The 56,019-nt window shown below is 66.7% G+C and carries 56 protein-coding genes (2 of these 56 running past the window's edge); 4 read left to right on the top strand and 52 right to left on the bottom strand.

Annotated features, from left to right (window positions below; translation table 11 throughout):
• Positions 1-56: the 5' end (the start) of a response regulator gene (locus tag JW958_06255; GenBank protein ID MBN1825851.1), read on the bottom strand. Its footprint begins 322 nt before the window's first position; 56 of the gene's 378 nt are visible here — the first part of the coding sequence; the start codon lies at positions 54-56; the stop codon falls past the left edge of the window.
• Between the two features lie 220 nt (positions 57-276).
• Between JW958_06255 and JW958_06250 the strand changes: the two genes are divergently transcribed.
• The gene (locus JW958_06250) at positions 277-729 is read left to right on the top strand and encodes a ferritin family protein (protein MBN1825850.1); all 453 of its coding nucleotides are present in this window, start codon (positions 277-279) and stop codon (positions 727-729) included.
• A gap of 96 nt (positions 730-825) precedes the next feature.
• On the opposite strand, the gene JW958_06245 is transcribed toward JW958_06250, so the two are convergent.
• Positions 826-2,850, bottom strand: a complete 2,025-nt coding sequence (locus tag JW958_06245) for a urocanate hydratase (GenBank protein ID MBN1825849.1) — start codon at positions 2,848-2,850, stop codon at positions 826-828.
• Positions 2,851-2,973: 123 nt separating this feature from the next.
• Here JW958_06245 and JW958_06240 point away from each other — a divergent pair, with 123 nt between their 5' ends.
• Positions 2,974-4,008 (top strand): dihydroorotate dehydrogenase-like protein, encoded by a 1,035-nt coding sequence (locus JW958_06240; protein MBN1825848.1) that lies wholly within the window; start codon positions 2,974-2,976, stop codon positions 4,006-4,008.
• Positions 4,009-4,066: 58 nt separating this feature from the next.
• On the opposite strand, the gene JW958_06235 is transcribed toward JW958_06240, so the two are convergent.
• On the bottom strand, positions 4,067-4,645 hold the full coding sequence (locus JW958_06235; GenBank protein ID MBN1825847.1) for a GNAT family N-acetyltransferase: 579 nt from the start codon (positions 4,643-4,645) through the stop codon (positions 4,067-4,069).
• 230 nt (positions 4,646-4,875) lie between these two features.
• On the opposite strand from JW958_06235, the gene JW958_06230 reads away from it, so the two are divergent.
• Entirely contained in the window at positions 4,876-5,289 is a 414-nt protein-coding gene (locus tag JW958_06230) for a response regulator (protein MBN1825846.1), read from the top strand.
• Complete coding sequence (locus JW958_06225; protein ID MBN1825845.1) at positions 5,282-7,405, top strand: chemotaxis protein CheW; 2,124 nt, start codon at positions 5,282-5,284, stop codon at positions 7,403-7,405. Before JW958_06230 ends, JW958_06225 begins: the two co-directional genes overlap by 8 nt.
• Positions 7,406-7,539: 134 nt before the next feature.
• Here JW958_06225 and JW958_06220 read toward each other — a convergent pair whose 3' ends face one another.
• The 49 genes from JW958_06220 to hslU all read right to left on the bottom strand — a co-directional run.
• Entirely contained in the window at positions 7,540-7,947 is a 408-nt protein-coding gene (locus tag JW958_06220) for a response regulator (protein ID MBN1825844.1), read from the bottom strand.
• Positions 7,948-8,019: 72 nt separating this feature from the next.
• Entirely contained in the window at positions 8,020-9,741 is a 1,722-nt protein-coding gene (locus tag JW958_06215) for an iron hydrogenase small subunit (protein ID MBN1825843.1), read from the bottom strand.
• A 15-nt stretch (positions 9,742-9,756) separates the two neighbouring features.
• Positions 9,757-11,661, bottom strand: coding sequence for a 4Fe-4S binding protein (locus JW958_06210; protein MBN1825842.1), 1,905 nt, complete (start codon positions 11,659-11,661; stop codon positions 9,757-9,759).
• Complete coding sequence (gene nuoE, locus JW958_06205; protein ID MBN1825841.1) at positions 11,658-12,137, bottom strand: NADH-quinone oxidoreductase subunit NuoE; 480 nt, start codon at positions 12,135-12,137, stop codon at positions 11,658-11,660. The genes JW958_06210 and nuoE overlap by 4 nt, the downstream gene beginning before the upstream one ends.
• Positions 12,134-12,778, bottom strand: a complete 645-nt coding sequence (locus JW958_06200; GenBank protein ID MBN1825840.1) for a redox-sensing transcriptional repressor Rex — start codon at positions 12,776-12,778, stop codon at positions 12,134-12,136. The genes nuoE and JW958_06200 overlap by 4 nt, the downstream gene beginning before the upstream one ends.
• Positions 12,779-13,162: 384 nt before the next feature.
• The gene (locus tag JW958_06195) at positions 13,163-13,429 is read right to left on the bottom strand and encodes a hypothetical protein (GenBank protein ID MBN1825839.1); all 267 of its coding nucleotides are present in this window, start codon (positions 13,427-13,429) and stop codon (positions 13,163-13,165) included.
• 2 nt (positions 13,430-13,431) lie between these two features.
• Complete coding sequence (locus tag JW958_06190; GenBank protein MBN1825838.1) at positions 13,432-14,763, bottom strand: HAMP domain-containing histidine kinase; 1,332 nt, start codon at positions 14,761-14,763, stop codon at positions 13,432-13,434.
• Positions 14,654-15,823, bottom strand: a complete 1,170-nt coding sequence (gene hydE / locus JW958_06185; GenBank protein ID MBN1825837.1) for a [FeFe] hydrogenase H-cluster radical SAM maturase HydE — start codon at positions 15,821-15,823, stop codon at positions 14,654-14,656. The genes JW958_06190 and hydE overlap by 110 nt, the downstream gene beginning before the upstream one ends.
• A complete protein-coding gene (hydF, locus tag JW958_06180; protein ID MBN1825836.1) occupies positions 15,820-17,082 on the bottom strand; it encodes a [FeFe] hydrogenase H-cluster maturation GTPase HydF in 1,263 nt (420 codons plus the stop codon). Before hydF ends, hydE begins: the two co-directional genes overlap by 4 nt.
• Before the next feature lie 43 nt (positions 17,083-17,125).
• A complete protein-coding gene (gene hydG, locus JW958_06175; GenBank protein ID MBN1825835.1) occupies positions 17,126-18,619 on the bottom strand; it encodes a [FeFe] hydrogenase H-cluster radical SAM maturase HydG in 1,494 nt (497 codons plus the stop codon).
• Between the two features lie 158 nt (positions 18,620-18,777).
• Entirely contained in the window at positions 18,778-20,679 is a 1,902-nt protein-coding gene (locus JW958_06170; GenBank protein ID MBN1825834.1) for a cache domain-containing protein, read from the bottom strand.
• A 146-nt stretch (positions 20,680-20,825) separates the two neighbouring features.
• Positions 20,826-21,200 carry a response regulator gene (locus JW958_06165; GenBank protein MBN1825833.1) on the bottom strand — a complete coding sequence of 125 codons (375 nt, stop codon included), beginning with the start codon at positions 21,198-21,200 and terminating at the stop codon, positions 20,826-20,828.
• Positions 21,197-21,727: a hydrogenase maturation protease gene (locus JW958_06160; protein ID MBN1825832.1), complete on the bottom strand. Its 531-nt coding sequence runs from the start codon at positions 21,725-21,727 to the stop codon at positions 21,197-21,199. The genes JW958_06165 and JW958_06160 overlap by 4 nt, the downstream gene beginning before the upstream one ends.
• Positions 21,728-23,170 carry a Ni/Fe hydrogenase subunit alpha gene (locus JW958_06155; protein ID MBN1825831.1) on the bottom strand — a complete coding sequence of 481 codons (1,443 nt, stop codon included), beginning with the start codon at positions 23,168-23,170 and terminating at the stop codon, positions 21,728-21,730.
• A gap of 18 nt (positions 23,171-23,188) precedes the next feature.
• A complete protein-coding gene (locus JW958_06150; GenBank protein MBN1825830.1) occupies positions 23,189-23,734 on the bottom strand; it encodes an NADP oxidoreductase in 546 nt (181 codons plus the stop codon).
• 5 nt (positions 23,735-23,739) lie between these two features.
• Complete coding sequence (locus JW958_06145) at positions 23,740-24,453, bottom strand: (2Fe-2S)-binding protein (protein ID MBN1825829.1); 714 nt, start codon at positions 24,451-24,453, stop codon at positions 23,740-23,742.
• 9 nt (positions 24,454-24,462) lie between these two features.
• On the bottom strand, positions 24,463-26,277 hold the full coding sequence (locus JW958_06140) for an NAD(P)H-dependent oxidoreductase subunit E (protein MBN1825828.1): 1,815 nt from the start codon (positions 26,275-26,277) through the stop codon (positions 24,463-24,465).
• A 215-nt stretch (positions 26,278-26,492) separates the two neighbouring features.
• A complete protein-coding gene (gene hypB, locus JW958_06135; protein MBN1825827.1) occupies positions 26,493-27,149 on the bottom strand; it encodes a hydrogenase nickel incorporation protein HypB in 657 nt (218 codons plus the stop codon).
• A complete protein-coding gene (locus JW958_06130) occupies positions 27,109-27,516 on the bottom strand; it encodes a hydrogenase maturation nickel metallochaperone HypA (GenBank protein MBN1825826.1) in 408 nt (135 codons plus the stop codon). Before JW958_06130 ends, hypB begins: the two co-directional genes overlap by 41 nt.
• A gap of 100 nt (positions 27,517-27,616) precedes the next feature.
• Positions 27,617-28,630, bottom strand: a complete 1,014-nt coding sequence (hypE, locus tag JW958_06125) for a hydrogenase expression/formation protein HypE (protein ID MBN1825825.1) — start codon at positions 28,628-28,630, stop codon at positions 27,617-27,619.
• On the bottom strand, positions 28,627-29,721 hold the full coding sequence (hypD, locus tag JW958_06120) for a hydrogenase formation protein HypD (protein MBN1825824.1): 1,095 nt from the start codon (positions 29,719-29,721) through the stop codon (positions 28,627-28,629). The genes hypE and hypD overlap by 4 nt, the downstream gene beginning before the upstream one ends.
• Positions 29,721-29,999 carry a HypC/HybG/HupF family hydrogenase formation chaperone gene (locus tag JW958_06115; GenBank protein MBN1825823.1) on the bottom strand — a complete coding sequence of 93 codons (279 nt, stop codon included), beginning with the start codon at positions 29,997-29,999 and terminating at the stop codon, positions 29,721-29,723. The genes hypD and JW958_06115 overlap by 1 nt, the downstream gene beginning before the upstream one ends.
• A gap of 11 nt (positions 30,000-30,010) precedes the next feature.
• Positions 30,011-32,338 (bottom strand): carbamoyltransferase HypF, encoded by a 2,328-nt coding sequence (gene hypF / locus JW958_06110; GenBank protein ID MBN1825822.1) that lies wholly within the window; start codon positions 32,336-32,338, stop codon positions 30,011-30,013.
• 125 nt (positions 32,339-32,463) lie between these two features.
• On the bottom strand, positions 32,464-33,489 hold the full coding sequence (locus JW958_06105) for a diguanylate cyclase (protein MBN1825821.1): 1,026 nt from the start codon (positions 33,487-33,489) through the stop codon (positions 32,464-32,466).
• A 43-nt stretch (positions 33,490-33,532) separates the two neighbouring features.
• Positions 33,533-33,958 carry an EamA family transporter gene (locus tag JW958_06100; protein MBN1825820.1) on the bottom strand — a complete coding sequence of 142 codons (426 nt, stop codon included), beginning with the start codon at positions 33,956-33,958 and terminating at the stop codon, positions 33,533-33,535.
• Complete coding sequence (locus JW958_06095; protein ID MBN1825819.1) at positions 33,955-34,983, bottom strand: MBL fold metallo-hydrolase; 1,029 nt, start codon at positions 34,981-34,983, stop codon at positions 33,955-33,957. Before JW958_06095 ends, JW958_06100 begins: the two co-directional genes overlap by 4 nt.
• A 28-nt stretch (positions 34,984-35,011) precedes the next feature.
• Positions 35,012-35,503, bottom strand: coding sequence for a superoxide dismutase (locus JW958_06090; protein MBN1825818.1), 492 nt, complete (start codon positions 35,501-35,503; stop codon positions 35,012-35,014).
• Positions 35,500-36,189 (bottom strand): SagB/ThcOx family dehydrogenase, encoded by a 690-nt coding sequence (locus JW958_06085; GenBank protein MBN1825817.1) that lies wholly within the window; start codon positions 36,187-36,189, stop codon positions 35,500-35,502. The genes JW958_06090 and JW958_06085 overlap by 4 nt, the downstream gene beginning before the upstream one ends.
• A 105-nt stretch (positions 36,190-36,294) precedes the next feature.
• A complete protein-coding gene (locus tag JW958_06080; GenBank protein MBN1825816.1) occupies positions 36,295-36,765 on the bottom strand; it encodes an ATPase P in 471 nt (156 codons plus the stop codon).
• Positions 36,762-37,226, bottom strand: coding sequence for an SRPBCC domain-containing protein (locus JW958_06075; GenBank protein ID MBN1825815.1), 465 nt, complete (start codon positions 37,224-37,226; stop codon positions 36,762-36,764). The genes JW958_06080 and JW958_06075 overlap by 4 nt, the downstream gene beginning before the upstream one ends.
• Before the next feature lie 95 nt (positions 37,227-37,321).
• A complete protein-coding gene (locus JW958_06070) occupies positions 37,322-38,422 on the bottom strand; it encodes a DUF3524 domain-containing protein (protein MBN1825814.1) in 1,101 nt (366 codons plus the stop codon).
• A 93-nt stretch (positions 38,423-38,515) separates the two neighbouring features.
• Positions 38,516-38,746, bottom strand: a complete 231-nt coding sequence (locus JW958_06065) for a hypothetical protein (protein ID MBN1825813.1) — start codon at positions 38,744-38,746, stop codon at positions 38,516-38,518.
• A gap of 217 nt (positions 38,747-38,963) precedes the next feature.
• The gene (locus JW958_06060) at positions 38,964-40,028 is read right to left on the bottom strand and encodes a sigma-70 family RNA polymerase sigma factor (protein ID MBN1825812.1); all 1,065 of its coding nucleotides are present in this window, start codon (positions 40,026-40,028) and stop codon (positions 38,964-38,966) included.
• A 327-nt stretch (positions 40,029-40,355) separates the two neighbouring features.
• Positions 40,356-41,129 (bottom strand): hypothetical protein, encoded by a 774-nt coding sequence (locus JW958_06055; GenBank protein ID MBN1825811.1) that lies wholly within the window; start codon positions 41,127-41,129, stop codon positions 40,356-40,358.
• Positions 41,126-42,937 (bottom strand): protein BatD, encoded by a 1,812-nt coding sequence (locus tag JW958_06050; GenBank protein ID MBN1825810.1) that lies wholly within the window; start codon positions 42,935-42,937, stop codon positions 41,126-41,128. The genes JW958_06055 and JW958_06050 overlap by 4 nt, the downstream gene beginning before the upstream one ends.
• Before the next feature lie 4 nt (positions 42,938-42,941).
• On the bottom strand, positions 42,942-43,748 hold the full coding sequence (locus JW958_06045) for a tetratricopeptide repeat protein (GenBank protein MBN1825809.1): 807 nt from the start codon (positions 43,746-43,748) through the stop codon (positions 42,942-42,944).
• A complete protein-coding gene (locus tag JW958_06040; GenBank protein MBN1825808.1) occupies positions 43,732-44,763 on the bottom strand; it encodes a VWA domain-containing protein in 1,032 nt (343 codons plus the stop codon). Before JW958_06040 ends, JW958_06045 begins: the two co-directional genes overlap by 17 nt.
• Positions 44,763-45,755, bottom strand: coding sequence for a VWA domain-containing protein (locus JW958_06035; protein ID MBN1825807.1), 993 nt, complete (start codon positions 45,753-45,755; stop codon positions 44,763-44,765). Before JW958_06035 ends, JW958_06040 begins: the two co-directional genes overlap by 1 nt.
• Positions 45,755-46,675 (bottom strand): hypothetical protein, encoded by a 921-nt coding sequence (locus JW958_06030; protein MBN1825806.1) that lies wholly within the window; start codon positions 46,673-46,675, stop codon positions 45,755-45,757. Before JW958_06030 ends, JW958_06035 begins: the two co-directional genes overlap by 1 nt.
• Positions 46,672-47,553, bottom strand: a complete 882-nt coding sequence (locus JW958_06025) for a DUF58 domain-containing protein (GenBank protein MBN1825805.1) — start codon at positions 47,551-47,553, stop codon at positions 46,672-46,674. The genes JW958_06030 and JW958_06025 overlap by 4 nt, the downstream gene beginning before the upstream one ends.
• A gap of 8 nt (positions 47,554-47,561) precedes the next feature.
• Complete coding sequence (locus JW958_06020; GenBank protein ID MBN1825804.1) at positions 47,562-48,545, bottom strand: MoxR family ATPase; 984 nt, start codon at positions 48,543-48,545, stop codon at positions 47,562-47,564.
• Positions 48,546-48,648: 103 nt separating this feature from the next.
• Entirely contained in the window at positions 48,649-51,024 is a 2,376-nt protein-coding gene (locus JW958_06015) for a S8 family peptidase (protein ID MBN1825803.1), read from the bottom strand.
• A 96-nt stretch (positions 51,025-51,120) separates the two neighbouring features.
• A complete protein-coding gene (locus JW958_06010) occupies positions 51,121-51,540 on the bottom strand; it encodes a biopolymer transporter ExbD (GenBank protein ID MBN1825802.1) in 420 nt (139 codons plus the stop codon).
• The gene (locus JW958_06005; protein MBN1825801.1) at positions 51,537-52,184 is read right to left on the bottom strand and encodes a MotA/TolQ/ExbB proton channel family protein; all 648 of its coding nucleotides are present in this window, start codon (positions 52,182-52,184) and stop codon (positions 51,537-51,539) included. The genes JW958_06010 and JW958_06005 overlap by 4 nt, the downstream gene beginning before the upstream one ends.
• A 7-nt stretch (positions 52,185-52,191) precedes the next feature.
• Positions 52,192-53,025, bottom strand: a complete 834-nt coding sequence (locus JW958_06000; GenBank protein MBN1825800.1) for a TonB family protein — start codon at positions 53,023-53,025, stop codon at positions 52,192-52,194.
• Between the two features lie 192 nt (positions 53,026-53,217).
• On the bottom strand, positions 53,218-53,574 hold the full coding sequence (locus tag JW958_05995) for an integration host factor subunit beta (protein ID MBN1825799.1): 357 nt from the start codon (positions 53,572-53,574) through the stop codon (positions 53,218-53,220).
• Positions 53,575-53,680: 106 nt separating this feature from the next.
• A complete protein-coding gene (locus JW958_05990; GenBank protein ID MBN1825798.1) occupies positions 53,681-54,736 on the bottom strand; it encodes an Ig-like domain-containing protein in 1,056 nt (351 codons plus the stop codon).
• Positions 54,733-55,644 carry an ornithine carbamoyltransferase gene (gene argF / locus JW958_05985; protein MBN1825797.1) on the bottom strand — a complete coding sequence of 304 codons (912 nt, stop codon included), beginning with the start codon at positions 55,642-55,644 and terminating at the stop codon, positions 54,733-54,735. The genes JW958_05990 and argF overlap by 4 nt, the downstream gene beginning before the upstream one ends.
• 72 nt (positions 55,645-55,716) lie before the next feature.
• Positions 55,717-56,019 carry the 3' end of an ATP-dependent protease ATPase subunit HslU gene (gene hslU, locus JW958_05980; GenBank protein ID MBN1825796.1) on the bottom strand. The gene runs 1,086 nt beyond the window's last position, so the window shows 303 of its 1,389 coding nt (coding positions 1,087-1,389); its start codon lies off the right edge, out of view; it ends in the stop codon at positions 55,717-55,719.

Raw genomic sequence — 56,019 nt, 5'->3', positions numbered from 1 at the left:
AAGAACCCGAAATCCGGGTCGTCGTCGATAACGAGGATCTTCTTCGCGTCCTTCATGAAGGACCCTCGAGTCGGATGATGGCGGCGCGCCCGCGCTCTCTTACGGCGCGGGTCGCCTCGGAAATCCTTTGGGCCGGGGAATCGCCCCATCGGGCTATCCGCACGATACGCTTCCGGCGCCTTTTCTGTCAAGGCGGCCGGCCGGGTGGCGCCGGTGAGGCGAAGGCTGTATCTTCGGAAAAGAGAAGACGAAACGGATTCACACTTGGGGGACACGATGGATCGCAAGCTGTTCCGGAAAACGCTGGAGTTCGCAGTCCAGAACGAGGCGGAAGCCCAAAGATTCTACCGGCGCGCCGCGGAGGTCACATCCAACGGCGCCCTGAGGAGCCTCTTTCGGGAGCTGAGTAAAGAAGAGGCGAAACACAAGGCGATGATCGAACGTTTCCTCGCCAACCAGGAGATGGAGATCCGGTTCGATCGCGTACCGGACCGCCTCCTCCCCAGTCGCCCCGGTCCTTTCCCTTCGGCGGAGATGGCGATCGCGGACGCGCTCCGTCTGGCGATGAAGAAGGAAGAGGAGGCGAAGGACCTCTACACCGGGCTCGCGAAGGGGTGCGATGATCCGGAAGAGAGGAAGGTCTTCCTCGATCTGGCGGCCATGGAGATGGGGCACCGCCAGATGTTGGAGAACGCCTACTCCGACGCCGGATTCCCCACGGAGTGGTGAGGAAGGCTCGCGCGCTCCCCGAACCCGCTGGCAATGTCTTCCCCCCCGCCGTACTATCATTACCGAAACGATAGACCGCCGGTCCCGTTCTGTATCCTACGGGAACGCCTCGCCGATGGATCGCTCCACCAAATCCTCTTCCGCCTCCTCGGCGAGTGTGACCCGCATCCCTTCCTCCGCTTCTATCGCGCGCTCCACCGCGTAGCGGGCGCCCGGATTCCCCGCCCAGGCGCGCCTGGCGAGTCCGTTGGAGACGTCCCAGGAGAGCATCGCCGCCGCCCGTTCACCCGCGCGGTCCGACCCGTCCAGCACGAGCCCGAAACCGCCGTTGATCACCTCGCCCCACCCCACGCCGCCGCCGTTGTGGAGAGAGACCCAGGTGGCGCCCCGGAAGGCGTCGCCGGCGAAGTTCTGCACCGCCATGTCCGCGGTGCGGTTCGAGCCGTCTTGAATATCGGCGGTTTCCCGGAAGGGTGAGTCGGTGCCGGAGACGTCGTGGTGGTCCCGTCCCAGCACGATGGGGGCGCGCACCCGTCCCTCGCGAACGGCCCGGTTGAAGGCGAGGGCGATGTCGATTCTCCCGCTCCGGTCGGCATAAAGGATGCGGGCCTGGGAACCGACCACGAGGCGGTTCTCCTCGGCCCCTCGGATCCATCGGAGGTTGTCGAGCGTCTGCCGGCGGATCTCCGGATCGGCTCTTTCCGCAGCCCGCTCCAACACGTCGCCTGCGATCCGGTCGGTGGAGCGGAGATCCTCCGGGTCGCCGGAGCAGCAGACCCATCGGAAAGGACCGAAGCCGAAATCGAAACACATCGGCCCCATGATGTCCTCCACGTAGGAAGGATAGGTGAATCCGCCGTCCTCCCGAACGAGGCCGGGCGCGCCGGCGCGGGAAGCTTCGAGCAGGAAGGCGTTCCCGTAGTCCCAGAAACGCATCCCCCGGTCGCGCATGACGTGGATCGCCGCCACCTGTCGGCGGAGCGATTCGCGCACCCTCTCCCGGAAGCCGTCCGGATCATTCGCCATCATCCGGTTCGATTCCTCCAGCGAGAGGCCGGCCGGGTAGTAGCCGCCGAGGAAGGGGTTGTGCAGGGATGTCTGATCGCTTCCCAGCTCGACCGGCGTTCCCGCCTCCGCCAGGCGCTCCCACAGGTCGACCACGTTCCCCAGATAGCCGAGGCTGACGGGCCGGCGCTCCTTCCGCGCCCGCTCGATCCGGAGGAGAAGCCCGTCCAAGTCCTCTTCGTACTCGTCGAGCCATCCCTGTTCGTGCCGTTTTTTCAACGCCTTCGCGTCGATCTCGGCGATCACGCCGACCGCGCCGGCGATCACCGACGCCTTCGCCTGGGCGCCGCTCATCCCGCCGAGGCCGCTGGTGACGAACACCTTCCCCTCCAGCCCCGCGCCCGGTTCGAGGCCGAGGTAGCGCCGCCCCGCGTTCAGAAGCGTGATGGTGGTGCCGTGCACGATCCCCTGGGGACCGATGTACATGAAACTCCCGGCGGTCATCTGCCCGTAGGAGGTGACGCCGAGCGCGGCCAGGCGGTCGTACTCCGCGTGCGTGCCCGAGCTGGGGATCACCATGCCGTTGGTGACCACCACCCGCGGCGCGTCGGGATGGGACGGGAAAAGTCCGAGGGGATGCCCGGAGTAGAGAACCAGCGTCTGCTCCTCCGTCATCTCGGCCAGATACTTCATGGTCAAAAGATACTGGGCCCAGTTTTGGAAGACCGTGCCGTTTCCGCCGTAGGTGATCAGCTCGTAAGGGTGCTGCGCCACCGCCGGATCCAGGTTGTTCTGGATCATCAGCTGGATCGCCGCCGCCTGGGGCGTCCGGGCCGGGTAGGCGCCGATGGGCCGGGCCTTCATCTCGTAGGCGGGCCGGTAGCGGCGCATGTAGATCCGCCCGTCCTCCGCCAGCTCACGGGCGAACTCACCGGCCAGCCGCTCGTGCAGAGAGGCGGGAAAGTAGCGGAGCGCGTTCCGAAGCGCCCGGCGTCTCTCCGCCGGCGTGAGAACGCGCGGGCGGGCCGGGGCGTGGGAGATCCCCGGCGCCTCGGGGGGCGTCTCCGGAAGGTCCTCGGGGATCCCCCGGAGGATGGCTTGCTGAAACTCGTTCATGATTCCTCTCCGCGTGTCGAAAGGGCCGTCGACCGCCCGCGTCCGGGCGGATTGTTTTCGCTTCCATGATAGGCGGTCCGGCCCGCCGAGCCAAGCCCCTTGGGGAGAATCGATCCGTGCGGCTTGACTTTTCGCCGTCCTCTTTTCCACACTCTCCGGAGAAGGAGGTGCAAGGTGACGGATCTTTCTACGAAATACATGGGCATGCGGCTCGCCAGTCCGATCGTGGCCGCCAGTTCGGGGCTGACCAAGTCGGTGGAGGGCGTGGTCCGCTGCGCCGAGGCGGGCGCCGGCGCGGTAGTGCTCAAATCGATTTTCGAGGAGCAGATCATCGCGGGTGTGAGCGATCTGATGGAGAAGAGCGAAGACTCCTTTTGGCATCCCGAGGCGGCGGACTACATCATCCAGTACGGGATGGAGAACGAGGTGGATCGGACCCTCGCCCTGATCCGGGACGCGAAAGCGAAGACGAAGATCCCGATCATCGCGAGCGTGCACTGCGTCACCCCCGGGACGTGGGTCGAGTTCGCCGGCCGGATCGAGAAGGCGGGCGCCGACGCGCTGGAGCTGAACGTTTTCGTGCTCCCCTCCGACCCCCGACGGGACGGGCGCGCCAACGAGCGCGTCCACTTCGAGATTCTCGAAGCGGTGAAAAGCCGCGTGTCGATCCCCGTCTCCCTCAAGATCGGGCGTTTCTTCTCCGGTTTCGCCGGCACCGTTCGGGAGCTGGCGGATCGGGGCGCCGACGGGCTGGTTCTTTTCAACCGCTATGCCGGCATGGACATCGACACGGAGAAAATGACGGTGGTCCGCGCCGCCCCGATGAGCGAGCCCGGGGAGATCGCGGAGACGCTCCGCTGGGTGGGAATCCTCTCCGGCGCCGTTCCCTGCGACATCGCCGCCTCCACCGGCGTGCACGACGGGTCCGCCGCGGTGAAGGCGCTCCTCGCGGGCGCGGCCGCGGTTCAGGTCTGCACCGCCCTCTACAGGAACGGCGTCGGGTATATCGAAACCATGCTCCGGGAGATGGAGGCGTGGATGGGGCGCCGGGGCTTCTCCACGGTGGAGGACTTCCGCGGGAAACTCCGCCCGTGCGAGGGGGGGAACGCCGCCGCCTACGAACGCGTGCAGTTCATGAAGAGCAGCGTGGAGGCCTGACCGGCGCGGTCACCGCGCGGTCGATCGATCGGGGACGGGGCCGGGCTCCGTCCCTTTTTTATTCGCATCGTCCCTCCGTCCCCTCGTCCGGCCGCGGGGGCGGAGAGCGGAATTGCTCCCGGGAAATGGTGAAGCGAAGCGTTTCCGGCTCCTTCCCCTTTCCGTCGGGGCGGAAGCCGTTCTTCTCCAGCACGCGGATCGACGGCCCGTTTCCACTTTCCGTTTCGGCGACGACGCGGCGGACCTCCGGATGGGCGAAAGCCCAGGCGAGAAGCGCCGCAGTCCCCTCGGCGGCGAAACCGCGGCGCCGCCAGACCGGAGCGACGCCGTAACCGATCTCCACCGATCCCTCCCGATCGGGCGGTCCATGGAAGCCCCCGCTGCCGACCAGGGCGCGCCCCTCCCCACCGGGAAGGATCCAGTGCCAGCCGTACCAGCCGATCGCGTCGGGACGGAGGCGGAGCCCCTCGGCGAAGACCGGCAGCGCGTCCCGCAGCTCCTCCGGCGGCCAACCGGGTGGGACCGCCGCGCGGAGCGCCCCGCCGAACGCTTCCCCGCCGCGCATCTCCGCTTCCACCTTTTCCGGCCCCGCCGGCTCCAGAAGAAGCCGCTTCGTTCGGATCGTCCGGGGAATCATTCGACCTTCCTCCTCCCGCCAGTATCCCATGTACCGGGCCCGCGGCGCCATGGCCCTCAACCGTGGGAACGAAGGGGCCGATAAGTTCCACAAGGACCGAAACGAGAGGATTTTTTCGTATTCATCTCGATCCGGGACGTTCCCCGGTATTGTCCGTGGTTTCTTCTCCTCCCGCGGGCCGGCTCCTATCGGGCGGCCGCGGCGGTGGAGGGACGGCGAGGGAGACCGACATGACCCCATCCGATCATTTACGCTCCATCCTCCCCGACGGGGCGCGGGCGTTGATCGTCGACGACTCGGCGGCGACGCGGCGGATCCTCCGCTCCCATCTGGAGTCGCTCGGTGTCCAGGTCGCGGAGGCGGCGGACGGAGGCGAGGCGTACCGGAAGCTGGAAGAGAAGATCGCCGAGACGGACCTGATCTTCTCGGACATCAGCATGCCCGTGTTGGACGGATTCGAGCTTTGCGAACGGCTGAGAGACGCGTCGTGGTACGACGGCACGCCCATCGTAATGGTATCCACGCAAAGCGACGCGGCCAGCGTCATCCGCGCCTTCAAACTGGGGGCGGACGACTACATTCCCAAGCCCTTCGAGAAAGACCTTCTCGCCCAGGTGATCGGGAGGGTGCTCTCCCATGACTGAAATCGCGCAGACCGAACGGCGCTCTGTGGACAGGATGCATGTCCGCATCGAGCATTTGGACAAACTGCTCTCCCTCGCCGGGGAGGTGATCATCACGAGCGCCAACCTGCAGGACCTGGAGCGCCGCGCCCAGGACAGCGCGGCGAAGCGCATACCGCTCCGGGGCGAGAGCCTGGATCTGATCAAAACGAGCAATGAGGCGTCCCGACGGATCAGTCAGGACCTGCACGACCTGGTGATGGCGATCCGCCTCGTGCGGATCGGCGACACATTCCGTCTCTTCCGGCGGCCGGTCCGCGATCTCTGCCGGTCCCTCGGCCGGGACGTGGAACTCCTCTTCGAGGGAGAGGAGACGCTGGTCGACAAGGCGCTCGCCGAAAGGCTGGTCGATCCCCTGCTGCACCTGCTCCGGAACGCGGTGGATCACGGGATCGAGTCGCCGTTGGAACGCACCCGTGCGGGGAAGCCGGCGCGTGGTCGCGTGACGGTGACCGCCCGGGATCATGAACACACGACGGAAATCACGGTGAGGGACGACGGGCGGGGGATCGATGAAGACGCGGTGCGGCGAGCCGCCGCGGAGGCGGGCGCGGCGGCCGGAAGCGGCGCCGACATGGTGCTCGATATTCTCTGCCGCCCCGGTTTTTCGATGGCGGATCGGGTGACTTCCACTTCCGGTCGTGGCGTGGGTCTCGACTTGGTCCGGGAAGTGGTGGGCGAGTTCGACGGCGATCTGCGCCTCGAGGGCGAGCCGGGCCGCGGAGCCCTTTTCCGCATGGTGATCCCCAAACTCCGAGCGGTGAACATCATCGACGCCCTCACCCTGCGCGCCGGCAGACGGCTCTACGCTCTCCCCATCGAGAGGGTCGTGGCGAGCCTCGGTATTCCTCCCGACGAGATTCGCACCGCCTTCGGGCGGGACCGATTCTTTACGTATCAGGGCGACGTGGTGGCCGTTCGGGATTTGGAGGAGCTTCTCGGCGCCGAACCGGTGGGCGTGGAGAAGGGGGAATACTCCCTGGTGGTCGTGCAGGGGAAGAGGCGGCGGCTGGCGTTGGTGATCAGCGAGTTCATGGGACCGCAGAAACTGGTTCACATGCCGCTGGATTCCTACATCCGTCGCGCCTCCGGCGTGGCGGGCACGGCGATCTTCACCGGCGGACGGCTCGGCCTCACGCTGGATATCGACGAGTTGATCGAGAGCGCGTTCGGCTCGACCTCTTCCGCCGTTTCGCGCGCCGGCCGCGCGAGAGACGCCGAAGGGGCGGTGGAGGAAGAGGCCGGGGAGCGTGCGGAGGAACAGATCGGCGGCGCGTCCGGATCGCGGGCGGCGACGGGCGGTTCCTCCGTCCACCTCCAGGAGGCGGATGCGGAGGAACTCGCCCGCGAGCTACGCCAGAACATGGGGGCGTTGCAGGACGCTCTGCTCAACATGGAATCGGAGCCGGACAAGGAGGATCATCTCAACGACGCGTTCCGTCGCCTGCACGCGGTGAAGGGAAACTTCACCATGCTCGAGTCGGATCCCGCCGCGGAAACGGCGCACCACCTGGAAACGGTGCTGGACTACCTCCGCGCCGGCCGGCTCGAATCCACTCAGGAGAGGATGGATCTTCTTTTGGACGGCGCCGGCTATCTGAGCCGCGCGCTGGAGGCGTTGCCGGGCCCGGCGCCGGAGCGCCCCGTGGAGCTTGCGCGCCGCTTGCGGGAAGAAGCGTCGGCGGAGGGCGCGCCCCGAAGGATCGCGAGCGCCGGCGATCTGATCGGCCGCGCCTTCGAACTCTCCCCCACCTTGGAGCTGCAAACACTCTGCGGGCTGAAACGGGGCGAGAGGATCCTGGAGAGCTACTTCGTCTTCCGGCCGGGGAGGCAGGCGGATTTCCTGGTCGCTTATCTGCTTCTCCGGCGGCTCGGCCTTCAGGGAAACGTGCTCGCCACGATCCCCTCGGTGGACGAGATCGAGCGCGGCGACTGCGGCTCCGCGGTGAAGGTTCTCTGGGCCACGCAGATGGAGGAGCCGGAGGTCGTGTCCTGGTTGGAGCGGCTTGCCGACCGGTACAATCTGACCGAGCACGGCTCGGTCGCCGCCACCGTCTTCCGCAACGCGGTGGAATAGAGGCTTGGAAGAATAAAGGCTCTTCGCGCAAAGGTACGAGTCGGGCGAAGAGGAAAAGAGGATCCCCCCCTCCCGCTCCGCGAGAGAGGGGATCTTTCTTTCGGCGTCCGAGCGAGAGATGCCCTTCTTTCTTCCTACTCTCCCCGCCGCAGAAGACGCGCCATCTCCCTCTCCAACTGCTCGAAACGGATCGGCTTGTCCAAGAGCACGTCCGCCTTGGTCCAGGAACGTTCCCGCTTCGTGTCGGTCTCGAACATCAGGCCCGTTTCGGCGGTCACGCCGGTGATCATGATCACCGGGATCGACGGGTCCTTCCTTTTGATCTTGTGGGCGAGCGTGAACCCGCTGTCGATATGCTCCATCATCAGGTCGATGATCGCCAGGTCCGGCCTTGTTTCGTCCAGGATCGCCTCCGCGTCGGGGACGCTCTCGGCGGTGAGCACCCGGAAGCCGGCCCCTTCCAGGCGCAGCTTCATGGTCTCCAGAAAATCGAGGTCGTCGTCGACGACCATGACGGTTCGGTTCGTTCCGATCTGTTCCATGCCGATCGACTCCTCAGACGGTCCTCTTCCCGGTCGCGGCCGCCTCCGCGCTGCGTTGCGCGGACCCCTTCCTCAAACGAGCGCCTCCCGCGCCGTGTACCTCGTGTGCAGGAGAACGTGACTCTTCTCTCCGAGCGGTTCGCCGAGAAACTCCTCGTACAGCTGCTTCACCGCCGGGTTCTCGTGGGCCGTCCGGATACGCCCCTGGCGGTCGATCCGGTAGAGCGCCTGCATCCGTGCGCGGATCGCCTTCGGGTCGGCGCCGATCGGCTGGCCTCCGCCGGCGATGCACCCGCCCGGGCAGGTCATGACCTCGATGAAGTGCAGATTCTTGCGTCCCGCGCGAATCTCCTCGAGTAAACGGCGGGCGTTGCCGAGACCGCTCACGACCGCCACGCCCGCCTCCAGGTCGCCCAGTTTCACTTTCGCTTCCTTTACTCCCGAAAGACCCCGGACCTCCTTCACTTTCAGATCCTTCAGATCGCGGCCGGTGACGAGAACATGCGCGGTTCGGATCGCCGCCTCCATCACGCCGCCGCTGGCTCCGAAGATCTTCCCGGCCGTGGAGCGGGTCCCGAAGGGAAGGTCGTCCGCGCTCGGCTCCAGACGGTCCAGGTGGAGTCCCCGGCTCCGGATCAGCTGAGCCAACTCCCGCGTGGTGAGGACCGCGTCGATGTCCGGCAGGCCGTTACGCGCCATCTCGGGGCGGACCGCCTCGAACTTCTTCGCGGTGCAGGGCATGATGGAAACGCTGTAGATCTTCGCCGGGTCGATCCCCTCCCGCTCCGCCCAGTGGTTCTTCAGAATCGCGCCGAGCATCTGTTGAGGGCTCTTGCAGGTGGAAAGGTTCGGGATAAAAGCGGGGTAGAACTTTTCCACGAAACTGATCCACCCGGGAGAGCAACTCGTCATCATCGGGAGAGGACCCCCCGAGGTGATGCGCTTCACCAGCTCCGACGCCTCTTCCATGATCGTGAGGTCCGCCGAGAAGGCGGTGTCGAACACGCGGTCGAAGCCGAGACGGCGGAGAGCGGCGGTCATCGCCCCCTGGGCGTCGATCCCCGGCTTGCTGCCGAAGAGTTCCGCCAGGGTGACCGAGATACTCGGCGCGTGCTGCGCCACCACGAAACGCTCCGGGTCCGCGAGGGCCGCCTCCACCGCCTTCAGGTCGGAATGCTCGGAGAGCGCGCCGGTCGGGCAGGCGAGGATGCACTGGCCGCAGTGGATGCAACTGGAAACATTGAGGCCTTCATTGAAAGCGGGGGCCACCCGGGTTCCGCTTCCCCGGCCGACGAAATCGATGGCGGAGACGGTCTGGATCTCCTCGCAGACGCGCACGCAGCGGCCGCAGAGGATGCACTTCGCCGGGTCCCGCGAGATGGAGGGACTCGAGATGTCTCTGTGGAAACGGTTCTTCTCCCCGAGGAAACGGCGGCCCCGCACGCCCAGTTCCTCGGCGAGGGACTGGAGGCGGCAGTTGCCGTTGGCGGAGCAGTAGAGGCAGTCGTCCGGGTGGTTGGAGAGGAGGAGCTCCACGATCGTCTTGCGGGCGCGCACGGCCCGCGGGGAATGGGTCCACGCCCGCATCCCCGCGTGGACCGGATAGGAGCAGCTCGGCGCCAGGTTCGCCTGGCCCTCCACCTCGACCACGCAGAGTCTGCAGGCGCCCGTGGGCGGCAGGCCCTCGACGTGGCAGAGAGTCGGGACCTCGATTCCCTCGCGGCGGAGAACCTCGAGGAGCATCTCCCCCGCCTCCGCCTCCACGGCCCGGTCGTTCACTTCGATGGTGATCATATCCGGCACCTCCGCCTATTCCGTGTAAACCGCGCCGAAGCGGCAGACGGTGAGACAGTTCCCGCAGCCGATGCATTTCTCTTCGACGATGTAGTGGGGACTCTTGGGCGCGCCCAGGATCGCCTCGACGGGGCATTTGCGCGCGCATGCGGTGCAACCGGTGCACTTGTCCGCGTCGATCTTATAGGTGAGAAGCTCCGTGCAGACGCCGGCGGGGCAGCGCCGCTCGTAGATGTGCGCCTCGTACTCGTCCCGGAACCAGCGGAGGGTGCTGAGCACCGGATTGGGCGCCGTCTGGCCGAGCCCGCAGAGAGCGGTCTCCCGGATCACCTCCGCCAGTTCCTCCAGGTTCACCACCCCCTGGAAGCGCTCCAGCCCCTCGTTCTCCTTTTCCGTTCTGCGGCTCCGCGTGATGCCGGTCAGAATCTCCAGCATCCGCCTCGTCCCCTCCCGGCAGGGGATGCACTTGCCGCAGCTCTCCCGCTGAATGAAGTCCATGAAGAACTTCGCCACGTCGACCATGCAGTTGTCCTCGTCCATCACGACGAGGCCGCCGGAACCCATCATCGCGCCGAGCGTTTTCAGGGTTTCGTAGTCCACCTTCACGTCCAGGTGCGGCTCGGGGATGCACCCGCCGGAGGGGCCGCCGATCTGGACCGCTTTGAAAGCCTTACCGTTCGGGACGCCGCCGCCGATCTCGAAGATCACCCTGCGGAGCGAGGTCCCCATCACCACCTCCACCAGCCCCGTGTTCCGCACCTTGCCGGAGAGGGCGAACACCTTGGTCCCCCGGCTGGTTTCCGTGCCGAGGGAGGCGAAAGCTTCCGCGCCTTCGGCCAGAATGAAGGGGACGTTGGCGAGGGTCTCCACGTTGTTGATGATCGTCGGCTTGCCGAAGAGCCCGCTCACGGCGGGAAATGGCGGGCGCGGACGCGGCATGCCTCGGCGCCCCTCGATGCTGTGGATCAGGGCGGTTTCCTCGCCGCAGACGAAGGCGCCGGCCCCTTGCTTGATGAGGATCTCCAGGTCGAATCCGCTGTCCTGGATGTTTTTCCCCAGGAAGCCTCTCTCCTTCGCCTGCCCGATGGCGACGCGGAGCCGTTCAATGGCCAAGGGGTACTCGGCCCGGATGTATACATAGGCTTTGGTCGCGCCGATCGCGTACGCGGCGATGGCGAGGCCCTCCACGAGGCGGTGCGGGTCCCCCTCGATCACCGCGCGGTCCATGAACGCCCCGGGGTCTCCCTCGTCGGCGTTGCAGATCATGTATTTCCGGTCCGCCGCCGCGCCGAGCGCGAATTTCCACTTCTTCCCCGTCGGGAAGCCTCCGCCGCCGCGCCCCCGGAGCCCGCTCTTCTCCACCTCTTCGCAAACCTCGGCCGGTGTTTTCTCGTGGATGACCAGGGATAGCGCTTCGTAGCCTCCCCGCGCGATGTACTCGTCGAGCCGGGACGGATCGATGAGGCCGCAGTTCTTCAGGACCAGCCGGGTCTGGGGGGCGAAGAAGGGGTGCTCATCCATCGAGGGCACGCCGGGCCAGGGCGTGAGCCCGGCGGCGGGGAACTGGAAGAGCGCCTTCTCCGAGGGAGGCTCCCCCCCGAAGACCCGGTCGAGTATCGGTTGCACGTCCTCTTCGCCCACACGGGCGAAACAGAGACGGTTCCTTCCGGGGAGCTGCGCGTCCAACATCGGTTCGAGGGCGCAGAGCCCGATGCAACCGACCTGAACGATTTCGGCGTCGATCTTCCTCTCTTCCAGGTATCGACGGGCCGCCTCCAGCGTACGCGCCGCGCCGGCGCCGAGGCCGCAGGTGCCGGTGCCGATGAAGAGGACAGGCCGGGTGACCGTCTCGCGCCGGAGGAGCGCCGCCTTTTCCGCGCCGAGCGGGGCGGCGCCGCGCGTTCCTTGGATCGTCTTCATCGCCCCTCCGCCTCGTCGCGGCAGGACGCGAGGATCTTGCCGATCGACTCGGCCGTCACGCCGCCGTGAAATTCCCCGTTGATGCTCACCACGGGCGCCAGCCCGCACGCGCCGAGACAGGCGACCACCTCCAGGCTGAAACGGCCGTCCCGGGTCGTCTGGCCCGGCTCGATCTTCAACCGCCGTTTCACCGCTTCCAGCACGGCGAGGGATCCCTTCACGTGGCACGCGGTCCCCCGGCAGACCTGGACATGCCAGCGACCGAGAGGCTCGAAACGGAACTGGTTGTAGAAGGTGGCCACCCCGTAGATCTTGCTCGCCGGGAGATCGAGGTGGCGGCCGATCTCCGTCACCGCCTCCCGGGAGAGGAAACCGTTCTTCTCCTGCACTTCCTGCAGGATCGGAATCAAAGCGTCCCGCCGCGCGCCGGGATGGCGGTCGAGGACCTCACGCAACGATGCGGAAGAGCTGTTCATGCGCCCCTCTCGAGTTCGCCCTTTCGCGCGAAATAGGCGACCTTTTCCAAGGACATGCTGATGTCCACGTTCTCCACGTAGATCCCCACCGGGACTTGCAGGCGGACCCTCGTGAAATTCAGAAGGCTGCGGACGCCCGCCGAGACGAGGCGGTCGGCCGTTTCCTGGGCCGAGCCGCTCGGCACGGTGAGGACGGCCACGCGGATCGACTGTTCCTCGATTACGCGCGACAAATCGTCCAAGGGATGCGTTCGCGTGCCTCCGATGACGCGACCCACCTTGTCCGGGTCCGTATCGAAGGCGGCGGAGATCTCCAGATTGGCTCGGAGTCCGCGGAAGTAGTCCAGTAGGGCCCGACCCAGGTTTCCCACGCCGACCAACGCCACGTTTCTCTTCTCATGCTGGTCGAGCATGTCGCCGATGGCGTGCCGGAGCGCGCCCACGTCGTAGCCCCGGTTGGGGCTTCCCGCGTATCCGATGATCATCAGGTCCCTTCGAACGAGAACCGCGGTCTGCCCCGCCAGGCCGGCCAGATCGTGGGAGAAGACGCGGGATTTCCCCTCCGCGTCCATCTCCTCCAGAATGCGCCTGTAAAGGCAGAGACGTCCGATCGCTTTGTGGGAGATACCGGGGCTTTTCATTTTTCTAAACCTCCCCTAAAACGTTAGGTAGGTAACAACGTTACCAATATAACGAAGTATACCACTTATCGTCAGGCGGTCAAGAAAAAGAGAGAAAAATCGACTTCAGGCGGGTTGTGAAAAGTAATGTCTATGATATTGTAAATTGGTTAGATAGGGAATGGGGTAACCAAGCACCCCCTCCTTTGTCGCATTTTCTTGGCGCCTATTTCGTCTCGGACTGGGGGGGGAACGATCGCCCTCGTCTCAATCACGTGGAAAGAAAAGCTCTTCTCTAGGAAGAGCCCCACGCTTTCCAGACTGTGCGATTCCTAGGTGATGCTCTGGTCCTGCCGCAGGATCCGCCGCCGGCGCGCCCTCTCGGGGTCTTCCGGTATGAGGCGCTCAGTCTTGGTGATCGAACTCCATCCGCTTCACCTCCACCCCCTCCAGGCCGGCGAGCTTCGCGGCGAGGGCGTCGCACGCCCCGTCGTCCCCCACCACCTCGAGGAGAAGCACCCCGCCGGGCGAACAATGGGTTTCCCCCGCGTCGTGAAGGCCGAGCCGCGTGCGGATGTTGCAGCCGTGCTCCGTGAGAATCGACTGCACGCGGATGGCGTCCTTGGCCCTGTCGGTGACGTGAACGCCGATGATCCGGTGTTTCCTCTTCATACCTAATCCTCTTTTCCCTTTTCATCCGGGCCTTCCCGTTCCGCCGGGAGGGGTTGGGGAATCTCGAATCGGAACTCCGCCCACTCCCCCTCGAGGGAGTCCGCGTCGATCCGGCCGCCGTGCAACCGGACGATGCGCCAGGACGTGTAGAGCCCGACGCCCGTCCCTTTCTGCTTCATCAGTTCGGGGGTCCGGATCCGTGAGAAACGCCGGAATAGCTTGGGCCTCTCCTTCTCGGGGAAGCCGGGCCCTTCGTTCCACACCGCGAAGACGAGGCGGTTCGCCGGCCGCTCCACCGTGATCCGCACCGCGCCTCCCTCCCGGCCGTACTTGACCGCGTTCCCCACGAGGTTGACCGCCACGATCTTCAGCAGGTTCGGGTCGCACTCGGCCCGCACCGGGCCGTCGCCGTAGCGGCGCTCCAGTGTCATCCCCTTCTCCCGGAGAGGCGCTTCGGCGATCGCACAGGCCGCCTCCGCCACGTCGGCGATCACGTCCACGTCCGGAAGGGGCCGCATCCGCAGCTCTCCCCCCTCGATCCGCGAGAGATCGAGATACTCGCCCACCAGGGAAAGGAGGTACTCCGCCTTGGAACTCATCCGTCGGATCTTTTCCTTCTGCTCCGGCGATAGGTCGCCGACACCTCCCTCGCCGAGCACCGCCGCGTCCATCACCATCGAGGCGAGAGGACTTTTCAGCTCGTGGCTGACGAAACCGAGCATCTCCAGATAAGCCCGGTTCGCCCGGTCGAGCTGCTCGATCCGGTAGGTCTTCTCCACCGCTTGGGAGAGTCGCTCGGCGACGGCGAGGTGAAGGCGCGCCTGACGGTCGTCGTATGCGTCGCTCGTGCGGCTGCTCCGAAAGAGAACGCCCACGATCCTGTCGTCCACCCGGAGGGGGCAGGTCATGTTGGAGCGCACTCCCTCCCGAAGGAGGAGCCGGCTGGAACGGGATTCCGGGCGCTTCTCGCGGTAGCGCTCCAGATCTCCGATGATCCGGATCGCCCCACGCCGGATCACCGCTTCCAGGGAACCGCCGGCCATTTCCTCGGTGTATCCCTTTTTCAGAAGGAGAGGTTCGTAGGAGGCGCGGTTGACGTGGGAAGAGAGTCGCGCCCCCTCCTCCTCGAGAAAGGCGACGCCGATCCTGTCGCAGGGGCTGAGGGATCGCGTGGAGGTGAAGAGAAAATCGATCAGGCTTTCGAGCGATTCGGCGGCGGCGATCTTACGATTGATCCGGTCGAGGATCTCCCTCTCCGCCGGGGAAAAATCCTCCAGGCGAACGGGCCCCGGTTCCATCTCGATGTAGCGTACGTTCGGCCGATCCCGGTCCATCGATCTTCTCCGTCGGTTTCCTTCGGATTCGGTCCCCGCGGCCGGCGCCGATCCGACGGCCCAGGGAAAGGACGATGCTTCGCGCCTCAGAATGAATTCTCTCGTCCGATTCGTCAACCTTCGCCTTGGACGGATAGATCGAGTAGAGGCGCCTGTACGGGAGCGGCGTCACGTTCGGCATGAAGACGTTCGCGCCGCGGCGGAGGGCGTCGGCCCTCTCCCCCGCTCCCAGTGCCGCGAGGGCGGTCGTGCTCGGGATGTTCGCCTCGGGACAGAGGAGACGCGCAAGGGCGATCGTTTTGCAGGCGGTGACCGGGTCGTTCCGGACGGGCTCCGCGGCGGGCGCCGGCCCCTCCCCCCGGCCGAGGGGTGTGTCGGGGTGGGGATGGAAAGGCCCCACGCCGATCATGTCCAGATCCAGTTCGCGGAAGAGGAGGAGGTCGTCGGCGAGGCTTTCCACGCTCTGCCCGGGGAGACCGATCAACACGCCGCTCCCGACTTCGTATCCCAGATCGCGGAGCGCGCCGAGTAGGGCGATCCGGTCGGAGCGGCGACCCCGCGGCGCGGGGTGGACCCTTTCGTAGAGGGAGCGATCCGAAGTCTCGAACCGGAGAAGGTAGCGGTCCGCGCCCGCGCGCCGCCAGGCGGCCAGATCCTCCAACGGCCTCTCGCCGATGGAGAGCGTCACCGCCCCCGCCGTCTCTTCTTTAATCCGTCGCACCGCCCGGGCGAGGGAGGGGCCGGTGATCGCCGGGTCGTCGCCGGATTGGATCACCACCGTACCGTAGCCGAGTTCTCCGGCGCGGCGCGCCGAGGCGACGGTTTCCTTCTCCTCCATTCGGTATCGGGGGAGCGACGCGTTGCCGGCCCGGATCCCGCAGTAGAGGCAGTCGAGACGGCAATGATTGGAGATCTCCAAAAGCCCCCGGAGATGAATCTCGTCCCCCACCGCCTCGCGGCGCACGCGGTCCGCTTCTCTCCAGAGTTCCTCGAGACGAATCGGGTCTTCCTCCCGCAGCCATCGGAGGAGATCGACCCGGGAGAGCGAACCGCCGCTCACGACGCCGCCGCTCCGCCGGCGCCCCGCTCCCTCTCCAGCACGGCGAGCGCCTCGGGGAAGGGACGGAGCGCCCTTTCGAAAAGACCGAGCGTGTGGGCGATGATCAGCCCGTAGTTGGTGACCGGCACGCCGGAGAGGCGACAGCGGAGAATGCGGGAGAGCATCGCCCGGCGATTGAACATGCAGGCGCCGCAGTGGATCACCAGACGGTAGGGGGAGAGATCGCCTGGGAAGTCGCGCCCCTGGACGGTGTCGTATCGGAGGGCTCCCCCCACCCTTTCGTTCAGCCATCGGGGGATCTTGACGCGACCGATGTCGTCCTCGATGGGGTGGTGGGAGCACGCCTCGGCGATGAGCACGCGGTCGCCGGGACGGAGACGCTCCGCCGCGAGCGCCCCTTCCACCTGGGTGGGAAGATCCCCTTTCATTCGGGAATAAAGTATGGAGAAGCCGGTCATGGGGATCGATTCGGGGGTGGCCTCGGCGACGCGGCGGAAGGCCTGCGAGTCGGTGACCACCAGGTCGGGCGGCTCGGCGAGCCGCTCCAGAGCCCGCGGGAGGTCCGTGTCCTTGGCGATCACGCACTGGGCGTCGTGATCGAGCAGATCCCGGATCGTCTGCACCTGCGGCAGGATCAGCCTCCCACGGGGCGCCTCCTTGTCGACGGGAATCACGAGGAGCGCGAGGCCGCCCGGACCGACCAGGTCGCCGGCGATGACCGGATTCTCGATCCAGTCTTCGGGGGCGCTCTCCAGGAGCGCCTGCCGGAAGGCGTCGATCCCCTCGCCGAGGGGCGCGGCGATCTCCACCATGCGGACCCCCCGGCGCCCCAGCGACGCCGCCGTCTCTCGGTCGGCCGGGCGAAGGTCCGTCTTGTTCGCCGCCACCAGCACCGGAGTGCCCAACTCCTCGAACTCCGCGAGGAGCTTTTCTTCGAAGGGACCCCAGGCGCCGGCGTCCGTGACGATCACACCCAGATCGGTTCGGTCGAGCACGCGGCGCGTCTTCTCCACCCGGAGCGCGCCGAGCGCCCCCTCGTCGTCCAGGCCGGCCGTGTCGATAAAGAGGACCGGGCCGAGGGGGAGCAGCTCCATCGGCTTTTCCACCGGGTCGGTGGTGGTGCCGGCGAAATCGGAGACGATGGAGACGCTCTGCCTCGTGATCGCGTTCAGAAGGCTCGACTTGCCCGTGTTCCTCCTGCCGAAGATCCCGATGTGAAGACGGAATCCCCGAAAGTCCTTTCCTCTGCCGCGGGCCATGATGCCGACCGTCCTCGATCCGCGCGGATCGTCTTGAAGTGGTTCAGAAATAAAGGTCCCGCTCGCCGTCGCGGATTCTCCCGTCGTATTCGAGGAGCGGTCCGAGATACTCGGGCATGCGCCGGCGCACCTCTTCCGTCTCCCGCTCGATCAGCGCTTCGCCGGCGCGCCGCGTTTCCCCGCCGGCGAAATCGAGGAGCCATTCCCGGAAGGTGAGGATGGCGTTCAGCTTGCAAAAGCGCCCCTCCTTCCCGCTCCGGAGGAGATCCATGATCCGTTTCCCCGTTCGCCCGCACCGATATCCGGCGGTGCAGAAACTGGTGATGATCCCCGCATCCGCCAGCTCACGGATCACCTCCTCCAGGGTGCGCCCGTCGTTCAGGTGAAACTGCTGCCTGTCCTCCTCCTCCACGTCGGGCCGTTCGCTGTAGGCGCCGAGACCGATCCGGGATTGGGCGTCGATTTGGGTGATTCCGAGCGGAATCAGTTCCCGGCGGATCCTCGCCGGCTCGCGGGCGGTCAGGATCATGCCCGCGTGGGGGACGGCGAGCCGGAGGACCGTCACCAGACGCCGGAAGTCGGCGTCCGCCGTCTCTTTCCGCTCCGAGAGGGGAAGCGCCGAGTTCTGCGCCGGCTCGAGGCGGGGGAAGGAGATCGTGTGCGGCCCGACGCCGAAGCGTGTTTCCAGTTCGCGCGCGTGCGCCACCAGGCCGAGCGTTTCGAAGCGCCAGTCCGCCAGGCCGAAGAGCGCGCCGATCCCCACGTCGTCCACGCCGGCGTCCAGCGCCCTGTGCATGCAGGTGAGGCGCCACGCGAAATCATGCTTGATCGTCCCGGCGGGATGCACCCGCCGGTAGACCTCGCGGTCGTAGGTCTCCTGAAAGACCTGATACGTGCCGATTCCCGTCTCGCGCAGCCTCTCGAGGTCCTCGACCGGGAGGGGCGCGGCGTTCACATTGGCCCGGCGGATTCGCCCCTCGCCTCCCCCCGGCGCGGCGGCGCGGACGGCGTAGATCGTCTCCAGCGTTTCCGCGATGTAGCCGGTGTCCGTCTCCGGGTGTTCGCCGTAGACCACGATCAGCCGTTTGTGACCGATCCGTCCGGCCAGCTCCTCCACCTCGCGGATCAGACGTTCCCGGGAGAGAACCCCGCGCTTCATCGCCGCGTTGCCGCGGCGAAACCCGCAGTAGAGGCAATCGTTCACGCATCGGGTGCCGAGGTAGAGCGGCGCGAAAACGACGATCCGGTTGTCGTACACCTTCCGCTTCACGCGGGCCGCCGCGTCCTCCATCTCGGCGACCGCCTCCGGGTCGCGCGCCCGGAGGAGCGCCGCCGTCTCCTCGATACCGAGCGTCTCCACGGCGAGGGAACGGTCCAGGATGTCGCGCAGGCGGGCGCGGTCCGGCTCGTCGCGCCTCGCCAGGGCGGCGCGTATCGCGTCGTCGTCGATGAAGTCCCGGCCGCCGTCCAGATAGCGATGAACCTGTTCCGGGCGGATCCGCTTCTCGACGAATTCTTTTATGGATAATCGATTCATGGCATTTCACCGAGGGGCGCGCCGCGCCCTCTTCGGAACTCCGCCGGGGGAAGCGTTCGCGTGCGCGGGGGGACGGAAAATTCGAGGCGCCGACGCCGCCGGACAAAAAAAGGATACGCCCCTTCGCGCGCGCCGTCCATCCCGGGAGGGCTCTGCTCCTAGCCGACGGGGAAGCGAAGGCAGAAGCGGGCCCACTCCCCTTCCTTCGATTCGGCCCATACCTCTCCCCTGTGCAGTTGGAGAACCTCCTTGCACAGGTAGAGGCCGAGGCCGCTCCCGCGCCGGCCGCGGGTGGCGTCGTTCCTGAGGCGGGTGAAGCGCCGGAAGAGGGTCTTCCCTTCCTCCTCGGTGAATCCGCTCCCCTCGTTCCACACGCAGACGGTCACCCGTTCCTCCTCGACGCGCACTTCCAGCCGCGCCTTCCCCCCCTCGCGGCCGTACTTGGCCGCGTTGGAGAGGAAGTTGCCGAGGGCGATCTTCATCAGTTCCGGATCGGCGACGACGGGGAGCGTGTCGGGACAGTCCGTCTCCAAGGCGACGTTTCGGGAGAGGAACATGGAATCGCTCATCTCGATGCAGGGGAGGACCACCTCCTCGCGAAAGTCGATGCGCGCCTTGTTCAGCGTCATCTCCCCCCGGTCGGCGCGGGACATGTCGAGATAATTCTTCACCATATCCTGCAGCTCTTCGCAGTTCCGCTTGATCCGAACGAGGGAGTGGCGCGCCTTTTCCGGGATCTCCCCCACGAGGCCGCCCACGAGCGTGTCGATCATCATCTGCATGTTGGCCAGCGGGCTTTTCAGCTCGTGGGTGACGAAGCCGAGGGTCTTCATGTAATTCCGGTTCGCTCTTTGCAGTTCCTCGGTGGTTTGCGAGAGGGAACGATTCTGCTCCCGCAGCCACTGGTCCCTCTTCCGTATCGCGTCCTGCATGCGACGGAACACGTCGGACAGGTCGGCGATTTCCGAGAAGGTCTTGTCCCGGGGGATTTCCTCCTCCCAATCCCCCTGCCGGATTCGTTCCGCGTTCGCCTTGAGGAGACCGAGGGGACGCGTGATCCGTCGGACCACCAGGGAGGTGACGATCAGGCCGAGTGCGAAAACCAGAACCACCGGCGCGAGAAAGCGGGCCACCAGCGACGACCGGATCTCGTTGTAGGGCTCTTCCAGAAGTCCCACGTAGAGCATGCCGATGATCCGCCCGTCCGGGTCGTGGAGCGGTTCGTAGCCGGAGAGATACCAGGAATCGACCACCCAGGCGCGGGCGCGCCAGCGGCGGTTCCCCTCCAGCACTTCCCGGCGCACCTCGTCGGAGACCTCGGTGCCGACGGCGCGACGGCCGGCGTGGTCCTGCACGTTGGTGGCGACGCGGACCCCGTCCAGGAAGACCGTGACCGTGCCGAGCGGTTTCCCCTTGAAGCGATCGGAGCCGAACACGATGCTCCGCAGGCTGTCCACCAGCGCATAGTTGTGGTTGAGCGCGCGGCCGCCGTAGGCGAGGGCGATCACCCGCCCCTCGTCGTCCGCTATGGGGACGGCGAACCACTGGAAGAGCGCCGATTCCGTGCCGCCTCCCGCCCGCCCTCCGGCGGAGGCGACCGCCTGCAGGTTGCGCAGCGCGGCCCCCCCCTCGATCCGGAGCCGTTCCGGGTCGAGGAGGACCGTTCCCCATGTCGCCCGTCCGGAAAGGGCCCGCCGCAGGATCGGGTCTTCGTTCACCGGGACGGAGGCGCTCCGGTCCGGATAGGCGCCGGCGATCGGCTTCCCCTCGGGATCGCACAGGTTGAGAACGGCGAATTCCAGATCCTTCCGGGTTTCGCGGAGAGTCTCTCCCGGGTTCGCGGGATCGAGAGCGGTCACTCGTGCGAGAAGCTGCTGCGCCGTGCTTTGGAGGGATTGGTCATAAAGGGCGAACACCAGATCCAGGTCGTGGTTCACACGGTCCTGAGCCTCGCGGAAGACGGTGCGGCTGATGCTGACGGTGCCGATCAAGCCGAGAATCGCCGGAGAGACTGCGGCGAGAAGAATGGTGCCGGTGATCAGCGCCTTGCGAATCGTCATAACGGATCTCACGCCCCGCGTTTTCCCCGCGTACCGGCACAGTTTCGCCTCCGGGCAAGGCTAAAGTCAACGGCCTCTTCGCGAGGGGCGAGGAAACGCCCCCGCCCCCGGGGGGGCGAGGGCGTTGTTGATTTCTCCGAATCCTCTCAGCCGAGTTTGGTCTTCAGGATCTTAAGGAGCTTTTCCTTGGCGACCGGTTTCTGCAGCACGCCCTCGAGGCCGAGGGCTTCGTAATCGGTGGAAATGCTCAGGTTGTCGCCGACGGAGCTGAGCATGTAGATCGGGGCTTTGTTCCCCAGGACGCGCATATCCTTGACGAAACCGGTGCCCGCGTCCACTTCCTCCATCATCAGGTCCACGATGATCAGGTCGGGGTGGATCTCCTTGTAGACCCGAAGGCCCTGCTCGGCGCTATCCGCACCCGCGAAAACATACCCCTCCGCTTCCAGCACGAGCTGCAGAAAGGAGAGAACGTCCGGATCGTCGTCAATGCAGAGAATCACGTGCTTACCGTCTTTCATCGGTCATCCTCGCTCTCGGTTCCGGTTCGGAGGCGGGAGTGGTCCCACCCCTCGGGTCGAATCTCCTCGATGGCCCCCCGCCGGAGCGCCTCTTCCAGGTGCTTCGCGGCGGCGGCGAGGTTGGCCTCGGCCCTTTCCGACAGACCCTCTCCGAACCCGTTGAACTCGTATCCGCGGATCCCGAGGAGGAACGCCTCCGGCTCGGCGCCGAAGAGGTCCCTGGCCAGGGCGAGAATCGCGCGGGGGTCGACGCTATGCGAGCTGAAGGAGACGCCGCTCCCCGCCGGTTCGATCCGCTTGAGCCAAAACGGTTCGGGGCCTCCCGTGTCGGCGTCGGCGAAGACGACGGTGTGATGCCGGGCCGCCTCCGCCGCGTCCTCCACGTTGAGCTGGTAGTCGGCATCCACGTTCACGCCGGGAATGTCGAGCTTCTCGATTTCCCGAGCCAACGCGGGGCCCAGCCCGTCGTCCAGCCTGCCCGGGTTTCCGTACCCGATCAGGAGGACGTCCCCGGTCTCGTTCTCCATCTACGCGGTCTTCTTCCGGTCCACCACCTTCCCCTCCGCGTCGCGAAGCACCACTTCCAAGGGCATCTTGCCGAGGGCGTGGGTCGCGCAGGAGAGGCAGGGATCGTAGGCCCGGATCGCCACTTCGATATGGTTCAGCAGCCCTTCGGTGATCTCCGGCACGCCGGAAATGTGGTCCTCCGCCACCTTTCGGACCGCCCGGTTCATGGGCTCGTTGTTGTTGGTCGTCGAGACGATCAGGTTCGCCATGGTGACCTGGTCGTCCTCGTTGACCCGGTAGTGGTGGAACAACGTTCCCCGCGGCGCTTCGAGAATCGCCGCCGCCTCGGGACGCCTCTTCCCCTTCGCCACCAGATCGGTCCCCTGCAGGTCCTTGTCGTGGAGAAGCTCTTGGATCTTCTCCCCCGCGTGCAGAAGCTCGATCATGCGGGTCCAATGGTAGGCCATGGTGATGTTGTTCGGCTTCCCGTTCGTGACCGCCATGAACTCCTTGCGGGCCGCTTCCGCCTCCGGCGTGTCGATGAAATCGCAGGCGTTGACGCGCGCGAGCGGGCCGACCCGGTACCAGCCGTCCTCGGGTCCGATGGACTTGATGAAGGGGAACTTCATGTACGACCAGTCCCTGACCTCCTCGGCGATGTACTGCAGGTAGTCCTGCGGGTCCATGCCGTCGAAGATGATATTTCCTTGGGCGTCGATCGCCCGGAGGACGCCGTCGTACAGGTCCATGCAGCCGTCTTCGCGGACCAGGGAGACGTGGTTCGAGTCGAAGCTGCCGAAGGGGGCCAGCTTCTCCAGGTTCTCCACGGTGTAGTCCTTGGCCACCTTCACCGCGCCGCGGCACCACTCGAGCATCTGGTCGATGTCCGCGAGGAATTCGTCGCGCTCGGCGATGGTGAGGTTCTTGTTGATGCCGCCGGGGATGGCGCCGGTGCCGTGGATCTTCTTCCCCGCCGTGGCCCGGATCACTTCCTGGCCGTACTTCCGCATCATCACGCCCTGAACCGCCAGCTCCGGATACTCGGCGGCGACGCCGATCACGTTCCTCTTCGCCACCGGCGCGTCGAAACCGAAGAGCAGGTCCGGCGACGCGAGGTGGAAGAAGTGGAGCGCGTGGGACTGGAAGGTTTGGCCGTAATGCATCAGGCGACGCATTTTTTCGCCCGTGGGGGTCAGCTTGTCCACGCCGACGATCTTGTCCATCGCCTTGGCGGCGCAGAGATGGTGGCTGACCGGGCAGATCCCGCACAGCCGCTGCACAAGGACCGGCACTTCCCAGAAGGGCCGTCCCTGCACGAAGCGCTCGAAACCGCGGAACTCGACGATGTGCAGCCGCGCCTGATTGACCTTGTTGTTTTCGTCCAGATAGATCGAGACTTTTCCGTGACCCTCCACACGGGTCACCGGCTCGATGATCACGCGTTTTTTATATCCGCCAGCCATGACACTCTCCATCCGACGCTAGTCGTACTTGATTAGCTCGTAGGGTAGATCGAGCTGTTTGTTGTTCAGGAGGGCCACCAGGGCCTCCCAGATCGTGTCCGCAGGCGGAGGGCACCCCGGTAGGTGATAATCGATCTTCACGACCTCGTGGGCCGGATAGACCTTGTTCAGGAGCAGCGGGATCTCCACGTCGTTGGGGATCTTGCCGCTGGGGTTGTGGACCGTCGGGCCGTTCAGGTACGCCTCCTCGAGACACTCCTTGAGCGGGATCATGTTGCGCATGGCGGGGATGCCGCCGTTGATCGCGCAATCCCCCACGCTGATGAGGATCTTGCAGTGCTTCCGGAAATCCTGGAGCACCCGCACGTTCTCCTCGTTGGCGCATCCGCCCTCGATGAGGCCGATGTCCACGGGTCCGGTGAATTCCTTGATGTCGTCGATGGGCGACTTATCGAAATCGACCAGCTCGACGAGCTTCAGGATTCGATCGTCGATGTCCAGGATGGACATGTGGCAGCCGAAGCAACCACAGAGGGAAGTCGTCGCTACTTTCGGTTTCGCCATGGTCTCTATCCCTTCTTCGCGCCCTTTTCGATGTTCGAACCGATCGGCTCATGGTCGTAGAGCCGCTGGCCGACCGGGACCTTGTACCCGACCCGCTTGATGATGATCGCGCCGACGGGGCAGACATCCACCGCTTTGTCGGTCAATGCGATTTTGGTGTCCCGAAGGGTCGCTTCCGCGTTGACGGCGACCCGCTTCTCGGCGCCGCGGCCGACGAACTCGAAGACCGTCTTGCCGTCCACGTCGCGGGAGGCGCGCACGCACCGGCCGCAGAGGATGCAGCGGTTCCGGTCGATGAAAATATCCGGATGGGAGGCGTCGAGCTCCCTCTGGGGATACAGGTAGGGGTACTTCGGCGCGGTGATCCCGAATCGATAGGCCAACGCCTGCAACTCGCAGTTGCCGCTCTTCTCGCAGAACATGCAGAAATGGTTCCCCTCGACGAAGAGCATGTCGATCAGGTTGCGCCGGATGTTCCGAATCTGGTCCGATTCGTTTTCGACGATCATGCCGTCCGCCACGGATTGGGTGCAGGCGGCCTGGGGCCGGCCGTTCACCATCACCGTGCAGACCCGGCAGCTCCCGTGGGCGGAGAGATCGTCGTGGGCGCAGAGACGGGGGATGTAAATCCCCGCGGCGTCCGCCGCCTGGAGAATCGTCTGTCCCCGCTTGGCGGTGATCTCCTTGCCGTCGATGGTCAGGGTGATCGTATCGCTCATGACTATCCCCTATTCCGTGAAGTGAACGGACGCTCGACCGGTGATCGTCTTGGAGTCGCTGAGCGCGGCCTGAATGTCGAAGGAGGGCTGCTTGCCGTCCACCGCCTCCTTCAGGCGACCCGTGTAGGCGTCCCGGAAGTTCGCCAGCGTGGTGAGGACCGGGTTGGCCGAGGTCTGGCCGAGCCCGCAGCGGCTCGCCGCCTTGATCGTCTCACCGAGATCCCGCAGGTATTCCAGGTCGGAGGGCTCTCCCTTACCGGCCAGGATCTTCTCCATTCGCTCCTTGAGGAGCACGTTGCCGACCCGGCAGGGGGTGCAGTAGCCGCAGCTCTCCTCGATGAAGAAGTCGAGAAACTTGGTGGCCACATCGAGGATGTCCCGCTGGGGACCGAAGACCATCACCGCGCCGCCGGTGGCGACGTCGTCGTAGCAAATGGTCCGGCCGAAGCCGTCGGGGGAGACCATGGTGCCGCTGGCGCCGCCGATCTGCGCGGCCGAGGCGTCCTCGGCGCCGCACAGTTTCAGCATTTCCTTGATTCCGATGCCGAAGGGAACCTCGTACACGCCGGGCCGGCGCACGTCGCCGGAGATGCTGAGCAGCTTCGTCCCCGGGCTTCCCTTGGATCCCATGTTGGCGAACCAGCCCGGACCCTTCTCGAGGATGCGGGCGACGCAGCAAAGGGTCTCCACGTTGTTCACCACCGTGGGTTGGGCCATGTATCCCTTCTGCGCCGGGAAGGGCGGGCGGTTCTTCGGGTCGCCGCGCAGCCCCTCGAGACTGCTGATCAGCGCCGTCTCCTCACCGCACACATAGGCGCCGGCGCCCATCTGAATACGGATATCGAAGTCGAAGCCCTTGCCCAGAATGTTCTTGCCGAGGAGCTTCTTGTCCCGCATCTCGCTCAGCTTGCTCTCGAGGAACGGGCGGAGATAGGCGTACTCGCCGCGCAGATAGATGATCCCCGTGTCCGAGCCGATGGCGTATCCGGCGATGGCGATCCCCTCGATCAGAAGCTCCGGCTTCTCCGTGAGGATCACGCGGTCCTTGAAGGTGCCCGGCTCTCCCTCGTCGGCGTTGCAGAGGACGTAGCGTTTGTCGCCGGGGGCGTTCCGGGTGAACTCCCACTTCAGACCCGTCGGGAAGCCGGCGCCTCCCCGGCCGCGGAGACGGGAGGTCTTCATGTCGCGGATCACTTCCTGGGGGCTCATGGCGAGGGCTTTCTCCAGCGCCGAGCCGGGGGCCATGTCGGCGAAGATGACCTCGCCCTTCTGGCGGATGTTGTTGTCCACCATCGCCCGCACCAGGTCGTGGGCGTTGTTGCCGTCGCCGAATTCCTTCACCAGTTTGGCCGGGTTCGGATCCGCCTTCAGCTGTTTCGCCATGGCGCGCGCCTTGTCTCCGGTGAGGTCGGTGACGACCGTGTCGTTCACCAGCGCCGCCGGCGCCTGGTCGCACATGCCGATGCAGGGGGTCCACTCGAGCGAGATCGTGCCGTCCGGCGTGGTCCCGCCGAAATCGATCCCGAGCTCTTTCCGGAAGGCGTCGCCCACCTCCCCGCTCCCCTTCATTTCATCGATGATGTCGTCACAGAGCCGAATGACTACTTTCCCTTTCGGCTTGTTCGACAGAAAGGAGTAGAAAGACACGACGCTCTCCACTTCCACGCGATGCCCCGAGACCGCCGAGGCGATCGCGTTCATCGCCTCCCCGTCCACGCACCCGAACTCCGCCTGTACGTCCCGGACGATGTCCATCATGCGTGAACGGTCGTTTCCGTAGGTCTCGCAGATTGCTCGGACCGCTCCCTTGTGATTGGTACTCATGCTTGAACCCTCGATCTCTCTTCGAGTCAGCAACGATTCCGCGCCCCGGGCGCGGTCGGATCCTTTGACGGTTCCGAAACCAACAACGTATTGGCCGCTCGCATTTTATCGACAAGGTCCCGTAATGGCAACGCCGGCCGGGACCGGTTTACAACTTGAGACGAGATCTCAACTTCGCCCCGAATCCCCCCTTCTCGGTCGCCGCCGCCGGCGGGTCAGGCGATCTTCCCGGCGCGCTTCTCCCGGAGCCAGCCGAGCCACGCCTCGAAGCCCTCTCCGGTCGCGGCGGAGAGGGGAAAGAGCGGCGCCCGCGTGTTGATCCGGGAGAGGTCGTCCCGAATCGTCCCGTCGTCGAAACCGAGCATGGGGGCGAGATCGGTCTTGTTGAGCACGATCGCGTCGGCCGGCTGGAAGAGGGTCGGATACTTGGCGACCTTGTCCGGACCCTCCGGGGTGGAGAGCATCGCCACCCGCACGTGCTCCCCCAGGTCGAAACCGGCGGGACAGACCATGTTCCCCACATTCTCGATGAAAAGGAAGCCGAGCCCGGAAAGATCGAGCCCCTCCAGCGCCTGCGCGATCTGGGTCGCCTGCAAATGGCAGCCCCCCTCGGTGTTGATCTGCACCGTCCGCTCGGCGACGGCGCCGAGGCGCTCCGCGTCCCGCGTGGTCTGCAGGTCCCCTACGATCACCGCCGAACGATGGTCCGGCAGAAGCGCCGGGATGGTTCTCTCCAGAAGGGCCGTCTTTCCGCTCCCCGGCGCGCTCGTGATGTTCACCGCCAGCACGCCCGCGCGGCTCAGGCGCTCCCGGTTCGCCATGGCGACGGCGTCATTCGCTTTCAGTACGCTTTTGACGACTTGAATTTTCATCGGACGGGTCTCCGTTCTCTTCCTCTTCGTCGCCGGTCACCGACCGGAGAATGATGTCGTTTCCCTCGCGGATCTCCACGTCCGCGACGCCGCAACTGTCGCAGAGATAATCGTCCACCGCCGGCGCGAACACGTGGCCGCAGGCGCGGCAGACCGCCAGGGCGGGAACCGTTTCCAGCACCAGGCGCGCCCCCTCGGCCGGGGTTCCTTCGGCGGCGCAGGCGAAAGCGATGTCGAGCGCCTCGGGAACGACTCCTCGGAGCGCCCCGGCGGCGACGACCACTTCCTCATAGCGGCGGATGCGATGCTCCACCGCCAGGCGCTCCAGCCCGGCGATCAGTTCCACCGCGATCGACATTTCGTGCATCGGTGCCGCTCCTCATTCCGGAGGAGGCTCTCCCCCACCGGAAGCGCCGATTGTACCATTACCGGGTTCGGAGGTACAAAGACGAGGGGGGGAAACCGGATCAGCAGATCCGTGGAAGGTCTTCCCCGTAGGGGCGTTGCACCAACCGCCTTCCGCCGCCTCGAGTAAGCAGCTCCACAAGGGGTGGTTCGCTCTCGGTCACACGCCCGATCACCGCGGCACGCCGTCCGAGGGGGTGCGACCGGAGCGCCTCCAAGGCGCGCGGCGCGTCGGCGCCGGCGACGACGGCGACCACCTTTCCCTCGTTCGCGATGGTGAGGGGATCGAGGCCGAGGAGGTCGGCGGTATGAAGCACGGCCGCGGTGATCGGGATCGCCTCCTCTTCCACCTCCAGGGCGAAGCCGGTCTCTTCGGCCAGGTCGGCGAGCACTCCCGCCAGGCCGCTTCGGGTCGGGTCGCGGAGGAAGCGGACATCGGCGCCGCTCCCGAGGAGGCGGTCGACCAAACCGTAGAGGGGGGCCGCGTCGCTTCGGATGTCCGTGTCGAATGCGAGGTTCTCACGGACGGAGAGGACCGCGAGACCGTGTTCGGCGATCCGGCCGCTGATCAGCAACGCGTCCCCGGGCTCGACGCGCGCCGCGCCGAGCCGCGCGTCCTCCCTCAGGGTTCCGACGCCGGCGGTGTTGATCAGCATCCCGTCGTCGCCCCGCCTCTCGATCACCTTGGTGTCTCCCGTGACGATCGGCACACCCGCCTCTTCCGCCGCCGCCGCGACGCCGTCGACGATCCGGTCGAGCAGGTCGAAGGGGAGCCCCTCCTCGAGAATGAGCCCCAGGCTGAGCGCCAGCGGGCGGGCGCCCATCACCGCCAGGTCGTTCACCGTGCCGCACACGGCGAGACGGCCGATGTCGCCGCCGGGAAACTCGAGGGGACGGACCACGTAGCTGTCGGTGGTGAAACAGATGGGACCGTCCGGCGGGTGGAGCACCGCGCCGTCGGTGAGCGGATCGAGAATCGGGTTCCCCAGCTTGGAGACGATCCGCTCCTCGAGGAGGAGTCGGGTCGCCTCGCCTCCGCCGCCGTGGGCCATGACGATCCTTCCCGCTCCGCTCATCGGTTTCCCCCTCCTTCGGCGCGCGCCGGTCCGTATTTGTACCAGGCGGCGCAGGTCCCCTCCATGCTCACCATGCAGGGACCGACCGGCTCCCGAGGCGTGCACTTTTTCCTGAAGAGCGCGCACTCGGTCGGGAGCGCCTTCCCCTGGATCACCTCTCCGCAGAGGCAGCCGTGGGGGGTCACCTCCGATCCGAAGGAGAGACCGAAGCGGTCCATCGCGTCGTAGCGCCGGTAGGCGGGGCGCAGATCGAGACCGCTTTCGGGAATTCGACCCATGGCGCGCCAGACCGCGTCCGAGGGCTCGAAGACGCGCTCCGTCAGCTCCCGCGCCGCCCGGTTCCCTTCCACCGTTACCGCGGCGCCGTAGGTGTTCTCCACCCGAGCCTCGTAGCGGACCGCCTGGCGGACGAGGAGGAGAATCGCCCGGAGCATCCCTTCCAATTCGAAGCCGGCGACGACGCAGGGCTTCCGGTAATGCGAAGCGATCGGCTCGTAAGCGCCGGCGCCGATGACGACGCTGACGTGGCCCGGGCAGAGAAACCCGTCGATGGGGACCTCGCCGGCGGAGAGGAGCGTGTGCATCGCCGGGATGATTCTCTTGTGACCGCCGAGGATGTAGAAATTCTTTAGCCCTTCATTTTCCGCCTCGAGAACGGTCGCCGCGGTGGCGGGCGTGGTGGTCTCGAAGCCGACGGCGAGAAAGACCGCATGGCGTTCCGGGTTCCGGCGCGCATAGGCGAGGGCGTCCCGTGCGGAGTAGACCACCGCCACTTTCGCCCCCTCGGCGCGGAGCGCTTCCAAGCTGCCGCGTCTCCCGGGGACGCGGACCATGTCGCCGTAGGTGCAGACCGTGGTGTCCGGGCGGAGAGCGAGTTCTCCGGCGAGGTCGATGTAGGCCTGGGATGTGACGCAGACCGGGCAGCCGGGACCGCTGACCAGACGGACCGTCTCGGGGAGGAGGCTCTTCGCGCCCGTGCGGAAGAGGCTCACCGTGTGGGTGCCGCACACCTCCATCAGGTTCATCCGGTCGGAGCCGGACGCGAGCGCGGCGATTTCGTCGACGATCCCGCGGATCCCCTCTTTGTCCATCACGGTTCCCGGGTATCGTTGGCGGGCTCTTCGGGCGCCGGATCATCGCCCAGGGCGATCCGGAGTGACGCGTAGGTTTCCAGCGCCTCCTCCTCGTCCAACACGGTGAGGGCGAATCCGGCGTGAACCAGAACCCAATCCCCCTCGGCGGCGTCCGGCGTCATCGCAAGGGACGCCTCCACGCGGCTCCCCTGGAAGTCGATCGTCGCGATCCGGCCGATCGCCGACTCGGCGCCTTCCCGCACGGCAAGAATGCGGCCCGGTACGGCCAAACACATGATTGCATCTCCTAAACGGCCGCGGCGGCGACCCAAGCCTGCCCAAGGGAGATTCCGCCGTCTCCGGGCGGAACCTCTTGATGGATATACACCTTCCGACCCGTTTCCCGCAACCGTTCCCTGAGGCGGAGGAGAAGAAAACGGTTGGCGAAGCAGCCGCCCGTGAGACCGATCCGGTCGAGGCGGCGCTCCTCGGCGACGCGCAGGGCGGCCTCGGCGAGGGCCGCGGCGATCGTCTCGTGAAAGGCGGCGGCCGCCTCCGCCGCGGAACGGCCGCCACGCGCCCCGTCCAACAGGGCGTCGATCAGCGGGGCGGGGTCGATGATCCACTTCCCCCCCTCCCCTCGGGCGACCAGAAAGGGGAGCGGCTCCACGGGGCGCGGCTCACCGGCGAGCGCCTCCAACGCCATGGGCGCCTCCGCCTCGAAGCGGTTCCGGTCCGCCGCGCCGACGAGGAAGGCGGCCGCGTCGAAAAGACGGCCGAGGCTCGAGGTGCGAACGATCCGGTCGCCCCCGTCGCGGAGGCGGGCTTCGACGAGGCGGAGCGCCTCGGGATCGATGCGTCCCCCCGCCGCTTCTTCGAGCAGCGGACGCCAGGTTTCGCCGGCGGTCTCCCGGAGGAGCCCCGCGGCGGGTCGCCAGGTCTCCCGCGCTCCCGCGTCCCCGCCGGGAAGCGGGAAGGGACGGAGGTGGCCGACCCTCTCGTAGCGGGCTCCTTCGGCGATCAGGATCTCGCACCCCCAGATCGTGCCGTCGTCGCCGTAACCGGTGCCGTCGCAGGCGATCCCGAGCAGCGGCCCTTCCAAGGCGTGCTCCGCGGCGAGCGACGCGACGTGGGCGTGGTGGTGCTGGACGGCGATCAGGGGGATGCCGAGACTCCGGGCGTGGCGTGAGGCGGCGTATTCCGGATGGGGGTCATAGGCGACGATCTCCGGCTCGACGCGGAGGAGATCGCGGAGCCGACCCATGGCGGCGAGAAAATTGCGGAACGCCGCCGGATTGTCCAGATCGCCCAGGTGCTCGCTGAGCACCGCCTCCTCACCGCGGAGCAGGCAGATCGTCGATTTCATCTCCGCCCCGAGCGCGAGCACGGCGCGCTTCGCGGCCGGCCGGATCCGGATCGGCGACGGCGCGTAACCCCGCGCGCGCCGGATCGGGACGACCATTCCCTCGGGACGGTCCGGCGCGTCGGCCGCGAGGACGACCGAGTCATCGACGGGTCGCTCGATGTCGCGATCATTCAGGAGAAAAGCGTCCGCGATTCCCCCGAGCCGGTCGAGCGCTTCGTCGTTCCCGGAGGAGAGCGGTTCGGCGCTCGGGTTTCCGCTGGTCATGACGAGCGGCGGGAGCGCCTCCGCGAAGAGGAGCGCGTGGAGAGGGGTGTAGGGGAGCATCACGCCGAGGGCGGCGTTCCCCGGCGCGACCTCTTCCGCGGTCGTCGATTCGGGGGTGCGCGGGGCGAGCACGATCGGGCGCGCGGCGGAGAGGAGCGCGCGCTCCGCGGCCGGCCCGAGACGAACCTGGAGGCGCGCCTCGTCCGGAGAGCCGACCATCACGGCGAGCGGTTTCGCTTCCCGCGCCTTGCGCCTCCGGAGACGGAGGACCGCCTCGCCGTCGTCGGCGCGGCACGCGAGATGGAAGCCGCCGATCCCCTTGATCGCGACGATCCGCCCCTCCTTCAGCCAGCGCGCCGCCTCGCGGACCGGGTCCCTCTCGAGAGGATTCCCCGCGGCGTCGGTCATCCACACCCGGGGCCCGCAGACCGGGCAGGCGTTCGGCTGGGCGTGGAAACGGCGATCTCCGGGGTCGTCGTACTCGCGCCGGCACTCGGCGCACATCGGGAAGACCCGCATGGTCGTGTTGGGACGGTCGTAGGGGACGGCGCGGATGATGGAGTAGCGGGGTCCGCAGTTGGTGCAGTTGGTGAACGGGTAGCGGTAGCGCCTGTCTCCGGGATCGAAGAGTTCGCGGAGGCAGTCGTCGCAGGTCGCGGCGTCCGGCGTGATCTCCGCCTCCCGCCTGCCCGCCTCGTCGCTCGGGAGTATGCGGAAGCCCGTCTCCCCCTTCGGCGGAATCGCGAGGCGCTCCACCGAGGCGATCCGAACGAGGGGAGGCGCTTCACTCATCAAACGATTCAGAAAGCGTTCCCGCGCATCCGCCGCGCCCTCGATCTCGACGAAGGCGCCGGCGTTGTCGTTTCCCGCGTGCCCGGCGAGACCGCATTCGACGGCGAGGCGATACACCCAAGGACGGAACCCCACCCCCTGCACGCGCCCGCGCACGGCGAGGCGGAGGCGTCCGGCTTCTCCCGGGCGGTCTTCGCGATCGGCGGCGGTCATTCTCTCCTCCCGGTTCCGCGTGGCGTGCGATCCACACGGTAGAAAGGTAACAACGGGGGGGGGCTTTGTCATGGGGATCGCCGGCGGCGAGCGGGCCGCGCCGCCTTTCCGGAGCGCCCGGGAGGTCAGCTATCCACGACGGCCCGGTTCTTCCCCGCCTGTTTCGCGCGGTACAGGTTCTCGTCGGCCCGGCGGATCAGGGCCGGAAGATCGATCCCCACGTTTCCGTCGAGCACTCTCACGGCGCCGCCGATGCTCACCGTGACGCGGCGGCAGGCGGGAAGGGACTCCTCGATCCGCGCGCGCAGCTTCTCCGCGAGAGCGGCGATCGCGCCGGGGTCGGTCTCGGGGAGGAAAACGACGAATTCCTCGCCGCCGTAGCGCGCCACGACGTCGGAGGCGCGCAGATTCTCCAGGATTATCGTCGCCATTCCCTGCAGCACCGCGTCCCCCACGGCGTGCCCGCACTCGTCGTTGATCTCCTTGAAGTCGTCGATGTCGATCATGAGGACGCCGACAGGCGACCGGTTCCGCGCCGCCAGATAGGCGAGCTGCGTGCTGAGCGACGAGAAAGCGCGCCGGTTGAAGAGACCGGTCAAAGGGTCACGGGTCGCCAGGGAGAGAAGCTGCCGGTTCCGCTTCCAGAGGCTCGAAAGCGTTTCGGCGAGGAGCCTCCCCTCCGCGCTCCCGCCGGCGTGGCGGACGAGCATCTTCACGAACCCGTTGATGTGGTCTTCGTACAATTCGATCGGACCGGGCTCGCCCGTTACGGGGCGGAGCGTTTGGAAGAGCGCCTGGAATGCGGGATGAAGCATGAGGAACTCGAGACGGTAGGCGGTAAGAAAGGCCGCGCCCGTGTCCCTCGTCGCGCGGAAGCGCTCCAGGAGTTCCTCCGCTTCCGGAAGAATCCGCTCGATTTCCCGGCGCGTCGACTCCGGATCGTCGAAGATCGGGGGAAGCTCCCATTGCTCCGCCGCACTCCAAAGCCTGCGCCAATATAAGGCGTGACCCTCCTCGTCGGCGGCCATGCCGAGCCAGAATCGGACCAAGTCGGCGTCGGCGGTGAGCGAGGCGATCTCCTCGTACGCCCGCTTGGCCGCCAGTTCCACCTGCAGGCAGCCGCCGATGATCCGGATCATCGAATCGTCCATATCGACCTCCGGTCTCTCCGGACCGCGCGCGGTCCGGAGCCGTTCAACCGACGGTCAGGAGCGCGATCCCTCCGACGGTCATGAGGGCGCCCACCGCTCCCTTGAGGGTCACCGTCTCGCCTCCCAGGACTACGCCGAGGAGGGCGCCGAAGAGGGGCGAGGTGAAGGCGATCGGCATGACACGGCCGAGCGGGGCTCCCTTGATGGCGGCGTAAAAAGCGAGCATCCCTCCCGCTCCCGCCACCACGCCGCCGCCGATCACCATGTAGGCGAGGGCGCGCGGTCCCGCGGCGGGGATCGTTTTCCAGTGCGGGGCGCTGACGACGCCTAGAATCACCAGCGCCACGGCTGTTCGGATCGTGATCCCCATCTGCGGGGAGAGGTTTCCCAGGTGGAGGCCCTTCTTCTCGAAGTAACCGCCGATCCCCCAGGCCGCGGCGGTGATGAGCGCGAACAGTTGCGGTTTCATGCATCTCCTCTCCCGGCGTTTCCGGCTTCGGGCTCGATGGTCCGGGGCGCCGGCGCGCCGGCCGGTCCGCCTTCGCCCTCGCCATCCTCTTTTCCCGCCTCCCAGTCCCGCCAGCGATGAAACGGGGCGGTGTTCGCCTCCCCTCGGGCGTACGCCTCGTGCCAACCCTCCGGCACGGGCATTTCCCGGTAGAGCTCGGCCCTCCACGCCTCGAGGAAGCGCAGCGGCCGTCCCATGAACTCGGCGGCGGTGACGATCCGCCCCTCGGCGCGGGTGGCGAGAACCGCCAGCCAGCGCACCCCCTCGGGGGATCGGAGCAGGTGGTGGTCCAGCACCAACACGCCCGCCGCGCCGGCGAGGAGAATGGCGTTGTCCCAGGCTCTCGAGGAGAGGCCCGGATCGGTTCCGGACCGGTAGAGAGGTGGCCCGGAGGCGAGGACCACGTCCGGTTTCCACTCGAGGATCTTCTCCACCGTGTTCCGGTCCAGGAGTTGCACGTCCGAGGCGTGCACGAAAACGAACCCGTCCTCCTCGACGCGGGTCATCATGACCGAACCGAGACGGTCCGCGTTCCGGCCGTGCGGGACCGGGCCGGAGAATCGGATCGGACCGACGCGCATGTCGGGCGCGGCGTTCAGATCCATGCCGCAGGCGGCGCGGAGCGCCTCGTGTCTCGCCTGCATGCGTCCGGAGGGATCGTCCGCCTCCGGTCCCCAAACGGCGCATCGCCGGAGCATCGGGGCGACGCGGTCCAAGGAAAGCTGATAGGGGTTCGCGTCGGCGAGAGGGATGTGATCGCCGTGGTAATGGCTGAAGACGACATCCGTGGCGAGGGGGAACTCGGCGAGGATCTTCTTCCGGGTCGCGGCGCCGACGGCGATCTGGAAGGGGTGTGGGGGAAGAGAATGCCGCACCCGGCCGAGGGCGATTCCCGGGTCGATCAAGATTCTCCGGTCCCGGGTCTCCACGACGGTGCAGAGCCCCCGGGTCCCCATCGATTCGGTGGAGAGGATGCGGATTTCCATCCCGCCGTTCTCCCGTCCCCTTCCGGCCTCAGCGCGCCTCCGCCTCGCCGGTTCCTTCCCCCTTGTACAGCCTCTCGAAGCGGTCGATCCTCTCGCGGAGCGCTTCGCAGATCCCGGGATCAATGGACTGCTTCGCCTTCATGGCGTGCACGACCATCTCGTGGAGCGCCGTGATCTCGGCCACGTAGTCGGCGTAACCGCTCCTCTTGGCGTCGAAGGGCTTCACCCTCTGAGCGAGAAAGTAATCGGTGGCGATGTCGCTAAGTTCGTCGGCATGAAGGTCCTTGTTGTTCACCCAGCGGACGATCTGGTTCCAGTCCGGGTTCTTCTCCCCGGAGAGCCGCTCGATCTCTTGCATCGACTTCTCGATGGTGGTCACGTGCTCGCGGAGGAGAGAAAAACGCGCGTCGTCGTCGTAGATGCCGCAGGGAATCTGGCAATGCCCGAATGCGGGCGGCGCCGCGGCGGCGGTCAGCAGAAGAACGGCGATCAGGTAAAGAGTCTTTCTTCTCACGGTCATTCCTCCTCTCCGGTTTCCGCTTCCGGTGGGTCCGGCTCCGCGGGATATCCCACGGTTTGGGCGAGAACGATCCTCCGGTGCGGCGGGAGTCCCATTCGCTCGGCGAGCGCCTCCCGATCGATCCAGGCGCGCACCACCGTGACGAGACCGAGGTCGGCGCAGGCGAGGTAAACGTTTTGCGAGGCGAAGCCCGCGTCGGCGGCGGCGTAAAAAATCCGGTCCTCCTCCCCCATCCCTCCCATCTTTTCGTCGTCGGCGACGAAGATCAGGTTCAGCGGGGCGTCTCCGGTGAAGGGCTGCCGGCCGGTCAGGTCGCGAATGTCCTCCTCCAGGATCGGAATCAGGGCGTGCGCCTCCGGATCATATAGGAATAAACCTTCAGCGAGGGAGGCGTAGACGTCGATCTCGCGGCGATCCATCGCCGTCGGCGACGTGCGCTTGCCCGATTCGGGGCGATTGACGCCGACCGCCGACCAGAGAAGGTCCGCGAGGATCTGCCTCGGGAGCGGATCGACGCGGAAGTCGCGGTCGGAGCGCCGCGCGCGGAGCGTCTCGAAGAAGGTCCCTCCATTCCGGAAGGCGGGCTCGGGGAGGGGAATCGCCTCGCCGCCGCGTGCCCGGAGCGCGTGGGGGAAACAAACGAGAAGAAGCAGGGCGGCAGCCGCCGCCGTGATCACCCGGCCCATCGTCGTTCCTCCTTTCCGGAACCGTACGCCGCTTCGTACACCTAGAAGAGATAACCGATCCGGCGCGGAACGGGTACGGATTTCGATGCGATGAGCGCGTGGGGCTCAGTCCCGGAGCGTGGCGACCAGGCGGAGGGGATCGATCAGGAGTCCCAGCGCGTCCAGCGGAGAGGCGACCGCGGCATCCGCCGCGAGAAGCGTTTCCCCGGCCGCCCCCTCCGGGCCGAGAACGCAGATGCCGAGCGCCGCTTCTCCGAGCATGCGCGCGTCGTTTCGCCCGTTACCGATCGCCGCCGCGCGGTCCGCTCCGAGGCCGTGCAGATATGCCCTCTTCGCTTCCGCCTGCCCTCCCGCGGGGAGAAGCTGGAGGCGGCAGGGAAGCCCCTCCAACTCGCCCGCCGCGCGGCCGAAGGTGTCGGCGGTCACCACATGGATCTCGATCTTTTCCGACAGGGCGCGGAGCGCCTCGGCGACTCCCTCGGAAAGGACGCCGTCTCGGGCGAGTGTGCCGTTGAAGTCGAGCACCAAGTACTCCAGCAAAAGCGGGGGGGCGCCCGGCACGTCGACGCGGATCATGTCTCCCCGCCCGCGTGGCCCGCGCCGATTCCGCCTTCCAGAGCGACGCGCATCGCCCGATTCATCGCCTCCATCCCCTCGCCGATTCGGGACACCAGATCCTTGCCTCCGAACCGGAAGAGCGGTCCGCGGAGCCGCATCTCCTGGGTGAGCCTCGTTTGTTCAGAGCCGATCGGTTCCAATCGAAAGGTTTGTTCTCCGTGCAGAAGCCCGAAGGGACGGATCGGACCCGTCCAGCGCATCTCCCGCTCCGGGCGGATGAAGACCACCCGCGGGCGGAAGGTGAAGGGCCTGAGGCCCGCCGGCGTCGCATAGAGCCTGAGCCCCGCCCCCTTTTCGGCGACGCCGATGGCCCAGCGATAGTAGGGATTCCACTCCGCGTACCCTTCGAAACGGGTCAGGATTTCCCAAACCGCCGAGGGGCTCGCGTCGATCTCGATTGTTTTCGCCGTCTGCGGCATGGGCATCTCTCTCCCGTGCGCTCCCGTCTTCTCTCTCCGTTTTCTCTCCCGGCACGAATGTAACGGTCCCGGCTCCGCCCGGCAAGGAGTCGCTTTCAGCTCCCGAGGATCTCCTCGAAGAGACGGTCGAAAGCGCCGATTCGGTGCGGCCAGGCGAAACGCGCCGCCGCCCGCCGGTATCGCTCCACCGGCGGTCGGGGGCCGGTGAGCAGTTCCTCCGCCCTGTCGAACAGTTCTTCCCGGCTCCGGTAATAGCACTCGGGGTGGCGGCCCGGATCGAGGATCTCCGGATAGGCGAGCCTTTCCGGGAGAAGTGGAAAGGCGCCCATATGGATCGCCTCGAGAACGCTGACGCCGAAAAATTCGTGACGCGCAGTGGAAACCGCCAGGTCCGCGCCGGCGAGGAGGCGGGCGTAGTCGCGGCGGGACGGCGCGAAGCCCACATGGCGGAGACGGTCGCCGGCGATCCGCGGCAGCTCCTCGAAGAGATCCGACCGCGTTCCCGGAGAGGCGCCGGTCACCACCAGCCCGAAGGGGACTTTTCGGCGCCGGAGACGGCGAATGAGGAGGGCGAACTCCTCCCTCCCCTTGTCGTGCTCCCAGCGGTGGTTCCAGAGGAGGATCGGCTCCCCTTTCCGTTCCCTCCGCCGCGGCGGCGGGCCGAGCGACTCGAAGTCGACGCCCAAGGGGAGCACGCGAGAGCGCCGAAACCGTCCCGCCACTCCCGGCGGTTTGTGATCCGGCAGGGCGCGCAGGAACCCGGGGAGCGCTCCGAGCATCTCCCGGCGGTGGTGCCGCGAGTTAAAGAGAATCCTGTCCGCCGCGAGGGCGCCGTTGATCTGGGTCATCACCGCGTGCAGATCCCTCCTCTCCCCCTCGGGTAGAGGATAGGTGAGCTGGTTCTCGTGGAAGTAGAGGATCGTCTTCGCTTCCCGGAAACGGGGAGGCGCGAGGCCGAGGAACTCGGCGAGGGGGAACATGGAGGAAGCGAGGATCACGCCCGGCGCCGGCGATTTCCGCAGGCGCTCCTCGAAGAGGGGAGCCGAGCCGCGCATCCTCCATCGCCAGTAGCGACCCGGGAGGGTCGCCAGGCGGACGTGATGCCGGCTGTGGCGGCGGATCCCCTCGGCGAACTGCCTGTGCGAGCCGCCGAAATAGGGTTCGATGAGAAGCAGATCGACCATGTCGTGGGGCATTGTACCGTAACGGGGCGACCGGTCGCCGGAGAAAAGGGACCGCCCCCCCGTTTCGGGAGGGGCGGCGTTTTTTCCGAGGGATCGGCCGGTCCGTCAGCGGAGAATCAGCTCCGCCTCTTCCCGTTCCCTCTCCCCGTCGGTGGGCGCCCGGTCGCGCCGCAACCCCAGGTTCAGGTTGGCCGTCTCGATCGGTTCATAAAGCGGGGGCGTCGGCCGGGAACCGGAAACGGGAAAGATCATCTCGCCCGCCGTGGAGAGCGAGAGAAAACGCCCCACAAACACGGCCAGCCCGAAGTAGAGAACGATGCCGATCAGGATTTCCATGAAGCCACCTCCATCCTCGAGAAGTCTTCTTTCCAAGGATCGGCGACACGCGGGAATACTTGAGCGGGCGGAGCGGCGGCCCCGGAAACGGTCCGGGGCGCCGCGCGCGGGCCGCCTTTCGGCGCTTCACGGAAGGGAACGATGGAAGTGGGAGGCCCGCGACCCGGAAGGCCGGGCCGCGGGGTGCGAGGTGAAAGAAGGGCTCTCGGCTAAGGGCTTACGCCACTTGGTTTTCTTTTGCGGGTTGCGCTTCCGCCTCCAGGAGGGCGCGCAGCTTGCGTAACGTTCTCGATTCGATCTGGCGGATCCTCTCGCGGGTCACGCCCAAAATCCGCCCGGTCTGCTCCAGGCTGAGCGGCTCGCCGCTGTCCAGGCCGAAACGAAGACGGAGAATCCGTGCCTCCCGGTCGTTCAAGGAGTCGAGGAGGCGCGCGACCAAATCCTTCTGCAACTCGCCCATGGCGAAGTCACAGGGGCTGTCCGCCGCGGTGTCCGGGATCAGATCGTGAAGGGCGTGGGACTGCACGTCCTCCTCCATCGGCTGGTCGAGGGAGAGAACCCCCTTCACCAGCCGGGATACTTCAAGAAAGCGCCGCCGGGTGAGACCGGTTTTTTCGCGGATCTCTTCCGCCGAAGGAACGCAACCCAGCTCCTGGAGAAGCTCCCGCTGGGTCGTCAGATACTGTTTGATCAGGACCAGCACATTGGCCGGGATACGAACGGTGCGGCTTTTATTGACCAGAGCCCGCGTGATCGCCTGCCGGATCCACTTGGACGCGTAGGTGCTGAAGCGGAAGCCTCGTTCCACCTCGAAGCGCTCCACAGCCTTGATGAGCCCCATGTTCCCCTCTTCGATCAGATCGGCGAGGGAGAGCCCCATCCCCTGGTAACGCTTTGCCATGCTGATGACCAGCCTCAGGTTGCGCACGATCAGCTCGGAGCGCGCCGCCTGATCGCCGCTCTTGACGCGCCAGGCGAGGCGTGCCTCCTCTTCCCGGTTCAAAAGGGGATATCTACGGATGTCCTTGAGGTAGATGCCGACCGAATCGGGAAGGCTCTCCCGGGCGGGCCGGTCATCGGTAGCCGTTGCGTATGCTTGGTTGTCGTACATCGCTCCCCCCCCTTCCCCGTCCGCTTCGCCGCCGCAAGCTCCGTCGAGCGGGAAAGGCGCCCACTGCTCTTCCGCCGCGTTCCACTCGATGGAGACTTCCGCCAGGGTCCACGTCAAGGGATCCGGATCGATCGGTCTCCACTCCCGGTTTTTCGCTGCTGCGCCCGGCATAAGGGGTCTCCCAGCACAGTGACGATTTCCGAAAGTCCGTCGGTCCTGGTTGTTTCTTGGGTATTCTTCGAGCAGGTTTTGTGCCATTAGGCGTTTCGAGTGGAATATGTGGTGTTAACTTCGTTTCTAGTCGAAGATTAGCGGATAAAATCGTTTCCGGACCGGGCGGGAGACACGGGGCTCTTTACGGCGGCCGGGTGTATACCGCGTGCACGCCTCACGGATGTGGGCCGTAATCCGTGATAGCGCAAACGGTTTGGCTGTGTACGAAGTGTACACTCCCCATGCATACCGGGGAACCACTTGGGGGGGAATGGGGAACGGGGCTCAGATCGGCTCGATCGAGTCGGCGGGCACCCATCCCTTCCATTCGGGAGAGACGGTCACGAGCGCCCACCCGTCCGCCTCTCTTTGGATCCGGACGGCGGTCCCCTCGTGCAGTAGAAACTCCTCGGTGAAGCGCTCTCCCGGCCCGCTCCGGACGGATACCTCGCCGGGGAGGATCACCCCGCGCCTTTTCCCGTGATGTTCGACGGCGCTCCAGGCGGTGAAGAGGGCGACGATCAGCAGGAGCGTACCCGCGGCCCGAACCGGCGCGCGGAACGGTCCGCCGAGAGGGGGATGCAGAAGAGGAAGGGCAAGGAGGAGGAGGAGGATTCCATAGAGGAACTCCGCGGCGATCAACCACTCGGCCGTGGTGAAAGCCGCGGCGCCGCTCCGGAGGAGGCCGATGAGGGGGAGGCGGTCCCTGAGGATCGCCCGGTCCAGGATCCTCCCTTCCAGGAGGTTCCGATTGGCCCGCAGGTCGGCGTCCCGGGGAAGCAGCCGGGCGGCGCGTTGATAGTTCGCCATGGACCTTCCCAGGTCCTCGAGCTGGAAATGGGCGTTCCCCAGGTTGTAGAAGAGCTCACCCGAGACGAAGCCCTCCTCGCGAATCCTCTCGTATCCGGCCGCCGCCTCTTCGAACCGCCCCTCTCTGTAGGCGCGGTTCGCCTCGCGGAAGAGGCTGTCCGCCTCCGTTTCCGCCATCGCCGCCGAGGCGGGCGCGGTGAAGAGCAGAAAAGGGATCCCCAGGAGGAGGAGGAAGCCGGCGCGCGTCATCGTTTCCCCCCTCTCTCCAGGAAAGGCCGGAGCGACCGGATCAGTTCCCCCGCCTCGCCCGCCAGGTCTCCGCGGCCGCCCGCCGGGGGGCGATCGTCCGAAGAGAAGCGGAGCCTGTCGCAACGATCGAACAGGTCCCCGATGCGGGCGCGCAGCTCCCCGTCCACGCCTCGTCTCTCCAGTTCCCGGTCGATCTCCCGCCGGGTCATTCCCTGCACCGCCACGCACCCCTTGTCGCCGATGTAGGCGGCCAGTGTACGCGCGACGGCGCCGGCCGCTTCCCGCGGTTCCGCCCCCCGGATCCGCGCCAGGGAGCGGCGCGCTTCGGCGTCGGCGCGTCTCGCCCGCGCCCGGGCCGGATCGGCGGCGAGACGGTCGCTGCGCCGCCGACGCAGGAAGAGCGCGGCGAGGATCAGGAGAGGAGCGGCGTTCGCCGCGGCGAGCGCGCCGAGGGGGGTGTTCCTCCCCTCCTTCGACCAGGAGACACGGGACGGTTCCTTGAGGTATCGAATGTCCGATTCCTTCCGTTCGATCTCGCCCCGCGCCGCCGCCCGCTCCGGCGGGGTTCCGGAAACGTGTACGGGGAAGGGGCCGGCGGTGAGCGTCACGAACCGTTTCTTCTTCGGGTCGAAATAGGAGAAGGGGATCGACGGCAACTCGTAGTCGCCGCCGTAGCGGGGGACGATGATCCGCGTATAGGTTTTCCGGCCGCGGACGCGGCCCTCTTCCCGTTCCGTGTCGGTGGAGCTGCCCGAGTCGTACACCTTGAAGAGATCCGACAGCTCCAGGTCCGGGACGGTGGCGGCCTGCACGTTTCCCTCCCCTTCGAGGACGAGGGTCATGGTGATCGGCTCGTTCGCCGCCAGGGAGTCCCTGTCGATCTTCGCGTCGAATCGGAAGTCCCCCACCGCTCCGGAGAAGGAGGCGGGTCGTCCCTCGGTCGGGAGAGGAAGGGCGGTGAGGTGAAGGGGATCGCTCTTCAGGACGTGGCGGTTCGATCCTCCTCGTCCGCCCCCTCCGCGGTTGAAGATGCTGAAGGGATCGCGGGAGAAGAAGGAGTCCTCTTCATATTGCAGCGTGACCGGTCCCACCGTCAGCTCACCCGCGCGCGTCGGAAAGAGGGCGGTCCGCACCTCATAGACCAGATAGCGAATCCCGTCCACCTCGTCGTAAAAACGGCGTTGGGGAGGAAGATCCTCCTTCCAGAATCCCTCCGTGGAAGGCGGGTCGTATTCCGGGTCGCGCCAGAAACGGACCCGCGTGTAGAGGCGGAAGATGAAGGTGACCTGTTCCCCTACGTACGCTTGTTTTTTATTGACCGATGTGCGGAGGAAGACCTCCCTCTGCTCCCCGCTCGGGGCGCGGGAATCTCGGGATTCGCGTTTTTCCGGTTCCGCGGCCCGATCCGCCGGCGGAGCGTCGGTGACCCGGAACGCGATCTCGGCCGCGCGCGCCTCCCCCCCGCCCGCGTCGGTGACGCGGAAGGGACCGATTTGAAACTCGCCCACCGTCCGGGGGCTCAAGATATAGGTGTAACGGCTGGACGCGGTCATTTTGCCGTTGGCGATGGTCATGCTCTGGCTGGTTCCGGAAGAGTAGACGTGGAAGTGGCGTTCCGTTTCTCCCAGGTCGACCTCGACGTTTCCCTGGGAGCCCTCGACGACGAGGGTCAGGGTGATCCTCCCGTCCAGGTCCGTCTCGTTCCGGTCGACCTGGGCGGTGAGGCCGAGCGCGAACGCTTTCCCGGCGGACACGATCCCCGCGAGGACGAGGAACGCCGTCACGATTCCCAGGGTTCCCCTTCGCACCGTTCTACCAGTCCTTCCCCGAGGGCGCCGGCCGCGCCACGCGCTTTTCCATGCTCTCCCGGCGCCGGCTCTCCTCTTCTTCGGCAAGCGCCTGGAGGATCCTGTGCGCCTGTTCGCGGGTCATCTCCCCGTCTTGGGGTGGCTGCTCCCCTTCATTGGGTCGCCGGTCCTGCTGTTGTTGGTCCTGCTGTTGTTGGTCCTGCTGTTGTTGGTCCTGCTGCTGCTGGTCCTGCTGCTGCTGATCCTGTTGCTGCTGATCCTGCTGCTGCTGGTCCTGTTGCTGTTGGTCCTGCTGCTGTTGGTCCTGCTGCTGCTGATCCTGTTGCTGCTGATCCTGTTGCTGCTGGTCCTGCTGCTGTTGGTCCTGCTGCTGCTGTTCCTGCTGCTGCTCCATCATGCGGAGCGCCAGCTCCAGATTGTGCTTAACGTCCTCGTCGGTCGGGTCGCGGCGAAGGGAGCGCTTATACATCTCCGCCGCTTCTTCCGGTTTTCCCGACTGGAGAAGAACGTTCCCCGCGCCGTAAAGCGATTCGGCGGTGAGGGTCGAATCCGACGCCGCGCCCCGGTAGGCGGCGAGCGCTTCTTCGAGGCGGCCGAGCCGGAAGAGCGCGGCGGCCACGTTGAAGGAGAGCCTCCCCTCTTCCGGCCGTTCCCGTTCGGCGGCGAGGAAGTGGCGGAGCGCTTCTTCGTAGGAGCCCTCGCCATAGGCGCGGGTTCCGTCGGCGTTTTCATCGTACACCGCCCCTCCCCAGCCGACCGCCAAGAGGGCGATCAGGGGGAGAATTCGGCGGCGTTCACTCGATCCGCCCACTCCACACCTCCCTTTTCCGACCGCTCGACGTGGAGAGACCGAACTCGATAAGGAAAAGAATTGTAGCAGGAACGAGGAACCAGAGGTATCGCTCCTCCCGGATCGTCCGTACGCCGGATCGATAGCTCCGCCGCTCCAGGCCGGAGAGGCGGTCCAGCACCAGTTCCAGCGCGTCCGGGTCGTCCCGCAGGGAGTAGACCGCGCCGCCGGTGATTCGCGCCACCGCGCCCAGCACTTCGTCGTCCCGTTTTGTCACGACCAATCCGCCCTCTTGGTCTCTCTTGAATCGTTCCCCTTCGGCGCTCCCCTCGGGGAGGGGGATCAGCTCTCCCTCCGTTCCGCCGAATCCGATCGGGAAGACGGCGACGCCCGCCTCGGCCGCCTCCTCCGCGGCTTCCATCACTTCCCCTTCGTGGTCCTCGCCGTCGGTGAGGAGGACGATCGCCTTCGAGCCGGACGGGCTCTCTTCGAGCATGCGGAGGGAGCGGCGGATCGCCGCGGCGACGGAAGTGCCCGCCGTCGGCGCGGTCCAGGCGTCCACGCCGCCGAGGAAGATCCTCACCGCGCCGTAGTCGGAGGTGAGAGGGCAGGTGGGAACGGCGGACCCGGCGAAGGAGACGATTCCCACCCGGTCCCCGCGGAGCCTGCCCAGAAGCCCTTCGATCTCTCCGCGGGCGCGGTCGAGCCGGCTGGGAGGCGGATCCTCGGCGAGCATGCTGAGGGATGTGTCGAGGGCGAAGACCAGATCGATGCCGCGGCGCTCCACCATTCGCTCCCGCTCGCCGTACTGGGGATGGGCGAGCGCCAGGAGGAGGAAGACGAATCCGAGAAGGACGAGGCGTTCCTTCTTCCGGCGCCGGCCCTCGTCGGCCCCTCGGATCAGGTGGCGAAGCAGGCCGGGGTCGCCGAAGCGGGCGCGGAGCGATTCGCGCCGCCGCCGGCCGATTCGGAAGATCCACCAGAGGAGGGGGACCGCGAGGAGCGCTTGGAGAAAGAAGGGTTCGCCGAAACGCATCAGAGGATCCTCCGGAGGATCACCGATCCCAGGAGCGCCTCCGCGAGAAGGAGGAGCGCCGCCGGGATCGCGAAACGGTCATAGAGATCGTAATAGTTCACGTATTCTTTGCTGGTGACCTCCGTTTTCTCCATTTCGCCGATTTCCCGGAAGATCGTCCGGAGCGCCTCCGTGTCGGTGGCGCGGAAGTAGCGCCCACCGGTCCCGTCGGCGATTTTCCGGAGCGTCTCTTCGTCGATCTCCACGGGGCGCCGGACGTAACGCGTTCCGAACACGGGATCCCGCACGGGGAAGAGCGCCTCGCCCCGGCTGCCGACGCCGATGGTGTAGACTCGGACGCCCACCGCCCGCGCGAGTTCGGCGGCGGTGATCGGGTCGATTCTTCCCGTGTTGTTGACGCCGTCGGTGAGCAGGATCGCCACCTTGCTCTTCGCTTCGCTCGCTTCCAGGCGATTGGCGCAGTTGACGATCGCCATGCCGATCGCCGTGCCGTCCTCCACCATGCCGATTCGGATTTCGTCGAGGAGGCCGAGCAACACGTCCGCGTCGAGCGTGAGGGGGCACTGGACGAAGCTGACGGCGGCGAAGACCACCAAGCCGAGCTGGTCCGATTCCCTTCCCCGGATGAATTCGGCGGCGACGGTCTTCGCGGCGTCGAGGCGATTGTTCGGCTCGAAGTCGATCGCCTGCATGCTCCCGGAGACGTCCATCGCGATCAGAATGTCCACCCCCTCCGCGCGCACGCGGACGTCCCGGGTCCCCGACTGGGGGCGGGCGAGGGCGAGGAGGAGGAGCGTCACCGCGGCCATCCGGAGGATCGCCGGCAAATGGCGGATGAAGGGGCGGCGCGGCGGCCCGGCGCGGCGCACCGACTCGATCGACGAGAAGCGGAGCCGCGGCGCGTTTCGCAGGAGGCGCCTGTGGAGAAGGATCATCGCCGCCAAAACCACCGGCAGCGCGGCGAGAATCCAGGGGTAGGCGAAACGGAACATCAGCGTCCCCCTCCTCTCTCATCGGGCGCCGTCTCCCCCGTCTTCTCCACGAACGCGCGCGCCCGATCGAGGGAGCGCCCCGACTCTTCCCGGGTCGGCTCGATGCCGCGGAACTTGACGAGATCGCAGGAGGCGAGGCATTCACGAAGGAGCGCCGTCGCCTCCGGCTCCAGCTTCTCCCGGCGGATCTCGCGCAGGATCTCCCGCGAGGTTCTCTCCGGCGCCGGCAGCGCGTAACGATCGCTCAGGTAGCGCCGCACCGCGTCGGACAACTCGAAATGGAAGGGGCGCGCCTCCGCCCCGCCCGATTCGAGGGCGCGTCGAAGCCCGTCCAACCTCTCCAGGGCGATCCGGTGCGCGGGCCGCAGGTCCACCGCTCCCAGAACCGGCGCCGTTTCCGACGGGCGATTTCTCCTTCGATGCAGAATGTACGCCGCCGCGGCGAGAAGAAGGAGCGCCACGACGGCGGCGAAGACCATGCGGAGGAAATCCCGCTCGATCGGCTTCGGCCCTTTCACGTCGCGCGGCCGGCCGGTCGGATCGAGACCGACGGAGAGGACCGCGATCGGAATCGGCCGGCTCTCGCGTCCCCCCTCCGGCGGGGCGAGTCCCGGGATCTCGCTCTCTCCCGTTTCGTAGGCGGTGATCCGATAGCGGGCGGTCCGGACTCGGCCGCCTCTTCCCGTCTCCGTCTCTTCCACCACCGGACCGTCCAGGATCTCGAAGGGGCCGATCCGCTCCTCCGGAAAAACGGGAAGGGACGCTTCCTCGCCGGGGCCGGTGGTGAGACGGATGAGAAGCGCGATCGGATCTCCCACCGTGATCGAGTCCCGGTCGACCGCCGTCTCCATCACCGGTTCCGCGGCGGCCGCCGCCGCGAGGAGCGCGAGCAGGGCGGCGGCCGCCGCCGCCCGCCTCATCGACCGAACCTCCGCGCCCGCCGCCGGAAGAACTCCACGAGAGGATCCACGTATCCCCCCTCGGTGGAGACCTCGACCAGATCCACGCCGACGCGGCGGAAGAGGGATCGGAGGCGCGCGTCGTCCCTTCGCCGCCGCTCCGCGTAGGCGAGGCGGAACGCCTCGTTTCCCGTGGAGAGAAAAAGCCGCTCCCCCGTTTCGGCGTCCTCCATCTCCAAGAATCCCACGTCGGGGATCGCGATCTCCCGCGGATCGACGATGCGCACGGCGATCACGTCGTGGCGTTTGTTGGTCACTCGAAGGAGGCGTTCGATGGAACCGTCGAGGAAATCGGAGACGAGGAAGAGGACGCACCGGCGCTTCAAGGTCCGGTTCAGGTGTTCCAACGCGCCGTTCAGGTCGGTCCCCCGCCCCTCGGGCCGCGTGTAGAGCAGCTCCCGGATCACACGGAGAACGTGGCGGCGTCCCTTGCGAGGCGTAACGCTCTTTTCGATTCGGTCGGAGAAGAGGAGAAGGCCGACCTTGTCGTTGTTCTCGATCGCGGAGAGGGCGAGGAGGGAGCAGATCTCGGCGGCCACCTCGCTGCGGAAGTGGCTCGCCGTGCCGAAGTCGCTGGAGCCGCTCACGTCCACGGCGAGCATCACCACCAGCTCCCGCTCCTCCACGAATTCCTTCACGAAGGGACGGTTCATGCGCGCGGTGACGTTCCAGTCGATGCTGCGGACGTCGTCCCCCTCTTGATACTCCCGAACCTGATCGAACTCCATCCCCCGCCCCTTGAAGACGGAGTGGTACTCGCCGGAGAAGACGCTCTCCACCAGCGAGCGCGTGGAGATCTCGATCCGCCGTATTTTTCGGATCAGTTCTTTGGGAAGCATGGCTCGGTCTAGGGAACTTCCAGGTGGTCCAGGATCTTGCGGAGGACGTCCTCGCCGGTCACCTCTTCCGCCTCCGCCTCATAGGTCACGATGATCCGGTGCCGGAGCACGTCGGGGCACAGCTCCTTCACGTCGTCGGCGGTGACGTAATCACGGCCGTCCAGGAAAGCGAGCGCCCGGGATCCCATGTTCAGGTGGAGCGACGCCCGCGGCGAGGCGCCGTAGGCGATCAGTTCCTTGAGGTCCTCCAGGCCGTAGGCGCCGGGGTCGCGGGTGGCCTGCACGATGTCCACCATGTAGTCCTTCAGGTTGTCGTCGATGCGAATCGAGCGGACGGTCTCCCGCGCCCGCCGGAGATCGTCCAGCCCCGCCGCTTCCTCCACGGCGATCCCGTCCACGCCCGCCCATCGGTCCATGATCGCCCGCTCCTCCTCCCGGCTCGGGTAGCCGATACGGAGCTTCAGCATGAACCGGTCCACCTGCGCTTCCGGTAGAGGGTAGGTCCCCTCCTGCTCGATCGGATTCTGCGTGGCCAGCACCAGGAAGGGATCGTCCAGCTTGTGCGTCTCGTTCCCGATGGAGACCTGCCGCTCCTGCATCGCCTCCAAGAGGGCGCTCTGCACCTTCGCCGGCGCCCGGTTGATCTCGTCGGCGAGCAGGAAATGGGTGAAAATAGGACCTTTGCGCGTAAAGAAATCGCTCTCCTTCGGGTTGTACACCATGGTGCCGATCAGGTCCGCCGGAAGAAGATCCGGCGTGAACTGGATTCGTCGGAAATCGGCGCGCACCGCTCGGGCGAGTGTGTTGACGGTGAGGGTTTTCGCCAGGCCGGGCACCCCTTCGATCAGGACGTGGCCTCCGGTGAGCAGTCCCACCAGGAGACGCTCCACCATGTAATCCTGTCCCACGATCACCCTGCCGACTTCGTCGATGATTCCCCGAAAGAGGCGTCCCTCCTCGCGGATCCGCTCCATGCCATCGCCCTGCGTCATGATCCCGCTCCGTCCTCCTTGGTGAAAAAGTCGCGAATCCCGGCGCGCCGTCGCGCCGCGGATCTGATTGCCTGCACACCGGAACGAACGCTCCGGTTCCAGATTACTCCGAATTCAGGACCACCACTTTACGCGTCTTGGTGTAGGGGCCCGCTTCGAAACGGAGGAAATAGACGCCCTGGGAGAGTTCCCTCCCGCCGCGGTCGCGGCCGTCCCAGTCGACGGAGAGCCGCGAGCCCGGCCCCAATCGCCCGCGGTAGACGTCGCGGACGCAGCGCCCCGCCGGGTCGTAGACGCGGATCCGCACCTCCTCGTTCTTGGGGAGATCGAAGATCACGCGGTAGTCCGATTCGCCGAGGAAGAAGGGGTTGGTCGGCCCCTCGTCCCCCTCCGCGCCGTAGAGGAGCGCATAGGAAGCGCTGATGATCCGGAAGGCGTGCCGTCCCCCGCCCGCGGGTGAGGATGCGACGTTTCCCGAGCCGTCCAAAGCCTGTATGGCGTAGGCGATCGAGTCGCCCGTCGAGACGTCGAAGGGGAAATCGGCGGCGAAGAGGTCGCCGGCGCCGTGGACGAGAGAGAAGTCGCCCGAGAGGGCGGGCGCGCCGCCGCCGTCCCAAACCTGGTAGGCCACTCGGATCGAGTCATCCTCCAGCTCCCGGTTGTCGGTGATCCAAGCCTCCACGCGCGCGGGCCACTCGCCCGGGGTTCGGTCCGCGAGGGGGGTATGGACGATCGAGGGCGCGGTGGCGTCGCCGAATTCGTAGTAGGCGACGGGCGCTCCCTCCGGGCTCGTCCAGACGCGGCCGCCGCGCGTGAAGAGAAAGTAGTAGCGGACCGACGATGGATCGACCGGGAGATGGGATGCGACCAGCGTGTCGCCGGCGCCGGCGAAGCCGACCGTGTCGGTGTAGCCGCCGGCGTCGCCGAAAACCGCCCGGGGGGGATCGAAGCCGGGATAGAGGGAGAGCGCCGCCGACGCGCGGAGGGTGTCGCCCTCCAGGGCGAGGTCGTTCTGCGGATCGTGGTGGACCACCGGGCGGAGCGCCGCCTCCCATGCGTTCACGATTCCCCAACCGAGCGCCGTGTCCGGATTCGCCGCCTGGCTCGCCGTCGCATGAAGCGCCTCCATCACGTCCGCCGGCGTGGCGATCGGATGGATCTCCAAGAGGAGCGCGCACACGCCCGCCGTCAACGGGCAGGCGAAGGAGGTCCCCTGAAGGAGTTGGGTGTACCAGCTGTAGGTGGAACCCCCGCGCGGATTCCCCACCCCGGCGACGCCGATGCCGAGGGCGGCCACGTCCGGCTTGATTCTCCCGTCCGCCGTGGGGCCGTAGCTGGAGAAGTACACACGACTCCCGCCGACGGTGACCGCTCCGGCGGCGATCACCCCGGGCGCGTCCGCCGGTGTGACCAGTTTGCGCCACTGGGGATCGTTCGCCTCGTTCCCCTGGGAGTTGCAGACCACCACCCCGCGCTCCACCGCGGCCTGCGCGGCGATCGCGATCGGCGTCGTCTCCCCGTCCAGCTCGGAGAGATCGTGCAGTTCCTTCCCATAGCCGACGGAGCTGCTCAGCACGCGCACCCCGCGAGCCTCGCCCCACTCCACCGCCTCGATCCAATAGTCCTCTTCGGCAAGGGTCTCCTCGTCGCCGCCGTCCTCGGTTTTGGCGAGGTAGAAGGTCGCGTCGTGGGCGGGTCCCACGATCCATCCCTCGTCCCATCCACCGAGCACCGAGAGCACCGCGGAACCGTGGTTCTCCTCGTCGTCGTCGGTCTCGTCGGCGGTCTGGTTGGAGACGGTCGTGTCGTCGTGGACGAAGTCGTACCGTTCGGCGATATCGAGGGAGTCGTAGCAGCGGGCGGCGGTGTAGAAACCGCTGTCGTTGATCTGGACGCGCACCCCTTCGCCGGACCACCCCGCCTCGAGGAGGGAGTCGGCGCGGATCTGGGCGAGCTGTACCGCGGACCAACCGTAGTCGACGGCGGTCTTCCCCGGCGGCGGCGGTGAAGGAAGGAGGCCCGTCGCGAGCGGCTCCGGCCGCGAAAACCGCCTGCCGATCGGTTGCACGCGGATCACGTAGTCCAGGCGGGCGATGCGCCGGATCGCTTCCGGCGTCGCGGTCGCGCCCGCGCCGTTCAACCAACGGGAAGTGGAGCGGACCTCCGCGCCTTCCGCCTCGACGCCGCGGATGTACGCGTCGCGCACCGGAAGGTCTCCCCAATCGTCGCGGAAACCGACCCCTTCACGGCGCGCCCGCGCCGCCGGATCGATCCGGACCGGTTCGTTCTCTCCCCCTTTGTTGCGGAAGAAGATCCAAACCGGAACCGGCTCCCGCGACTCGGCGATCTTGTGGGCGAGGCGAGGGTGGATCTTCCCAGGGATCGGGCTCATCGCCCCATCCCTCGCCGCGACGGCGGGCGCGGCGGTGAGCATGGCGGCGCTCGAAATCAGAATCGCATGAATGAAACGGCGGTTCACCGGAGGACCTCCTCGGCGCGGGTGTACCCCGTCGGGGTGCTCGTGGGCTTCTTGTCTCTCGTTCGAGCGGAGGAGCGTTTCCCCCGCTCGAAGAATCTAACGGTTTTCCCCGGCCGGCGGTAGATTTTCCGTCGCCACCACCAGCTTCCCCACCCGCGATTGCCGTGCCGCGTCCATCACCCGCACCACTTCGCCGTAGGGAACGTCCCGGTCCGCTCGGAGAACCAGGTCCCGCGAATCGGCCGCGTCCAGCGCTTCCGCGAGACGCTCGGTAAGGTCCCTGTCGCCGACGATCCGCCCCTCCAGGCGGACCACCCCTTCACGGTCGATCTGGATCTCCACTCCCGAGGAACGGGTCGCTTCGCCCGACTTCGCCTCCGGCAGGTCGAGAGGGATCCCGGGGAGGTCCCGGAACGTGGAGCTGACCATGAAAAAGATGAGGAGCAGGAAGAGCGCGTCGATCAGGGGCGTCACGTTCACCATCGGCGAGCGTCCCTCTTCCCCGTCGAACTTCATCGCGCCTCCTCCCCCGCCGGAGTCCCGGCGATGCGCATCCCCCGCAGCTTGGCGAGGAGCACGCCCGCGTGATGCTCCATGTCCGAAACGATTTCTCCGGCCCGGCTCGCGAAAAGGTGATAGGCGGCAAGCGCCGGGATCGCGACCGAGAGACCGACGGCGGTGGTGATCAGCGCCTGAGAGATGCCGCCGCTGAGGGCGTTCGCGTTTCCCACGCCGACCAGGGCGATCACGCGGAAGACGCGGATCATGCCGATCACCGTGCCGAGAAGCCCGAGCAACGGCGCCACGCCGGCGATCGCTTCGAGGGCGATCAGCCCCTTGCGGACGCGTTTCGCCTCGCGCCGCCCCGCGTCGCCGACCATTTCCCGGATCTCCTCCGCCGGAAGGTTCCGGTTCTCCAGCGCGGCGCGCACCACGTTGGCGAAACTCCCCGGATTCTTTTCCAGGATGGCGAGGGAGAGGGAGAGATCGCCGGGACCTCGGATCGTTTCGATGAGCCGCACGATCTCCGGAACGAGGATGCGGCGGCGGCGCAGGTTGATCGCCCGCTCCAGAATAACGGCGAGGGCGATCACCGAGCAGAGGCCGAGCGGGATCATGAGAGGGCCGCCGGCGACGAGGAAAGCGATCAACGATTTCATGGGCGCCTCATCGGTAGTAGAAGGTGCAGGTGATCACCCACCGTTCCTCCGGGAAATTCTCCGGGAGCGGCGGGAAGGGGGCGCCGAAGCGGACCGCGCTGAGCGCCGCCGTGTCCAGTGATTCGTGATCCGCTCCGGACACCCGCTCCAGGAGAGTCAGGTTCCCTTCCCGGTCCACGGCGAACCGGACCACCGTGTCGCCTCGGTAGGGAAGGCCGCCGCGGAAGGCGACGGGCGGAAACCAGTGCGCCTCGATCCGGCGCTTCAACTCGAGCAGGTAGGGCGCGAACTCGAAATCGATCGTGTTGAACGAAAGATCGCCGGGGATGGCACGGCGTCCCTCCCGATTGTCCGAGCGGCTCTCCTCGATGGAGCGGCTGACGTTGCTGCGGATCGTCGAGGGAGAGCGTATGGAGGGGCGCGCGGCGGCGGCCGGGGACTCCCCCTCCTCCTGCGGCTTCTCCGGCGCGGGCGCCGCCTCTTGGGGCTCCTCCGCCGACGCGGCGGGACGGCTCTCCTTTATGGGGGATTCGCCGCGCGAAACGGGAAGGTCGTTCCGTTCCGATCCCGGCGCGTCCGGCGACCGGGCCTCGGTACTTTTGGTCGAGACCAGATCGGACTCCGGCGCCACCTCCGCCTCCGGGCCGGGCGAGGGCTCGACGAACTCGAAGACGATCGGCTCCCGCCGCTCGGGCGCCGGGAGTTCCTCCGCCTTCAACCAACCCGTCGCTTTGCCGAGATGGGAGACCAAAATCGGCGCAAGCAAATGAAGGACAAGCGAAACCAGCAGGGCCCTTTTCAGGTTCCAGCGGTTCGCCCCTCGATTCGCTTCGGTGCCCATGGATGCCCGTGTACGAGAAGGGGAAGGGAAAGGGGATCCTCGGGTGTCCGGGAGGCTCGCGTCCTAGTGGTTCTTCTTCTTGTGACGGTCTTTTTTCAAGCGCTTCTTGCGCTTGTGCGTCGCGATCTTCGCGCGCTTTCTCTTCTTGCCGCTCGGCATGGGAACCCCTCCGGCTTCCTCCTGCAGATAGGTTTACATCGACTCCGACGCGCCTTCGCCCGCCGCCGGTTCGTGGGCGACGCGTGGCTCATCCGCCTCTTCCGAGGCGGGAAGGGCCTGGTCGACCAAGTCTTTGAGCTCGCGGGAGACCTTGAAGAAGGGCACCAGCTTGGCGGGGACGTGCACCGTCTCTCCGGAGCGAGGATTACGGGCGATACGGGCTTTGGCGTACTTGATTTTGAAGCTGCCGAAGCCGCGGATCTCCACATGGCCGTTGTTGATCAGCGTCTGGCAAATCGATTCGAGGAACCCGTCGACGATTAGCGCGACGTCCTTCTTGTGAAGGCCGGTTGCGGCAACGACTTCGTCCACCAGATCCGCTTTGGTCATCGGTTCCCTCCCGGTCCAAGTCCCCGGTCCCCCGGGAACGCCGAAATACCAGACAGACGACTCTGCGAAACGCTATCACGGGCGTTTTGAGCCTGTCAACTCTTTTTTATTGCGTAACTTGGGCCTCCCGCTCCCGTTCAGGCAGGAGGAAGGAAACCCTCTCCTCGCCCGGTTCGAGCCGCAGGAGGCGCTCGGAAAGCGTTTCCAAAGGGCTTTCCGGCTCGGCGTGGAGCGCCATCTGTCGTGTTCCGAGCAGGATACGAACGCGGTACTCCCCCGCCGGGAGCCTGGCGAACGCATAGGCTCCGGTGCTGTCCGGCTCGGCGTACTGCGGCCCGGCGCTATCCCCCTCGGCGATCGCCTCGACGATCACCGAGTCGTAGGAGAGTTCCAAGGTGATGCGGCCGGAGAGCTTGGCGGGTGTTTCGGCGTTGATCAACGGGATGACGAGCGAGTCGATCCGCGCGCCCTCCGGGGGGAAGGAGAGCGTGTCGCTGAACCCGTAATCCTCGCGGTCTCGGTCCAGTACGAGATTCTCGTCGTCGTCGATGAACGCGGCGAGGAGAAAGCGGTCCCCCGGAGTGGTGGGGAGGTGGTCGATCCGGAATGTGCCGTCGTTCCCCGCCTCGGTCTCGGTGATCACCGTCGCCGGAAGAGAGTCCGCCGCCGCCGGCCGGAGGGCGCGCAGAATCACCGCGGGCACCTCCCTCCCCCGCCGTATCCCCTCCACCCGTCCCGTCGCGACACCGGCGGGCAGGGAGTCGGCGGATGTGAAGGAGAAAGAGAAGGGGGCCGCCATCAGATTGTCTCGCCGGTCCATCGACTTGGCGGAGACGGTCACCGTGACGATCTCCCCGCCGTCCGGTCGCTCGCCGGCTCCGTGATCGGTGCGAATCAAAAGCGTCGTCCCCTCCCACTCGGTCCGAATCCATTCAGGCCGAGGATAGATCCGGAGGTTTCTCTGCACGCTTCTCTTGTCCATCTTCTCGCTGAACGCGACGGCGAGCACGTAGGGCGGACGGAAGCCTGTGGAGTCCGCCGCCGGCATGGTGAAGATCACCTCCGGCGGGGTGTCGTCCACCGGGCCTCCGGGCGGCGGTCCCTGCTGGGCGCAGGAGGGCGCCAGCAGGAGGACCGCCGTGAGGAGGAGGCGCCGGATCATGCCATCAACCGTTCCAGGATCGCCTTTTGCGCGTGCATCCGATTCTCCGCCTCGTCGTAGATGACGGAATGGGAACCGTCGATCACCTCGGCGGTGATCTCCTCCCCGCGATGCGCCGGAAGGCAGTGGAGCACCAGGTGGTCTTTTCGTGCCAGAGCGGCGAGTCCGGCGTTCAACTGATAAGGGGCGAAGATCTTCGCCCGCGCCGCTTTCTCCGCTTCCTGCCCCATGCTCGCCCAGACGTCCGCGTAAAGCACGTCCGTGTCTTTCGCGGCCGCTTTCGCGTCGTGGGTCACCTCGATCGTTCCGGCGCCGCGGGCGCGGGCGGCGGCGAGGATCTCCGCGTCCGGCTCGTACCCCTCGGGGCAGGCGATGCGGAAGGCGAAGGGGAGGACGCCGGCGGCGTTCACCCAGGAGTTCGCCACGTTGTTCCCGTCGCCGAAATAGGAGACGGTCAAGTCGTCCAGGTTTCCGCGGTGCTCCAGCACGGTCATCAGGTCCGCCAGGATCTGGCAGGGATGGAGCAGGTCGGTCAATCCGTTGATGACCGGGATCGGCGCGTGCGCGGCGAGTTCCTCGGCGTGGGAATGGGCGAAGGTGCGGATCATGATCCCGTCCACGTAGCGGCCGAGCACTTCGCCCACGTCCTGGATCGCCTCTCTCTTGCCGAGGCCGATCTCCGCGTCCGTGAGATACACCACCTGGCCGCCGAGCTGATACATGCCGACCTGGAAGCTGACCCGGGTCCGGAGGCTCGGTTTGTGGAAGATCAGGCCGAGCGTCTTCCCCGCCAGAGGCAGGCCGGCCTTCCCCTCCTTCCACTCCTTCTTCATCTCGATCGCGCGGCGGAGGAGCGATTCCATCTCCCCCCGGTCGAGCTGGGCGATCGACAGGAAATCCTTTTGCAGCATCTTCGTGTTCCTCCTCGGTCGATTCGGTTCGGGCCGCCGCCGGCCTTTCCCGTCGCAGGTGATTTTAATCTAAAGTATGTAACGGGAGAGATCCACGTCCTCTGCGATCGCGCCGAGCCGCTCCCGCACCATTTTCTCGTCCACCAGGAAGCGCTTCACCGGCGTCTCGGGGACCTCATAGAGGATCTCCTCGAGCAGCGTGGAGAGAAGCGTGTGAAGGCGGCGGGCGCCGATGTTCTCCGTCCGCTCGTTCACCCGCTCCGCGATCCGGGCGATCTCCCGAAGGGCCTCTTCCTCGAAACGCAGCTCCACCTCTTCCGCCTGCAGCATCGCCGCGTACTGCTTGACCAGCGCGTTCTCCGGCTCCGTCAG

It is taken from the genome of Candidatus Eisenbacteria bacterium (assembly GCA_016930695.1).
In the GTDB taxonomy this organism is placed as follows: Bacteria; Orphanbacterota; Orphanbacteria; order Orphanbacterales; family Orphanbacteraceae; genus JAFGGD01.
This window is presented reverse-complemented; position numbering and strand designations above follow the sequence as displayed.

Excerpts from the sequence above, each read along its gene's own strand:
- JW958_06250 (MBN1825850.1), top strand. The coding sequence starts at position 277 with ATGGATCGCAAGCTGTTCCGGAAAACGCTGGAGTTCGCAGTCCAGAAC.
- JW958_06245 (MBN1825849.1), bottom strand. The coding sequence starts at position 2,850 with ATGAACGAGTTTCAGCAAGCCATCCTCCGGGGGATCCCCGAGGACCTT.
- JW958_06235 (MBN1825847.1), bottom strand. The coding sequence starts at position 4,645 with ATGATTCCCCGGACGATCCGAACGAAGCGGCTTCTTCTGGAGCCGGCG.
- JW958_06230 (MBN1825846.1), top strand. The coding sequence starts at position 4,876 with ATGACCCCATCCGATCATTTACGCTCCATCCTCCCCGACGGGGCGCGG.
- JW958_06225 (MBN1825845.1), top strand. The coding sequence starts at position 5,282 with ATGACTGAAATCGCGCAGACCGAACGGCGCTCTGTGGACAGGATGCAT.
- JW958_06220 (MBN1825844.1), bottom strand. The coding sequence starts at position 7,947 with ATGGAACAGATCGGAACGAACCGAACCGTCATGGTCGTCGACGACGAC.
- JW958_06215 (MBN1825843.1), bottom strand. The coding sequence starts at position 9,741 with ATGATCACCATCGAAGTGAACGACCGGGCCGTGGAGGCGGAGGCGGGG.
- JW958_06210 (MBN1825842.1), bottom strand. The coding sequence starts at position 11,661 with ATGAAGACGATCCAAGGAACGCGCGGCGCCGCCCCGCTCGGCGCGGAA.
- nuoE (MBN1825841.1), bottom strand. The coding sequence starts at position 12,137 with ATGAACAGCTCTTCCGCATCGTTGCGTGAGGTCCTCGACCGCCATCCC.
- JW958_06200 (MBN1825840.1), bottom strand. The coding sequence starts at position 12,778 with ATGAAAAGCCCCGGTATCTCCCACAAAGCGATCGGACGTCTCTGCCTT.
- JW958_06195 (MBN1825839.1), bottom strand. The coding sequence starts at position 13,429 with ATGAAGAGGAAACACCGGATCATCGGCGTTCACGTCACCGACAGGGCC.
- JW958_06190 (MBN1825838.1), bottom strand. The coding sequence starts at position 14,763 with ATGGACCGGGATCGGCCGAACGTACGCTACATCGAGATGGAACCGGGG.
- hydF (MBN1825836.1), bottom strand. The coding sequence starts at position 17,082 with ATGGCCCGCGGCAGAGGAAAGGACTTTCGGGGATTCCGTCTTCACATC.
- hydG (MBN1825835.1), bottom strand. The coding sequence starts at position 18,619 with ATGAATCGATTATCCATAAAAGAATTCGTCGAGAAGCGGATCCGCCCG.
- JW958_06170 (MBN1825834.1), bottom strand. The coding sequence starts at position 20,679 with ATGACGATTCGCAAGGCGCTGATCACCGGCACCATTCTTCTCGCCGCA.
- JW958_06165 (MBN1825833.1), bottom strand. The coding sequence starts at position 21,200 with ATGAAAGACGGTAAGCACGTGATTCTCTGCATTGACGACGATCCGGAC.
- JW958_06160 (MBN1825832.1), bottom strand. The coding sequence starts at position 21,727 with ATGGAGAACGAGACCGGGGACGTCCTCCTGATCGGGTACGGAAACCCG.
- JW958_06155 (MBN1825831.1), bottom strand. The coding sequence starts at position 23,170 with ATGGCTGGCGGATATAAAAAACGCGTGATCATCGAGCCGGTGACCCGT.
- JW958_06150 (MBN1825830.1), bottom strand. The coding sequence starts at position 23,734 with ATGGCGAAACCGAAAGTAGCGACGACTTCCCTCTGTGGTTGCTTCGGC.
- JW958_06145 (MBN1825829.1), bottom strand. The coding sequence starts at position 24,453 with ATGAGCGATACGATCACCCTGACCATCGACGGCAAGGAGATCACCGCC.
- JW958_06140 (MBN1825828.1), bottom strand. The coding sequence starts at position 26,277 with ATGAGTACCAATCACAAGGGAGCGGTCCGAGCAATCTGCGAGACCTAC.
- hypB (MBN1825827.1), bottom strand. The coding sequence starts at position 27,149 with ATGAAAATTCAAGTCGTCAAAAGCGTACTGAAAGCGAATGACGCCGTC.
- JW958_06130 (MBN1825826.1), bottom strand. The coding sequence starts at position 27,516 with ATGCACGAAATGTCGATCGCGGTGGAACTGATCGCCGGGCTGGAGCGC.
- hypE (MBN1825825.1), bottom strand. The coding sequence starts at position 28,630 with ATGAGCGGAGCGGGAAGGATCGTCATGGCCCACGGCGGCGGAGGCGAG.
- hypD (MBN1825824.1), bottom strand. The coding sequence starts at position 29,721 with ATGGACAAAGAGGGGATCCGCGGGATCGTCGACGAAATCGCCGCGCTC.
- JW958_06115 (MBN1825823.1), bottom strand. The coding sequence starts at position 29,999 with ATGTGTTTGGCCGTACCGGGCCGCATTCTTGCCGTGCGGGAAGGCGCC.
- hypF (MBN1825822.1), bottom strand. The coding sequence starts at position 32,338 with ATGACCGCCGCCGATCGCGAAGACCGCCCGGGAGAAGCCGGACGCCTC.
- JW958_06105 (MBN1825821.1), bottom strand. The coding sequence starts at position 33,489 with ATGGACGATTCGATGATCCGGATCATCGGCGGCTGCCTGCAGGTGGAA.
- JW958_06100 (MBN1825820.1), bottom strand. The coding sequence starts at position 33,958 with ATGAAACCGCAACTGTTCGCGCTCATCACCGCCGCGGCCTGGGGGATC.
- JW958_06095 (MBN1825819.1), bottom strand. The coding sequence starts at position 34,983 with ATGGAAATCCGCATCCTCTCCACCGAATCGATGGGGACCCGGGGGCTC.
- JW958_06090 (MBN1825818.1), bottom strand. The coding sequence starts at position 35,503 with ATGACCGTGAGAAGAAAGACTCTTTACCTGATCGCCGTTCTTCTGCTG.
- JW958_06085 (MBN1825817.1), bottom strand. The coding sequence starts at position 36,189 with ATGGGCCGGGTGATCACGGCGGCGGCTGCCGCCCTGCTTCTTCTCGTT.
- JW958_06080 (MBN1825816.1), bottom strand. The coding sequence starts at position 36,765 with ATGATCCGCGTCGACGTGCCGGGCGCCCCCCCGCTTTTGCTGGAGTAC.
- JW958_06075 (MBN1825815.1), bottom strand. The coding sequence starts at position 37,226 with ATGCCGCAGACGGCGAAAACAATCGAGATCGACGCGAGCCCCTCGGCG.
- JW958_06070 (MBN1825814.1), bottom strand. The coding sequence starts at position 38,422 with ATGCCCCACGACATGGTCGATCTGCTTCTCATCGAACCCTATTTCGGC.
- JW958_06065 (MBN1825813.1), bottom strand. The coding sequence starts at position 38,746 with ATGGAAATCCTGATCGGCATCGTTCTCTACTTCGGGCTGGCCGTGTTT.
- JW958_06060 (MBN1825812.1), bottom strand. The coding sequence starts at position 40,028 with ATGCCGGGCGCAGCAGCGAAAAACCGGGAGTGGAGACCGATCGATCCG.
- JW958_06055 (MBN1825811.1), bottom strand. The coding sequence starts at position 41,129 with ATGACGCGCGCCGGCTTCCTCCTCCTCCTGGGGATCCCTTTTCTGCTC.
- JW958_06040 (MBN1825808.1), bottom strand. The coding sequence starts at position 44,763 with ATGCGTTTCGGCGAACCCTTCTTTCTCCAAGCGCTCCTCGCGGTCCCC.
- JW958_06035 (MBN1825807.1), bottom strand. The coding sequence starts at position 45,755 with ATGTTCCGTTTCGCCTACCCCTGGATTCTCGCCGCGCTGCCGGTGGTT.
- JW958_06030 (MBN1825806.1), bottom strand. The coding sequence starts at position 46,675 with ATGAGGCGGGCGGCGGCGGCCGCCGCCCTGCTCGCGCTCCTCGCGGCG.
- JW958_06025 (MBN1825805.1), bottom strand. The coding sequence starts at position 47,553 with ATGCTTCCCAAAGAACTGATCCGAAAAATACGGCGGATCGAGATCTCC.
- JW958_06020 (MBN1825804.1), bottom strand. The coding sequence starts at position 48,545 with ATGACGCAGGGCGATGGCATGGAGCGGATCCGCGAGGAGGGACGCCTC.
- JW958_06010 (MBN1825802.1), bottom strand. The coding sequence starts at position 51,540 with ATGAAGTTCGACGGGGAAGAGGGACGCTCGCCGATGGTGAACGTGACG.
- JW958_06005 (MBN1825801.1), bottom strand. The coding sequence starts at position 52,184 with ATGAAATCGTTGATCGCTTTCCTCGTCGCCGGCGGCCCTCTCATGATC.
- JW958_06000 (MBN1825800.1), bottom strand. The coding sequence starts at position 53,025 with ATGGGCACCGAAGCGAATCGAGGGGCGAACCGCTGGAACCTGAAAAGG.
- JW958_05995 (MBN1825799.1), bottom strand. The coding sequence starts at position 53,574 with ATGACCAAAGCGGATCTGGTGGACGAAGTCGTTGCCGCAACCGGCCTT.
- JW958_05990 (MBN1825798.1), bottom strand. The coding sequence starts at position 54,736 with ATGATCCGGCGCCTCCTCCTCACGGCGGTCCTCCTGCTGGCGCCCTCC.